Genomic DNA, 57,671 nt, shown 5'->3' with positions numbered 1-57,671 from the left:
CAACGAATGTGGCTAGTTCATATCAAAAGTTATAAATAATAATTAATTTTTCAATAAAATTTGGTATCAAAAAACATTCTAAAACTAATTAAATATAATAAAATTATAATTGAGGATTTTAATAATTAGTGTAAGAATATATAAATTTCATACTGCTTTATGATATCTAATCGATGTTTAAGCACCAGAAATGTAACTGATATGTTTGGCAGATAAATGAAATGTATACATAGTAAAGAGGAATGTTATGTTAGGAAGAAAGAATTTTAAAGAGAAGTTGCAACAGATGGAAATGCAGTCTAAGAAAGACCGGTTTTCCATTCGTAAGTTAGCTGTTGGTGCAGTTTCTGTGTTATTAGGGTTTAGTTTCTTGGGGATGAATAGTCAAACAGCCAGAGCAGATACCGTTGATTCTGGACAGTCTTCTTCAGTTGCTTCCATCGATAAAAAACAAGCAATATCAAATACAGACGCCGCAGCTGACGATATTAGTAATAATTCGGATACTGTAAAAGATAATAAGGCTAAGCAGCCTGAATTAACAACATTTTCAGGATTAAGTGCGTTTTTGCGTGAAGATACGGATGAAGAAACTCCGGCTTCTTCTAAACCGGTATCCAAACCAACTGAAACTTCCGTTCCAGTGCCGACCCCTAATCAGCAGCCGGTAAATAATGGTAAGGACCAGCAGACAGAAGAACCAGTAAGCAGTGACAAAGACCAGCAACCAGCTAAAGAGCCGCAACCGGTAAATAGTGGTAAAGACCAGGAGCAAGCTAAACAACCGAATCTGTTAGCTGATGCGGCTAAAATTTTGCAGGATGAGGTAACAGCAGGTACTACTTTTACTGCTTCAGATAGTTTTAAGCAGGCTGATCCAACTAAACAAGAAGCGCTTAATACGGCAATTAAGTCAGGCCAAGATCTGTTAACTAAATATCGTGCTTTGACGATAGCGACTTCTTTAGAAAGTGAAGCCCATAAAGATGACCAAGATAAACTTGTATCAGCATCTTCCAATCAACAGCCAATTTCTTCTACAGAAATTGTGGATAGTGGTGTTAATCAGAAATCTTTAGTCGATCCATTGAATACAACCGTAACGGCTGATGAATTAACCAATGCGGCTAAGAACATAGCTCAGGCAATTGCAGAAATTAAGAGTACTGTTGAAGGCCAAGCTGATCCGGTAATTTCTACAAGAGCAAATCATATGGATTCAAGCGGCCACACGACTCAGGATCAGTTTACCTGGAGTAATTGGAATGTGGCTGATCACACAGTTACCATGCAGACCTATACGGGGCATGATACAGTTGTTAGCGTGCCGCCAACAATTACTAAAGATAACCAGACTTATACCGTTAATAATATCAGTCACGGAATTGTGCCAGGAGGAGGTTATGTACGAGGTTGTGGTTTTAATGGAGACTACTTTATTAGGAGCTTAACCATACCGGGTACTGTTAAAACTTTATATTTTGGTACTTTTAAGCTGGGAGAAGATACAGGTAATAGTCAGCTGCAGCGGTTTGTCTGGGAAGATGGAGGGACAAAGATTACTAACTCGAATGATCGTCTAAATCTAGAGTTGCTATATTGCAATCCCCACCTGACCTATGTACAATTACCTAATACTTTGACTACGATAGATGTTCAGGCTGGAGAAGCCAATGCCGGGATGCCTGTGGGAATAATAAACGCGAAGACCTTAACTTCAACATTGTTAAGAATTAATGACTTAGATGTCTTGTTTGGCCCAGGGGGATTCAACACGTTATATGGTTATACTAAACTGAATGATCAGTCGGTTGATCCTAATTACTACATTCTTGACGTGAATAACCAAATGATTGCGCCTGATGTTATAAGGTATACCAAAAAAGATGGCACACCAATGCCTGTTGAAGTTAGCAATGTAACAGGAGCAACATATTCTAACGGCGTTTTTACAGTTAATCAAGGCGTAACTGCAATTACTTATAAAGCTACAGTAAAAATGGCAGAATTAGGTCAAAAGGACGTATCAATTAATGTTAAATTAAATGTGCGGCCACGTGTACCTAATGTAAATATTACTACTAAGAATATTTCGCTTCATACAGCAAGCCCTACTCTATATAGCCCTGCTGATACTTTTGTTAGTGGCAAAGACGAGTCAGGAAATGTTGCTCAGTGGAATTCGCCTGGTATGGAATATATGATTACTGATAGTGTTAACAGGCTTATTAATGCAGACAATGTTATTAATAGAGCAGACACATATAAAACTAATTATTCGTATACTTATGGAAAAGATAATGATCAAATATATGACTCACCACTGTCGACTGCAACAATTACTGTCTACACACCAAAGGCAGTTAAGGGAGCAAGTGCTTCGTCCGATGTTCCTATTACTGCTGCTCCTAAAGAATATATAAGCAATTCGAATGACCTAACACAGTTTAATGCTAAGTATGAATATGTTAAAGATATTAATGGGACACCTTTAGGTGGTGATAAACCTAAATTTACTTGGACTCCAGGAAATAATCGTGGACAGCTTTTCGTTAAGGTAAGCTATTTTAAAGATGCTAATCAGACACTGGCGGATGGTTCAGAAATTGTTCCAGTTGATATGACAATTATCCCGGAAAGTACAACAAGTGCCAACAATGTTATTGTTCATCACTGGATAAAAAAGCCAGATGGTACGTTAACAACTACAACAGTTCCAGGGATGTCGGATACATATGTAGATGGTAAAGTTAATGATAGAGTTACGGTAAGTGCGGCTGATACTGCTCAAAAAGCACCAAATGGGTACACACTGGTAACAACTACGGATCAAACTTCAGGAGTAATAACTTCAAGTGGCCACCAAGAAGTAACGTTCTATTACAAAGCAAATAGTTCAACAGATGCGAACAACGTAATAGTTCACCACTACCTGCAAGATCCGGCAGGCAATCCGACAACTACTACAGTGCCGGGAATGAGTGATACGCGTGTAAATGGATATGTAGGCAGTACGGTAACGGTTAAAGCAACGGATCATGATCAGAAGGCACCGGCTGGCTATACGTTGGTAACAACAGCAGATCAAACGTCTGGCAAATTGACAGCAACCGGCAATCAGGAAGTAACGTTCTATTACAAAGGGAATAGTTCAACAGATACGAACAACGTAATAGTTCACCACTACCTGCAAGATCCGGCAGGCAATCCGACAACTACTAAAGTGCTGGATGATACGCGTGTAAATGGATATGTAGGCAGTACGGTAACAGTTAAAGCTGCAGATAAAGATCAGAAGGCACCGGCTGGCTATACGTTAGTAACAACAGCAGATCAAACGTCTGGTAAATTGACAGCAACCGGTAATCAGGAAGTAACGTTCTATTACAAAGGGAATAGTTCAACAGATACGAACAACGTAATAGTTCACCACTACCTGCAAGATCCGGCAGGCAATCCGACAACTACTAAAGTGCTGGATGATACGCGTGTAAATGGATATGTAGGCAGTACAGTAACAGTTAAAGCTGCAGATAAAGATCAGACAGCACCAAACGGCTATACGTTAGTAACAACAGCAGATCAAGTGTCTGGCAAATTGACAGCAACCGGTAATCAGGAAGTAACGTTCTATTACAAAGGGAATAGTTCAACAGATGCAAACAACGTAATAGTTCACCACTACCTGCAAGATCCGGCAGGCAATCCGACAACTACTAAAGTGCTGGATGATACGCGTGTAAATGGATATGTAGGCAGTACAGTAACAGTTAAAGCTGCAGATAAAGATCAGACAGCACCAAACGGCTATACGTTAGTAACAACAGCAGATCAAACGTCTGGTAAATTGACAGCAACCGGCAATCAGGAAGTAACGTTCTATTACAAAGGGAATAGTTCAACAGATACGAACAACGTAATAGTTCACCACTACCTGCAAGATCCGCAAGGCAACCCGACAACTACTAAAGTGCTGGATGATACGCGTGTAAATGGATATGTAGGCAGTACGGTAACAGTTAAAGCCGCAGATAAAGATCAGAAGGCACCGGCTGGTTATACGTTAGTAACAACAGCAGATCAAACGTCTGGCAAATTGACAGCAACCGGCAATCAGGAAGTAACGTTCTATTACAAAGGGAATAGTTCAACAGATACGAACAACGTAATAGTTCACCACTACCTGCAAGATCCGGCAGGCAATCCGACAACTACTAAAGTGCTGGATGATACGCGTGTAAATGGATATGTAGGCAGTACAGTAACAGTTAAAGCTGCAGATAAAGATCAGACAGCACCAAACGGCTATACGTTAGTAACAACAGCAGATCAAACGTCTGGCAAATTGACAGCAACCGGCAATCAGGAAGTAACGTTCTATTACAAAGGGAATAGTTCAACAGATACGAACAACGTAATAGTTCACCACTACCTGCAAGATCCGGCAGGCAACCCGACAACTACTAAAGTGCTGGATGATACGCGTGTAAATGGATATGTAGGCAGTACAGTAACAGTTAAAGCTGCAGATAAAGATCAGACAGCACCAAACGGCTATACGTTAGTAACAACAGCAGATCAAACGTCTGGTAAATTGACAGCAACCGGCAATCAGGAAGTAACGTTCTATTACAAAGGGAATAGTTCAACAGATACGAACAACGTAATAGTTCACCACTACCTGCAAGATCCGGCAGGCAACCCGACAACTACTAAAGTGCTGGATGATACGCGTGTAAATGGATATGTAGGCAGTACAGTAACAATTAAAGCTGCAGATAAAGATCAGAAGGCACCGGCTGGTTATACGTTAGTAACAACAGCAGATCAAACGTCTGGTAAATTGACAGCAACCGGCAATCAGGAAGTAACGTTCTATTACAAAGGGAATAGTTCAACAGATACGAACAACGTAATAGTTCACCACTACCTGCAAGATCCGAAAGGCAACCCGACAACTACTAAAGTGCTGGATGATACGCGTGTAAATGGATATGTAGGCAGTACGGTAACAGTTAAAGCTGCAGATAAAGATCAGACAGCACCAAACGGCTATACGTTAGTAACAACAGCAGATCAAACGTCTGGCAAATTGACAGCAACCGGCAATCAGGAAGTAACGTTCTATTACAAAGGGAATAGTTCAACAGATACGAACAACGTAATAGTTCACCACTACCTGCAAGATCCGGCAGGCAATCCGACAACTACTAAAGTGCTGGATGATACGCGTGTAAATGGATATGTAGGCAGTACAGTAACAGTTAAAGCTGCAGATAAAGATCAGACAGCACCAAACGGCTATACGTTAGTAACAACAGCAGATCAAACGTCTGGTAAATTGACAGCAACCGGCAATCAGGAAGTAACGTTCTATTACAAAGCAAATAGTTCAACAGATACGAACAACGTAATAGTTCACCACTACCTGCAAGATCCGGCAGGCAACCCGACAACTACTACAGTGCCAGGAATGAGTGATACGCATGTAAATGGATATGTAGGCAGTACGGTAACAGTTAAAGCCGCAGATAAAGATCAGAAGGCACCGGCTGGTTATACGTTAGTAACAACAGCAGATCAAACGTCTGGCAAATTGACAGCAACCGGCAATCAGGAAGTAACGTTCTATTACAAAGGGAATAGTTCAACAGATACGAACAACGTAATAGTTCACCACTACCTGCAAGATCCGGCAGGCAACCCGACAACTACTAAAGTGCTGGATGATACGCGTGTAAATGGATATGTAGGCAGTACAGTAACAGTTAAAGCTGCAGATAAAGATCAGACATCACCAAACGGCTATACGTTAGTAACAACAGCAGATCAAACGTCTGGTAAATTGACAGCAACCGGCAATCAGGAAGTAACGTTCTATTACAAAGGGAATAGTTCAACAGATACGAACAACGTAATAGTTCACCACTACCTGCAAGATCCGGCAGGCAACCCGACAACTACTAAAGTGCTGGATGATACGCGTGTAAATGGATATGTAGGCAGTACAGTAACAGTTAAAGCTGCAGATAAAGATCAGACAGCACCAAACGGCTATACGTTAGTAACAACAGCAGATCAAACGTCTGGTAAATTGACAGCAACCGGCAATCAGGAAGTAACGTTCTATTACAAAGGGAATAGTTCAACAGATACGAACAACGTAATAGTTCACCACTACCTGCAAGATCCGGCAGGCAACCCGACAACTACTAAAGTGCTGGATGATACGCATGTAAATGGATATGTAGGCAGTACGGTAACAGTTAAAGCTGCAGATAAAGATCAGACAGCACCAAACGGCTATACGTTAGTAACAACAGCAGATCAAGTGTCTGGTAAGCTGACAGTAACTGGCAATCAGGAAGTAACGTTCTATTACAAGGGGAATAGTTCAACAGATACGAACAACGTAATAGTTCACCACTACCTGCAAGATCTGAAAGGCAACCCGACAACTACTAAAGTGCTGGATGATACGCATGTAAATGGATATGTAGGCAGTACGGTAACAGTTAAAGCCGCAGATAAAGATCAGAAGGCACCGGCTGGCTATACGTTAGTAACAACAGCAGATCAAACGTCAAATAAACTGACAGCAACCGGCAATCAGGAAGTAACGTTCTATTACAAAGCAAATAGTTCAACAGATACGAACAACGTAATAGTTCACCACTATCTGCAAGATCTGAAAGGCAACCCTACAACTACTACAGTGCCGGGAATGAGTGATACGCGTGTAAATGGATATGTAGGCAGTACGGTAACAGTTAAAGCAACGGATCATGATCAGACAGCACCAAACGGCTATACGTTGGTAACAACAGCAGATCAAACGTCTGGTAAATTGACAGCAACCGGCAATCAGGAAGTAACGTTCTATTACAAAGGGAATAGTTCAACAGATACGAACAACGTAATAGTTCACCACTACCTGCAAGATTCGGAAGGCAATCCGACAACTACTACAGTGCCAGGAATGAGTGACACGCATGTAAATGGATATGTAGGCAGTACGGTAACAGTTAAAGCAACGGATCATGATCAGACAGCACCAAACGGTTATACGTTAGTAACAACAGCAGATCAAACGTCTGGTAAGCTGACAGTAACTGGCAATCAGGAAGTAACGTTCTATTACAAAGCAAATAGTTCAACAGATGCGAACAACGTAATAGTTCACCACTATCTGCAAAATCTGGGAGGCAACCCGACAACTACTAAAGTGCTGGATGATACGCATGTAAATGGATATGTAGGCAGTACGGTAACAGTTAAAGCTGCAGATAAAGATCAGACAGCACCAAACGGCTATATGTTAGTAACAACAGCAGATCAAACGTCAAATAAGCTGACAGCAACCGGCAATCAGGAAGTAATTTTTTATTACACTCTTAATACACCAAAAGTTGTAACTGCATCTTTTCTTCAAGGGATTAGTTTAACAGGTGACGATGCTAAAAAAGTTATTTCAAATTATGATGAACTAGCTGGTGTAACTGGCGTTGAGTGGGCTAACCCAAATGTTACAAGTGGTTCAGGCAGTGTGTCTACGAAGATTAGAATATATACAACCGATAAAAATTTGGGAGCTTATCCTGGTGGTGAGACGCCTAATGGGGTTCCTGGTAGATACTATTGTGATGTGCCTGTAACTATTAACATAATTGGAAGTCCTAAAAAATTAGCAGATAACTATAATCCGAAGTATAGCGGACATACTGCTGGTTGGCATGCTAACTTAACAGATCAAAATGCAATTAAAAATTTAATTGACTATGATGGGAACAGACCGACAGGTGAAAGGTATTCTTGGAAATATAATCGAGTACCGAATACTCAAAGAAGAGGTAGAGCTAGTGGCACGATTATAATTACGTATTCAGATAATTCAACTGATGAAGTTCCAATTTCATTTATAGTAAGGTAACTTTAATTATTTATCTTTCAGAAAGATAAATCGTATAGTTGTTTATTTTAGACTAAAGGATCGTTTGGCCATTTAGGCTAAACGGTCTTTGTTGATTAAAAATTCAACCATATAAAGTAGTATTCAATAAAAACTTAAAAGTAATGATTCATAAGAATCAAGTTCAAGAAAGGATATTTTGATGATAGGAAAAAACAATTTAAACGAACGGCTACATAAAACAATGATGGAAAATAAAAATGATCATTTTTCTATTCGTAAATTAGCTATTGGTGCGGTTTCAGTCTTGCTTGGCTTTAGTTTTATGGCCGCTAATGGTCAAATGGCTAAAGCCGATACGGCTGAGCCTAGTGGTCAAGCTTCAAGTACAAACACAAATAAACAGGGGACTGAAAGTACAACCATTTCAAAAGATCAGAAAACTGCAACTGATGCTGGAAATAATGCAAAAGCAGATGTAACTACTTATTCAGGCCTGCATAGCTTTTTGCGAGATGATACTGAGCAAACGCAAACCAATAAAATTGCTGCTAAATCGGAACAAAAAGAGGACTCAAATGAGCAAGGTTCCGAAAGTGCCGTAGACCTGGCTAATGCTGCTAGTGATTTGCAAATAGAAATCGGCAAAGGCCATAATTTTGTAACTACTACGGCATATCAACAAGCAACAGCAGATAAACAGCAGGCTGTGACAGATGCAATTTCACAAGGACAAGTGGTATTAGATAAGTACAATAATTTTGTCGCTACAAATGATGAAGCGTCTAAGGTCAGTTTATTTGATTTAACTGATGCCAAAATAACAATTGGAGCAATGATTACGGCGGCTACAAATACTGTAAGTGCTCAAGATCTCTTTAATCATTGGAATTTAGAATATTCTGGTGACACTTTAACTATTACAGGTGTTGGTGGTACAGATAAGAAAAATGGTTCTGGAATACTTGCAGATTCCGTAAATGTAAATCCAGAAATTAAGAAAATTGTTATTGGCTCAGAAATAACGCTTGATAATCATACTGCAGGCAGTAATGGTATGTTTGGTGGATTAACAAATGTAGAAACTATTACTGGTTTAGATAAAGTAAATGTTCCAAGCGGTGCTGCTCTTACAGGCTTATTTGCTAATGATGCCGCTCTGAAAGAACTAGATCTCACTAATTTCTCAATGGCCGGAGCTGATACATTTACTGGTATGTTTCTTAATACAGGGATAGCAAAAGACTTCAAATTAAGTCTCCGTGGTATGCAATTTCCTTCTGCTGCTGATGCAGGTCTTGGTACTAACAGAGGTTACATTAAGCGTGTTAGTGATGGTCAAGTGCTGACTACTAGTCAATTGCAAGATGCTTATAACAGTGGTGGCCCTACTGATAGCTATATTATGTCTAATGCTGCTTCAGATACTGATACATACACGCCAGAAGAATTGCAAATAGATCTGGTTAATCATCAGACTAAAGTTGATCCGAATGCTTATGATAAATTAAAGTTTACTGATTCGTCATCCAATGAAGTTACTGCTCAAGTTTTAAAGGGTAATGGTGTTATTTCTTCCATAGATTGGGTTGCTGATAAGCAATTTAGTTCTTCTAGTACTATTTATTCTAGGACTGAAGATGAACTTGAAAATGTTGAAGGTGATGTCATTAAATCAGTCTTAATCGATAATACAGGGAATATTAATGGCTATTATATAGATCTTAATGATGCTAATAAAGGAACTAATACTAATGATCCCTCGAATCCAGTTACTTTTACAAATGGTCTTCAAGGTCTAGTTAAGGTTAGTTATACAGATGGATCGTTTGTTTATGTACACGTTAACTTTATCGTAAAAGAGGCTAGGCCATCTACATCAGATAAATGGAAAGCATTTAATAGTAGCTTGGATCCGATTTCACAAGGTACAGTACCCGAAACTAAATTTGGCACTGATAGTGCACTTGCAAGCTATGTTGATCTCAATGAAATTTCTCCTGATCAAGTAGATTATTATACGGTGTCAAGTAATGTACCACAAAAAGACTCTTTCGATAATGACATAATAGATAATAATAATAACAAAGTTTACGCTGATTTAAATGCTACTTGGCATGGTATAGACTCTGATGTTGATTACCCAGTGCATGCTATGGTAAGAATTCACTATAAGAATGGTGGCATTCAGGATTTTGATGTTCCTGATTTTAAAATTCAAAGCATGGCCAAATCTAGTCCAGCTAAAAACGGATTTAATTTAAAAGGAATCTATTCAGGTGAATCACCAATTTCTGTTTTGGATGGTATTATTAAAAATCTTAAAGCAGAACCAGATGCTGCTAACATTGATTTTAACACCATTGAATGGAATGGTAATCCGACATTTAGTCCGGATTCTAAGCCAGCATCTTTTAAAATAGGATATAAAGATGGCTCACAGAATAACAATGTTGCAGTTAATGCAAATGTTAGACCTACACCACCAACTAGTCATGCTGATCAGTTGGTGAAGGAAATAACACAAGGCAGACAAACTGTAGCCGAAATTGAGATTCCTCAATATTCTGATTTGGTAAATGATCAAACTTTGGCTGCTAATGTTGCTTTGGGTACTAACTTGCCAAAAGGTACAACCTTTGCTTGGGATCAAAGTAAACTGCCGGATACTTACACCAAGGGTACTAAGGCGACAGCTTTTGTGATTGTTACTTCCCCGGATGGTTCAGTTGCAAACATTCCAGTCAATGTCACAATTGGTGATCCAATAACGCAAGACATCAAGTTGAAGCATAATGCCTATCTCTATAACGAATATGGTGAGCGTGCAAATGGTATTAGTTTGAAAACTGGGTCAATCGTAACAGTTTACGGTACAAGAGTAATTGATGGACGTAAGTTCTACTTGACTAAAGATGCTGCTTATTATATCGCTGCTGGTAACGATAAGCCGGTAATACGGAAGCTGAATAAGAATGCTATGACTTATAACATTAAAGGCAAGAAGGTCGTTAGTGCAAAGAGGTTCAAGGGCGAACAGATTCAGACTTATGGTATTCCGGTTGTGATTAAGGGCAAGGAGTATTATGCAATTGGTCATAGACGTTACATGCGCAAAGTAAACTTCCCGCCAACACCGGAATGGGTTGTTCCTAGATTAACCAAACAAGATTTGGCAGATGGCGTAGTTCAAAGACAGTTAAAGAAGAATGCCTTTGTTTACACTGACAAGTTAGATCGGGCAAATGAAGTAGTTTTGAGTGCTGGTTCGATTATTCAAACTCGTGGAACTAAGACAATTGGTAATCAGCAATACTACGATCTAGGCAACAATATGTATGTTGATGTGCGGAATGTGAAGAGAGGATAATTTGATGACTAGTAAAAATAATCAAACCGAACGCCTAAGGAAAATGTCGATGGAAGACAAGCAGGATCGTTTTTCAATCCGTAAGCTTGCAATTGGTGCTGCTTCAGTCCTGCTGGGGTTCAGCTTTGTGGCTGCCAGCGGGCAAATTGCAAAGGCTGATACAATTGATTCAAATGGTCAAGAAACAAGTACTGAAACCAGTAATCAAGACAAGAAAATTGCAACGAGTGTTAAAGTTTCCAATAATGACAAGTCAAAAACAGATATAACTACTTATTCTGGATTACATAGTTTCTTGCGTAGTTCAGAAAGAACGGAACCAACACAGGGCCAAAGCTCTAATGCTTCTTCTGAAACTGAAAATACAAGTCAAAAACAAGATAATGGTTCAGGTAAAATGCAAACTGATAGTGCTGAAGATTTAGCTAATGCTGCAACAGATTTACAGACAGAAATTGGCAAGGGCGATGATTTTGTCAAGACAGAACCATATAAACAAGCTACAGCGGACCAGCAACAAGCAGTGAGCATTGCGATTACGCATGGCAAGGAGGTGTTAAATAAATATAATCATTTTGTTAATACGAATGATGAAACCTTAAAGGTAAGTTTGTTTGATTTGACCGATGCCAAAACAACTATTGGTGCGATGATTACGGCAGCTATTCATACAGCTGGTACGCAATCATTGGATAATTTGACTGATTATGGTGATTGGAAACTGCAATACTCAAATATTACTAAAATTTTAATTATTAATGGTGGGAGTTCTAATAATACTAATGCTCTTGATAGTACACTTTATGAATTTTTGTCTCAATCTAATGTATTAGGTAATGAAGCTGATAATATACAGTATATAGATATAAATTCAGATATTAAGCTTAAACAAGATCATATTGGGGATCTTCCTATAATTCCCCCTAGTACAGTGCCGAATCATTATGGTGTGTTTGGCAATTTACAAGGATTGAAAGAAATTCGTGGATTGAATCATATTAAGCATGATGGATCTGGCGGCACTATGGGCTTTTCGTATTTGTTTGCAGAAGATCCAGTATTGACGACGTTAGATTTTAATGGCTTTAAGACAGATGATGTAGAATCTTTTGATAGTATGTTTGCAGATGATACTAATTTGGAAAAAGTGGATAATATTTCCTTTAATGCTCAAAGTGTGCGAACTATGTCTCGTATGTTTTATATGAACAGCTCTCTTAAAGAATTAGATTTAAGGAATTTTTCAACAACCATTAATCCTTCTTCAAGCGTTATTATGTCAAACATGTTTGATGGTGATGGAAATTTAAAAAAGATCACCTTTGGTAATCAGTTTGTTACATCTAGGGTAACAAAAATGGATTCCATGTTTAATAATGATGGTGCTTTGACTGAAATAAATGGATTAAATCAATTCAATACTTCAGGTGTCACGGATATGTCTAACATGTTTGCGTCAACTGGTGCTAATGAGAATTTGGATCTTAGCAATTTCAATACTTCTCACGTAACTACGATGGCTGGCATGTTCCAAGGTTCTACTGTTAAAAAGATAACTTTGGGCAATGGTTTTAGCAATAACCCAGGTTTACTTGATGTATCTTCAATGTTTGCAGGAGCTGACGCAGACTACGAAAATTTATCTAGTATAGTAGGTCTTAATAATTTAGATACTTCTCACGTAACTACGATGGCAAATATGTTCAATGGCACTACTAAATTAAAGGAACTAGATCTTACACCACTCAAATTTACGCAAAATCCAACCACAACTGATATGCTAACTAATGCTGGAGATGAAGATAGGTTTGTTTTAACTCTTGGACATAATGTTAAGCTAGGGACAGGTTCTGGATTGGGAAGCTATGTCACTGGAACAGGATACAGAGGTTATATACGTGAGCTGGGAACGGGAACTATTTCTGATCCGTCGGGTCAAGTATATTTACCTAACCCAGATTTTAGTGCTTTACAAAGCATTTATAGTTCGGGTAGTGCTCCAGCCAACAAGACTTACGTAATTTTTGATCAAGGACCGGATAATAAAACATTTATTCCAAGTAAGTTAACTTTAACGGTTCATACTGATCAACGTAAAATTGATTCATTGGAAAATAAATTAAATTCACTGATATTTACGGAAAGTGATCCGATTACCTCGGTTCCCAAACAATACACTGGTGCTCAGCTTAAAGGTTTAGATGACCTTTTGTTGCAAAGTAACAAAACTATTACTGGGGTTAACTGGGTACCTAATAAAGCATTGTCTGCTGGTAGTAACGACGATTATGCGATTACGGAACCGTCTTCGTCAACTGGAGTAGTAACTGATACAGCAGGTACTCTTAATCATAGTAGTATTACAACTAGTACACCAACACCACCGGAGGGACTAATTAAAGTTGATTTTGGTGATGGTTCATCTGTCTATGTACGTGTGCAATTTAAAGTCCAAGCAGCTACAATTAAACCAAGTGCTCAGGCTTTTAATAGCAGTACAGATGTGATCGCGTTAGATAAGAGATTTGATACAAATAGTGTTCCTGGGAGTTACATCAGTTTAACCGGTGTTCCTGAAACTGATGGGGTTTACTTTACTATCAGAAAGTATGCTACTTCAGAAAAGTTTAAGCCATTATGGGATAGTAGCAAAGTAGAAAGTGGTAGTACTACTGGTGATAATCCTGCAGTATTGCCTGCAGACGTGATTATTCACTATGCTGATGGTGCTGAAGAAACAGTGGGCTCAGTTCCTATAAAGATTAACAGTATGGAAAGTTGTAGTCCGGTGGGCAGTTTGAACCGGCAAACTTATCCAAATGCTAAAAACACAAGTCTTTTAGCCAATATGAAAGTTAATGCCATAAGTCAGGATAAGAACATAACAAACGTTGTTTGGACTGATGCTACCGGAATACCCAATCCTGGGCCTACGCTTACAGAGGTAGGTACACAATCTGCTTATGTTAAAGTAAGTTATGCAGATGGCTCATGTAAACTAATGCCGATATCAATTCAAGTCATTGCCCAACCCAAGCCTGGTATTTATGATGATGTAACTCATCCAGGAAACATTGGGGTTCCGCAATATACCGACATTGGTAATGATCAACAAGTTGCAAATAACGCTGCTGCTAGTGCATCTGTACCGGCTGGAACAACTGCAAGCTGGGGCGACAATACTTTGCCTAACACCAACAGCCAAGGCGATAAGGGATACCACTTTATTAATGTAACTTACCCAGATGGTTCTACGGCTTCAATTCCAATCAATATTAATGTTGGGAATGCTGTTACAAAGGATATAACCTTAAAGCATAATGCTTATATTTATGGTGCTGATGGTAAACGGGCTAATGGCATCACATTGAAAGCAGGTTCTACTGTAACTACGTATGGTACTAAGCTTATTAATGGTCGTGAATTTTATCTGACGAAAGATGCCGATTACTATTTAGCTGCAGGTAATGATAAACCAGCAGAGCGAAACCTTGTGCAGGCTGCCAATGTATATAGCAAGAAAGGTAAGAAGCTCAAGACTGTTAAGCACGCGGGAACCACGGTTAAGACTTATGGCGCACCAATTTTGATCAAGGGTAAGGAATATTACTCAATTGGCAAGAATAGGTACATTAGTAAAGATAGTTTCCCACCAACTCCGGACACAACGCTTCCGGGCTTAAATAAGGGCAGCCTGTCAACAACCGGTAGCCGGATGCGTTTGAAGAAGAACACCTATCTTTATGATGAGAAAGGTCAACGTGCAAATAGTTTGATCCTGAAGTCGGGGTCAATTATTCAAACTCATGGTTCAATTCAGATTAATGGTAAGACCTACTATGCTGTTGATACTGGTGAATATATTAATGCAAAGAATGTTGATGAGAACTGGCTAGGATAGATTAAGAAAGAGACAATTTTTGGATTGTCTCTTTTTGTATGCGTGCGCCCAGCAAGGGAATTGATGGACTAATTACGGTTGTCCAGAATCAATTTAAACTGGATCCTTATTGTAGTAGCTTATTTTTGTTTTGCGGCACGCGTAAAGATCGCTTTAAAGGCTTACTATGGGAAAATGATGGCTTCCTACTGTTATAAGCGCTATGAGAATGGTCGTTTGCAATGGCCGAGCAATCAAGATGCTGTGCGGGAACTATCAGCTAAACAGTTAACTGGATTACTGCAGGGCTGGTCATTGGAACCGATTATTCATCCTTACCAATTGTCATAGAAGTCGCCAGCTGTTATTGTGTAGCGCTTTCATTTATGCTAAACTCCTATTAATTTGTCTTAACTTCGGGGTTCAGATCAGTATGGCTTGTGATACCAATATTTATCAAATTTTGGATGCTTGGAAAAATAAGCAATTATCATTGGATCGAGCGGCCAAATCTTAATTTTTGATTCCTTGGCAATTAAGAGGGCTGTTTCCATACGGTGTGCTAACACTTCCTGCTGCTTTTTCTCATAACTGGGGTTAATGAAGAAATGGTTCATCACCCAAACTTCTCCATCTTTTCGTTTTATCTTGTCCATCGTCCAGCGGCAGATTAAGACATCATCGTCATCGTATTCTTCAAAAAATTGGTGGGGGTCATCGATACTAAACATAATTTTTCCTTTTTAAAAAATAATTAATTCTTTTTCGTATTTCATTATAGAAGATTTTCGCTAAAATAATTAAAAAATATTGTAGAATGATATTTAGCAACTAAAGGAGTTAAAAATGGCTAAAACACGTGGATTTGAAATAGTTTCTAAATATCAGAACCAGGACTTGAATTTGCCGCAGCGGCAAACACTTGCCAGTGCCGGCTACGATTTGGCGGCGGCAGAAGATATTATTATTCCCAGCATTTGGCAGTTGAATTTTGTGCGGATTTTTCGGATGATTAGAAATGGACACCAGCTATATGAAAAAGATTACGAATTGGCCGAGCAGCTGCTGCAGCCGGTTTTGGTGCCAACCGGAATTAAGGCCTACATGCCGGAAGATGAGGTGCTGATCTTGGCTAACCGCTCGTCAAATGTTGTCAAACGGCACCTAAATTTGCCTAACGGTATTGGTGTGATTGACAGCGATTATTACAATAACGAAAACAATGAGGGGGCAATTTTTGTTGCCATCCTTAATTATGGCGTGCGGCCGATGCGGATTAAAAAAGGTGACCGCATTGCCCAAGGAATTTTTGTTAAATATTTGAAAACCGATGATGACCAAGCCATTGGCCGCAAACGCGTCAATGGCTTTGGTTCGACTAACAGGTAAGGAGACGCAATGGCACGGGTTAAAACTAAATACAAATGCCGCTCCTGCGGGTATATTTCGGCAAGCTACTTGGGGCGGTGCCCCAACTGTGGTGCATGGAACCAGTTTGAAAAGGAAACGGAAGAGGTTCAGGTGCGGTCGAGCAAGGCCAGTCCCAGCCGTTTGATTAAGAAGACGGGGGTTAATGAGCCGGTTAAGCTTGATGCAGTTAAGGCGGAAAAGGAAGCGCGGATCAAAACTAAATCGGAAGAATTAAATCGCGTGCTTGGCGGCGGCATCGTACCCGGCTCGCTGGTTTTAATTGGTGGTGACCCCGGAATCGGCAAGTCGACCTTAATGCTGCAGATTATGAGCGGCTTGGCGCAAAAATTTAAGGTGCTCTACGTTTCTGGAGAGGAATCTGCCAATCAGATCAAGCTGCGGGCCGACCGTCTGGGCTTGGGTACCAGCGATATGCTGCTCTATCCGGAAACGGACATGCACGATATCCGACAGCAGATTGATGACCTGCAGCCGGATTTTGTTGTGATTGATTCAATTCAGACCATGAATGAACCCAGTCTGGATTCGATGACCGGTTCCGCTTCCCAGGTGCGGGAAGTGACCAGTGAACTGATGAAAATTGCCAAGATGAATGCCATCACAATTTTTGTTATCGGGCACGTGACTAAGGAAGGCGCGATTGCCGGCCCAAAAATCATGGAGCACATGGTGGATACGGTTCTTTATTTTGAGGGGGATGAACACCATTCCTACCGGATTCTGCATTCGGTTAAAAACCGCTTCGGGGCCGCCAATGAAATTGGCATGTTTGAGATGGTCAATGAAGGATTGAAGGAAGTTACCAATCCGTCGGCAATTTTCCTTGATGAGCGCCTGCCGAAGTCAACCGGCTCGTCCGTTGTGGTTTCGCTTGAAGGAACGCGGCCGCTGCTGGCAGAAATTCAGGCGCTGGTGACACCGACGGCTTTTGGCTATGCCAAGCGGACAACCTCGGGCATTGACTATAACCGTGCGGCTTTGCTGCTGGCAGTGCTGGAAAAGCGCGGCAACCTGATGCTGCAGAATCAGGATGTTTATTTGACGGCTACGGGCGGTATTCGCTTGAATGAACCGGCAGTTGACTTAGCCGTCGTGATGGCAATTGCATCCAGTTACCGCAATAAAGAAATTCCCGCGACAACCTGCTTTGTTGGCGAAGTTGGCTTAACAGGCGAGGTTCGCCGGGTCAACCAAATACAGGCACGAATTAAGGAAGCGGCAAAAACCGGGTTTGAGCATATTTATATTCCTAAACATAATATGCACCCCAGCCTGCAGAATTTGGGGATTGATGTCATCCCCGTTTCCAGTATTCCCCAAGCATTAAAGTTAGTTTTCGGCTAGGAAAAATTGAACTTTTCTGCTATAACGGGTAAACTTAAATTGTTTAATTTTACTATTGAAAGAGGCAAGAATTTTGGCTAAAGAAAAAATTCGTGTAAGGTATGCGCCAAGTCCAACTGGCTACCTGCACATTGGTAATGCACGTACTGCACTTTTTAACTACTTATTTGCTCGTCATAACAAGGGCACACTTGTTTTAAGAATCGAGGATACCGACCAGAAGCGTAACGTTGAGGGCGGTTCGCAGTCGCAAATTGACAACCTGCATTGGCTGGGGATTGATTGGGACGAAGGCCCCGATAAGGGCGGCGCTTACGGCCCTTACCGTCAATCTGAGCGTAAAGATATTTATAATAAGTACATCCAGCAATTGCTTGATGAAGGCAAGGCTTACTATTCCTTTAAAACCGAAGAGGAATTGGATGAGCAGCGCGAAGAGCAGCGTGCAATGGGCGTTGCGCCGCACTATATTTATGAATATGAGGGCATGACCGCTGATGAAATCAAACAGGCTCAAGATAAGGCTCGTGCGAAAGGTTTGATTCCGGTTGTCCGGATCCATATTCCAGAAATGGTAACTTATTCCTGGGACGATATCGTTAAGGGACACATGAGTTTTGAATCCGATACCATCGGTGGCGATTTTGTCATTCAAAAACGTGATGGCATGCCGACTTACAACTTTGCGGTTGTGGTTGATGATCACTTAATGAAGATCACTCATGTTTTACGTGGAGATGACCATGTGTCAAACACACCAAAGCAGCTTTCCGTTTATGATGCATTGGGCTGGGAGCCGCCGAAGTTTGGCCACATGACCCTGATTATCAATGCGGAAACCGGGAAAAAATTATCCAAGCGCGAGCATGACGAGTCTGTTTTGCAATTTATTGAGCAATACCGTGACCTCGGCTATTTGCCGGAGGCAATGTTTAACTTCATTACCTTGCTGGGTTGGTCACCGGTCGGTGAAAATGAGATTTTTAGCCAGCGTGAACTGATTAAGCAGTTTGATCCAAGCCGCTTATCCAAATCGCCGGCTGCGTTTGACCGCAAGAAGCTAGAATGGATTAACAACCAATATATTAAGAAGGCTGATCGCGATACCTTGCTGGATTTGGCTTTGAATAACCTGCAGGAAGCCGGTATGGTGGAAAAGGATCCAAGTCCAGAAAAACTGGAATGGGTTCGCCAACTGGTGAATATTTACTCTGTGCAAATGTCGTATACTAAGCAGATTGTTGAGTTAGCCAAGATTTTCTTTGCCGCACCAAAAGATTTGAGTGAAAAGGAAATTGAGGAAATCCGTAAGGATGAGGCAAGGCCGGTTATTGAGGAATTCAAGAAGCAAATTGATCTGATTCCGCGCTTCACGGCACCGCAAATTATAAATGCTGTTCAGGCAACGCGCAAAGAGACCGGGATTAAAGGCCGCCGCTTGTTTATGCCGATTCGGATTGCGACCACTAGATCAATGGTGGGCCCAGGAATTGGCGAAGCCATGGAGCTTTTAGGCAAAGAGCGGGTAATTGAGCACCTCGATTTGACCTTGAAGCAGATGGAAGCTAACGGATTGTAAAGTTAATTGTTGATAAACAAAAAATCGTATTACTTTTATTTAGTAGTACGATTTTTTGCTTCATTTACTGTATAAATTTTTAACACTGATATATTTTATTAATCTTAATAAAAATTCAGACTAACATGTTTTCCTAAAGCTTTTGCAAGTTTCAAGAAAGTTTCGATACTAATATTTCCGTTACCTTTTTCTGCACTATTAATTGTTCGCAATGAAACTTTCGCTTTTTTAGATAGTTCAGCTTGGGTCAAGTTTTTTCTTTTCTCTCTTCTACAAGAAAATCTGCAATTTGCGCTTTTAATTCTTCTTTTTCTGCTAAAGCAACAAATTCTGGATCTTTTAAATCATCTTTGAACATATCATTAAATGAAATATTTTTATTTTTCATAATTTTTGCTCCATTCACTGCGTAAATTTTTTGCATGTCTAATTTCTTTAAACGGAGTACGCTGAGATTTTTTTGTAAAACCGTGCGTAATAATATAGTGATTATTTTCAATATGAAAATAAATCGCTCTTTGAACATTTGTACCAACCTTAGATCTAATTTCGAATAAATTATTATCTAACTTTTTTATCCACTGCCGTTTTATTGCTGTTTCAATTCCTAAATCTTGAATATGTAATATTTTGCATATGCAAGAAGTTAAGCTATATTACTTACGTTTAAATATTTTCCACTTGCCTGAGCTGTTGTCGTTTTGCAGCATTAGCCTGCCGTAAATTTTAGAAATGTAAACAAGGACAACTGCAATCGCTGCGATTAATAAGAGTAGGGAAAGAATACTTTCCCACGGACTCACTTGGCTGCCAAACTGACGCAGCGGCATGAAGTATGAAGAAAATAACGGCACATAAGATAAAATTTTTACCAGTAACGAATGCGGCTGTGACATATAAGCAAAGGCAAGTACAAAGGCCACAACTGAAATTAATGTCGGCCATTGTGCTGCCTTAGAAGCATTGTCACTTGATTTGGAAATAGCACCGAAATATGCCGCTAGGATCACATAGGCAACCACACCTAAAATAATGTAGAGTATGATACTGCCAAGTACGTTATGGAGAATTTGACCAATTAATCCTTGATTAGTTTCCAGCCACTTTTTCGCTGGTGCAATATATTGCGAACACAGCCAAGCCGCAAACCCCAGAACTATATAAGCAGCTATCTGTGTGACAATCATCAGTAAAATCGCAATCACCTTGCCGCAGAAGTAAATCCCGGGGGTGGTGCTGGAGAAAATGATTTCAATGATTTTGTGACCTTTGTCGGCGACAATTTCTTGGGCCATAATCGATGAATAGAGAATTAGAATAAAGTACATCACAAAGACGATCACCATAAAAGTCAACGCTTTGACCTCGCTATTATCGGTTTTGCCACCTAACTGTTTAACCTTAAGTTGTGCTTGTGCTTGTAATTTCTGTACTTGACTTGCCGTTAGCTTGGCAGATTGAACATTGAGCGTACTCTGCAATTGAAGCAGGCTAGGCTGGACATCTTCCCTTGTCGGTGCATTGTCACTGTCACCTTGGTATAGTTTGGCTTGCAGTTTGCTGTTTTTTTCATTAATAATAAGGTAACCTTGGAGCTGATCTTTTTTGGTCAGTTTTTTTGCTTGCGTAACTGAGGTTACCGCTTTTTTTATTTTGAGCTTCTTTTGTTGCTGGATAAACCCTTGCCGTAACGCGGGTTCCTGACTAATCACGGCAATTTCAGGCTTACTTGAGTTGTTATTATTTGCTGTAAAGTAACCAATTCCTAAACTTACTGCCAGCATGATGAAAGGTCCGATCACAAGTGACAGAAAGCCCCATGATTTAACTTGCCGTGAATAAGTTTCGCTAATAATTGTCCATAATTTACTCATTGGTATTACCTGCTTTCATGCGGAAGATTTCGTCAAGACTAAGCGGCTGCTGACTAAATTGCTCAATATATTTACCTTGGGTCAACTGGTTAAAAATTTCTTTGCCCGCCGCTGGATCTGTTAATTTCAGCAAATAATGTTGTTTAGATAATTCTTGGACATGACTAGCTCCAGGAAGCTGGTTCAGTTGGCCCTTTGTCCAATTCGTCGTCACAAATAAGTTAATCTTGCCAAATTGATTGCGGACATCGCTGACCGAACCGTTCAGTACTGTTTCACCCAGGTTAAGCATTACTAATCGGTCGCAGACTTCTTCAACATTGGCCATGTTGTGGCTTGAAAAAATAATGGCGGCTCCGTCTTGCTTGCTCTTCAAAATTGCCTGCTTGAGTAACTCTGCATTGACCGGATCAAGGCCACTGAACGGTTCATCCAAAATAATCAGTTTGGGGTGGTGAATCAAGGTACAGATCAGCTGCACTTTTTGCTGGTTGCCTTTTGACAAAGACTTAATTTTAGTCTTGCGGTCACCCTTGACCTCAAAGCGCTGCAGCCATTCGTCGATTAGTTTGCTATTAGCATTAAAATCCTTTAGTTTTGCTAAATAACTGATCTGGCGTTCAATTGTCAAGTTAGGCAGCAAACTTCTTTCTTCCGGCAGATAGCCGATTTGGTCGAAAACTTGCGGCGTGATCGGTTCATTTTCCCAAGTGATTTTGCCTTGATATTCAAATAGGTTCAAAATGCTGTGAAATAGAGTAGATTTCCCCGCACCGTTCTTGCCGATCAAGCCCAAAATTTGCCCAGGTTCAACCGTGAACGACACATCTTTTAGCGCAGTCAGCTCACCGAAGCTTTTGCTGACATGGTCGATTGTTAACATATGTTGTCCTTCCTTTTGTTCAATTATTAAATTTATTATATCAGAATATTAAAATTGGCTTCAACTCTATTTTTTATCAGCATACATTTTGATTAAAAGTCCTGTCAAAATTCCCATACTGACACCCAGCATTTTAACTGCATTGGTTATTTGCCGCATGAAAAAAAGATCCAGACTAAATAAAATTCCTAAAGTTGCGATGAAAGTTAATGCTTTCATCATTTTGGGCATTGTTAAAAATTTCTGCCAATGATACTCCAGCCCTAATTTACTTTCATGATCAAATTTGTTTAGATCAGTGATTGTTAACGAAATAAAACTAGTTAGTACCAACAATAGAGAATAATTTATATGCGTATCCAATTTTATAAAATCAAACAAGCTAGCAATAAGAAAAATCATTATGATACTATTTACCATCAACAAGTTCCGCTTAATCGGTCTCAGATTATTGACTACTTCCTGTTTCTCTAAATTTTCCCGCATCCCCGTATCTTCTTTCAATAGTTCATCCAGCGAAATTTGGTAATAATCACTCAATTTAATCAGGCTGGCAATATCGGGATAGGATTTTTCATTCTCCCAGTTGGAAATGGTTTGCCGGGACAACATAAATTCATGTGCAACCTGTTCCTGCGTCAAATTTTTGGCTAAACGTGCCACCTTTAAGTGATCACCAAATTTCATTGTTTTTTCCTCCTATGACCAATTCAATCTTGAGTTTCATCGCGGCAAAATTCAAGCAAAGATTCTTTGCGCACATGCCTGACAAGAGTTTAGCGCTTCTTAGAAATTATACCAATTTGCTAAAAATGAATTCAATAAAGAATTAGTGTGGATAATAAAGAGTTCAAAACAATTCATTTTCGTTCAAAATCGTTCAAATTCGTTCATATTAAGAGTGCAGCTAGTAAAATTAATTGCTTCGTTGCCTTTTTTCCGCTGACAACTATAATTAATTAAGAATAGTAATTGTGAAAGGCTTATTGCATGGTTTATTTTCAAAAGATGACGCCAGACGGCTACCAAAAAATCAAAGATGAAATTGCCCAGCTGAAAAAAGAGCGCCCACGCCGCATTAAAATTTTGCAGGAAGCACGCTCAATGGGTGACCTGTCGGAAAACAGCGAATATACTGAGGCCAAGCGTGATTTAGGCCACTTGCAGAGCCGGCTGCGCTACCTGGATAAACAGCTAAAGTATGCCGAAATTGTTGAGAAGAGCGCCGATGGTACGGTGGATTTAGGCAAAACCGTCCAGCTCAAATTTGCTGACGATGAAGAAGTAGAAACTTACCAAATAGTTGGTCGCCTTGAAGCCGATCTTGATAACGGCAAAATGGCGTTTGATTCGCCTTTGGGTCAGGCAATTATGAAAAAAACAGCGGGGACAACGGTAACGGTTGCGGCTCCAGCAGGCGCTTACCAAGTTACGATTGTTACTGTTGTTGAATAGAAGCTTAAAATCAAATGGGATGGCTCTAGCGCTTAGTTAGGGTTATTTTTTATAATAACAAATATTTTTAATATTATTCTGCATATTTCTTTACAATGCCAACTTGGGCCTTTATTCTTAAGAAACAATATGCAACTATAATTTTTATTACAGAAGGGGAAGATATATTGCTAGGTAAAAACAATTTAAGAAGTAATTTACAAAAAATGGAACAGCAGACGCAGAAAGAGCGTTTTGCTATTCGCAAATTGACAGTTGGCGCTGTTTCGGTACTTTTGGGATTGGCTTTTGTGGGAATGGCTAACCAAACGGTGAAGGCAGATACGGGCTCGTCTACAGAACAAACGGAACAAAGCAATAACAAGAAGACTGCCCCAGCAGCACAGACAGGTTCGCAATCAAAAAGCACGGCGCAGCCGACTAAAACAAATTTGTCCCAGTATTCTCAGTTAGACGCTTTTTTAAAAAATAACAAAACGGCTTCACAAAATAAGCAGAATACAGGTACACAATCTGCTGGACAAAAGCAAAATAATAATGCAACTAATACTTCCAGCAAGACCAATTCAACGTCAAATCAAACAGCGGGAAACGTTAGCACCAAAGAAGCGCCAACTACGCAAACAGTTACTGCTCAATCGGGAACCGATGGTCAAGCACAATGGAATTATGACGCAGCTGCCAAAACGTTGCATTATCGGTCAGGAAGTACCGGAAATACCTTGTCGTCAACACCAATTAATGCTACGTCGCCGAATACTAGTATTCTTGATAGCGAAAATGCAGCTGACTTGGAATACATTACATTTGACACTCCGGTTGTGTTAAATAATTATTCCAGCGAAAAATTTGCTAATTTACCGTCATTAAAAGGCATTAATGGCTTAAATAATGTTGATACCAGTCAAGCAACCTATATGAGCTGGCTTTTTAGCGGTGATAGGAGCCTAGCCAGCTTAGACTTAAGTCATTTTGATACCAGCCGCACAACCGACATGTCCTACATGTTTAACAATACGCCTAATTTAACCAATCTGGATTTAAGCCATTTTAACACCAGCCGTGTCACTAACATGGCTGACATGTTTAATATCAGTTCTTACAGCGACGGCAGCAAGCGGACCAGTTTAGATTTAAGCAGTTTTGATACCCGGCAGGTGACGGATATGTCGGGCATGTTCAGCAATAATAATAATTTAACCGATTTGACGCTGCATAATTTTAATACTGCGAATGTCACCAATATGGCTAATATGTTTTCCGGTATTGGTGCCAGCACGCTGGACCTAAGCAGTTTTGTCACTAACCGGGTGACGGACATGTCCTGGATGTTTAGCGGTGCTAGTCGCTTAACTAGTCTGGATCTTAGTCATTTTGATACCAGCAATGTGCGCAGCATGGCTTGGATGTTCAATGGTACTAATTTGTCCAGCCTTAATCTTGCCGGTTTTAATACCAGTCAGGTGACAGATATGTCCAGCATGTTTAGCAGCATGAGTAAGCTGACAGAGCTTGACTTGGCTAATTTTGATACCAGCCGTGTTACTAATATGCAAAATATGTTTGCGTACACCAGCAGTCTGCCAAGTTTAGATCTGAGCAGGTTTGCTACCAATCAGGTTACCAATATGCAAAACATGTTTAATCAGGCTGGCAGTCCCGACCGTTTTGTCTTGAAAACGGGACAGCAGCGGTGGGCCGCTAATGCCCAACTAGGGTCTGGGCATAATCATGCTAAGGCGGTAAGAAGTGGAACCATTGCTTCTCCTGCGGGTTCAGCTTTGACACTTGGTCAATTGCAAAATGTATACGCTAATGCTGATCAAAATCAAAGACCAGCCGAGAGTTATGTTTTGTATGCGCTGAGTGATAAGGAACGCTACCAGCCGCTTGTTCAAGCGGCATCGGCGCATGGTGATGTCGGTCAACAGTTAACGGCAGCAAGCTTATTGACATTTTCTGATCGCAAGCTTAATGCCGATAAAACGGTGGGTGACCTTGATGCATTAACCGATAGTATTAATAATGATCAAAAAACCGTTACAAGTATTTCGTGGATGCCTAATAAGGTTCTAGATAACAGTAATAATTTGGTGACTGGTGGTGTTGTCAGCGATGCGTCTGGAACGCTTGTTGCCGATCAGGATACCTCGGACACTAACCAGGGCAATGCGCTGATTAAAATTCAGTATGGTGACGGTTCGTTTGCCTATGTACCTGTGAACTTAACCGTGCGAACAAACTATGCAGGCAAATATGCCAATGAAATTTCAATCGGGGATGCGATTGTTACCCATGTGTATAACACGGGAACAGTGACGCCGCCAGACTTTACCGATAGTGATGATATTGACAATATTATTACGATTGATGATCTAGATGATGCCAGTGATGTTGTTGATCATCTTGGCTGGGCACCAGGCTCGGGCATCCCAACACATATCGGTGATGATCAAACCGAATATATTATTGCTTATTATAAGGATGGCACGCAAAGTGCGCCGCTGGCAATTGCGGTCAATGCCTTTGGCGGTGTCAGTACCGGCAAGGCAACCCAAGTTGCCGTTAATGATACTGACAGTTTAACCGCTAAAAAAGCAAAGAGTGCCCTGGTTAAACGCAAAGTCCGTGAAATCACCAGCAATTTTCCGAAAACGACTTTCAGCTGGGCCGCTAATGCCGACGGTACGGGAGCAATTGATCTCAGTCATTGGGATGAAGTCGGTACTAACCGTGATGTTTATGTGGTAATCAAGTATCGTGATGGTTCGAAACAGATGGTTAAGGTGCCGCTTCATGTCAAGGGACTTGCGGAACAGAATACGGTAACCCAAACGAAAGATTTGCTGCTGCATGCGGTTACGAGTAAAGATGTTCAACCCTCAGCCGAATTTAGCAATCCTAGTTCATTTTTAGCGAATGCCAGTGCAGTTACTGGTGTTACTTGGAAAACTAGGCCTGATGTCAAAGCTGTGACGGATTCTGGGAAAACGACTGCAGGAACATTGCAGCTTAAGTTCAGTGACGGCAGCACGGCTGACTTGTCCAACGTCAAGGCAGCGGTTGTTGGTGCCCAAAGTGCCGACAAGGCAACAACAGTGCAAGCCGATGCTCCGCAAGACTTGACGGCGATAAACGCCAAGGCAGCATTAACGCCTGCAAGTACGGCTGCGATTACCAGTAAATATGGGCGGGCAACATTTGCTTGGGCCGCTAATGCTGATGGTAGCGGCACACCCGATCTTTCTAAGTCTGATACAGGTAACCATGATCGTGCTGCCTATGTGGTAGTTAATTATCATGACGGCACTAAGCAGGTTGTTGAGGTGCCGCTGCATGTTAAGGCCGCAGCGCAAACAGTCCAGCCAGCACCGACACCCGTTCCAACTGCAAAGCCAACGGTCCAGCCAGCGTCAACATCTGTTTCCACACCGGTTTATCCGGCAGCAACACCAATAATTAAACCTACACCTGAGCTGCCGGTGACGGAAGTCTTGTTAAAACATGATGCCTATTTTTACAATGATGAAGGCCAACGTGTTAATGATCTGGTTGCTAAACGGGGCTCCCGCATGACAGCTTCCGGGGTTAAAACGATTAACGGCCGCAAGTTTTATCAATCAAAGGAAACAGGTTACTATCTTGCAGCGGGCAATAGCCGGCCGGTAACTAGGGCGTTAACGCACAATGCCTATTTATATGATGAAGATGGAAAGCGGCTGGAAGACAATGTCTTAACAGCGGGCAGTCAGGTTGCTACTTACGGTTCACCCGTTAAAATTAAGGGCAAGCAATATTACATTAGCGACCAGGGCTATCTTAAATATGATAACTTTCCGGAAACAGCTGACCAGCCGGAGCAGGTAGAAAGTGTTGCTACTGATGATTCCGGTGAGTCGAAGGTGCTGGGGCATCCGGCTTACTTATACGACGAAAATGGTAACCGCGTGGGTAATTTAATTCTTGCACAGAATTCAATTGCTAAAATTCACGGTACCAAAATAATTAACGGCCGCAAGTATTATTTGACGACCAATAATCATTACTTGGTTGCGGGCAATATTGACGGCACGAAGCGGCTGACAAGCCGGCGATCGATTGTTTATAATCGTTATGGCATTAAAACTGCGAAACGATTAGCTAAAAAAGGGCAGGTTACTACTTATGGCAGTAAAGTAAAAATTGGCAGACATATTTATTACAGCCTTGGCAATAATAAATATGTCAGAGCAGCTAATTTAAAGCACTAAGTAAAAAAAGTTTCAGTTGAATGCTGCTTCAATTGAAACTCAAAATTAGGATAGATTATTAAACTTTATCTTAGGACTAATTTCGATATTTAATCGGAGTTAGTCCTTTAATTTTAGTCTTTTGATGAAATTGGATATTTTTTCTTCTCACCTGTAAGATTATAAGGAAGAATGGCCTGTCTACTTTTAACATTAACTGTATTGGTCCAAACATATTCGTTTGAATTCTTTATTTTATAGAATTCCGTTATACCTTGATTGCCATAGGCATGCTCAGATAAGTCATATATACCTGCTTGTTGAGTTATTGTCACTTTTGTCCCAACTGTTAAATATTTATTAGTTTTAACAGCATGATAATCAAAAACAGGTTCTTTTCCAGGGGTTCTTGAATATTTTAAGTCTTTAATTACTCCTGTTGCTTCATTAGTATAAAGTTGATAATTATTTATTTGCCCAATATTGGCTGCTTTAATATAGCCGCCATGACCGATACTGTAATACTCTTGACCTTTAATCGTTTCATAGGGGAGATAGAACCAATTCCATTTATTATCATGAAATGAGTATCTTTTTGTACTCGGATCATCGATAGCCTGTATTTTGGCTTCATATTTTACTGTTGTACCCTTCTTAAGTAAACTACTACTTCTCAAATAAGAAGATAATTTTTGCCCCTTTCTATTATAAATACGCGTATTATGATTTAAAGTTAAAGTTCCTTCTGTAGAATTTTGGTTAGCTGTTTCTATTGCATGAACCTGATTAGTCATTGTTGATATTATCGGGGGAGTAGCTAACATTACAGCTGCTAAACTAATTGCTATTTTTTTATTTTTCTTCATTTATTGTTGCCTTCTTCAAAAAAATAATATGACCCTTTTATTTATTAGACTTCTTTGGTGATTGATTAAAATTAAATTTTTAAAAACCAGCAAATCTTGATATAAAAATATTTAACTTTAATTTTTAAGATAACCTGCTATAGTTAATTATAATACTATTATAAATTTTGAGGTGAACTTTATGAAATTAAATAAGAAACTAATAATTACTACAATTGCTGCTGTATTAGCTTTAGGTGTTAGTGTACCAGTAATTGAACATTCTGCTACTTCTGCATTGGCTGCTACTTCAAGTACTAATACGATGCGGTTAGCTCATGGTGCTTATGTTTACAATAAAAATGGGAAAAGACTTAAAAAATATCGTGGCAGCCGATATAAAACCCATTTGCGTAAAGGTGCTAATGTGCAATATGCAGGTACAGTTGAACCAATCGATCGTGATAGCAAGCAATACTACCTTCTAGATAACGATAATTACAATCAATCATGGTTGCCTTATAGAGAAGTCAAAGGCAAGTATTATTACAGTATTGGTCATGGTGGTTACATTAATGCTGCTAATGTTAATGAGATTAATGGTCAGCCGCTCTATGTAGCAACTGCTACCGTTACAATTTACGACAAATACGATGACTTCCCTAAAAAAGGACTATACGTTGGCTCAGGCTCTGAGCGTACTCTCATTAAACCGGGTAAAAAAATCACAGTTGATCGTATTAGTACAATTCCTACCGGAAATTCAGATTCAACAGCTTATCGAATAACTGGTACAATCGATGCCTATGTTATTACTAAATTTGTTAAAACTCAGCCTCGTCAAAAATTAGCTACTTACACTACGTATACTTATGTCGGCTTAAAGCAAAATAGTAATGCTTACAAAATTTCATCAATTATTAATCCTGAAATTACTAATAAAAACGTTACACTTACAAAAAATGAAGCTCTTCCAATAATTAGAGAAATTTATGTTTGGGTACCTAAAGACAATAAAGCCGAATTATTTTATCGCTTAAAATATTACTCTCCTGAAGAATCCATTAATTACGAAAATGCAATCCAAAATCAACTGTTTTATGTTAAAGCAGCTGATGCCGTTTACTTATCAGGTCCGCAATTGACACCAGCTAATACTCCTGAAGAAGCTCAAATAGACGCTAAAATTGCAACAGCAGCTGACAAGCAAGATTTACAAAAATTAATTAATGAAGAAGAAACAGTTAAGACTAGTGCTAACTACAACAATTTCTACTATGAAAATACTTATAAAGCTTATTATGATGAAGCTTTAAAACAGGCTAAAGCCATCAATTCTTCAACTTCAGCAAGTATTGCTGAGGTAAAAGAAGCTGCTTGGTATTTAACTACACAACAGCAAACATTATTAAACGTTACAAAATCTAATAATGAAAACGCTGATGATACCATGCCTGTCAGCTAAAGTTTAATCAAAATTAGGTTATTTGCCCCATTTTTAGGTAAATATAGTTTTAGGATAGAATAATAAAGAAAAACAGTTGCAGCAGATTTCCAAATAAGAGATAATCTGCTGCACTTTTTTACTTTCCACTTTTAATTATTAATTATATTGGATATGTTAAAAAGTAAAATGTTATTAACTAATTAAGCGCTCTCTATGCAGGTGTATTATAATGATATTATAACTTTGAGGTGAACTTTATGAAATTAAACAAAAAACTAATAATTACTACAACTGCTGCTATATTAGCTTTAGGTGTTAGTGTACCAACAATTGAACATTCTACAACTTCTGCATTAGCTGCTACTTCAAGCACTAATACGATGCAGTTAGCTCATGGTGCTTATGTTTACAATAAAAATGGAAAAAGGCTTAAAAAATATCGTGGCAGCCGATACAAAACCCATTTGTGTAAAGGTGCTAATGTGCAATATGCAGGTGCAGTTGAATCAATTAAGCGTGATAGTAAGCAATACTATCTTTTGAATGACGATAATTATAATCAGTCATGGCTGCCTTATAGAAAAGTCAAGGGTAAATATTATTACAGCATTGGTCATGGCGGCTACATTAACGCTGCTAATGTCAGTAAAATTAATGGTCAGCCGCTCTACGTGGCAACTGCTACCGTTACAATTCACGACAAAAATAAATACGATGACTTCCCTAAAAAAGGACTATACGTTGGCTCAGGCTCTGATCGTACTCTCATTAAAACGGGTCAAAAAATCACAGTTGATTGTATTAGTACAATTCCTACCGGAAATTCAAGGTCAACAGCTTATCGAATAACTGGTACAATTGATGCCTTTGTTATTACTAAATTTGTTAAAACTCAACCTCGTCAAAAATTAGCTACTTACACTATGTATACTTATGTCGGCTTAAAGCAAAATAGTAATGCTTACAAAATTTCATCAATTATTAATCCTGAAATTACTAATAAAAACGTTATGCTTACAAAAAATGAAGCTCTTCCAATAATTAGAGAAATTTATGTTTGGGTACCTAAAGACAATAAAGCCGAATTATTTTATCGCTTAAATTATTACTCTCCTGAAGAATCCATTAATTACGACAATGCAATCCAAAATCAACTGTTTTATATTAAAGCAGCTGATGCCGTATACTTATCAGGTCCGCAATTGACACCAGCTAATACTCCTGAAGAAGCTAAAATAGACGCTAAAATTGCTACATTAACTGACAAGCAAGATTTGCAAAAGTTAATTGATCAAGAAAAAACAATTACAGCTAATGCTAACTATAAAAATGAACTTTACGTAAATACTTATAAAGCTTGTTATGATGAAGCTTTAAAACAGGCTAAAACCGTCAATTCTTCAACTTCAGCAAGCATTACTGAGGTTAAAGAAGCTGCTTGGTATTTAACTACACAACAGCAAGCATTATTAAACATTACAAAATCTGGTAATGAAGGCGTTGACGATACCATGCCTGTCAGCTAAAGTTTAATCAAAATTAGGTCAGTTGCCCCATTTTTAGGTAAATATAGTTTTAGGATAGAATAATAAAGAGAAACAGTTGCAGCAGATTTCCAAATAAGAGATAATCTGCTGCACTTTTTTACTTTCCGCTTTTAATTATTAATTATATTGGATATGTTAAAAAGTAAAATATTATTAACTGATTAAGCGCTCTCTATGCAGGTGTATTATAATGATGTTATAACTTTGAGGTGAACTTTATGAAACTAAACAAGAAACTAATAATTACTACAATTGCTGCTGTATTAGCCTTAGGTGTTAGTGTACCAGCAATTGAACATTCTGCTACTTCTGCATTGGCTGCTACTTCAAGTACTAATACGATGCAGTTAGCTCATGGTGCTTATGTTTACAATAAAAATGGAAAAAGGCTTAAAAAATATCGTGGCAGCCGATATAAAACACATTTACGTAAAGGTACTAATGTGCAGTATGCAGGTACAGTTGAATCAATTGATCATGATAGTAAGCAATACTATCTTTTGAATGACGACAATTACAATCAATCATGGTTGCCTTATATAAAAGTCAAAGGTAAATATTATTACAGCATTGGTCATGGCGGCTACATTAACGCTGCTAATGTCAGTGAAATTAATGGTCAGCCGCTCTATGTAGCAACTGCTACCGTTACAGTTTACGATAAGGATTATTCAAAACCATATACTACCGGAACCGGATCTAGTAAAGTTACCATCCAAAATGGTAAAAAAGTAAAGATCGATTATGTTTTTTCAGATATAGATGGTAATAGTAGAGAAAATTATTATCATATAGCCAATACTAACGATGCCTATATTGGCGCTTTTTCAGTTAAAACCCGGCTACGACAAAGATTGGCAACCCAAACAAAGGATACTTATATCGAATTTATTAAGCCAACTGTTGCTTATAATCTCCAAAGTATTCTTAACCCAAGTAGTAATAGTGAAGTTGTTACAATCGGTAAAGATTTAGTTAATGCCAAACAAGCAATAGAATTGCTTTATATTTGGGTACGACAGAATAATAAAGCTGAATTATTTTATCGTTTAGGAGATACTACAAACTATGACACAATAAATGTGGGTAATGCTACTGACAATAATCTTTTCTATGTCAAGGCTGAGGATACTAGATATGTTTCAGGCCCACGGCTTACTCCAATTAATACAGCTGAAGAGGCAAGAGAAGACGCAAAAGTAGCCACTGAACCTGATAAACAGGACTTACAAAAATCAATTATTCAAGAAGCCACTGTTAAATCATCTGACAATTATAATAACTATGAATTCTTCAGCGAATTATATGATCAATATCTGAAACTTGAAAGCAATAAAACTAGTCAGATTCCTTGTGGGCTCTGACTTTTTTAATGCCCACTTGTGTTTTATTTGGTTCACGCCAAATATTTTTGAATGAAGCTAGGTAATAGCTTAATAAATTTGCTTATTATTTGGTCTACCTCTTCTGTAATTTGCTCCTTGACTTCTTTCAATGCCGATAACAGGTAGACCAATGCTTTTTCGAAAGCTAAATCTGGCAACGCGTCATTCATTAAGTAAAACAAATCTCCAATTGTTCGCTCATCAACTGCTTGTCTTTCCTGCCAAGCTAGCAGCTCATAAGTTAAGGCAGTGATGGCAAAATAGCCACTTTGTCCGTCATAGTTTTGGATCTGTGATTTATCTAAAGCCAGATACTGCTTGGTTGCTTTAAAGAAAGTCTCTATCTGCCATCTACGGCCATAAAGCTGAATAATCTCTTTTGGCTGCAACTGGTATCTTGTAGTAGCCAAAACCAAGTATTTTCTCTTGTTACCGCGCTTAGTAACGTATACTAATCTGAGCGGAAAGCTATGTCCTTGATATTCAGCTTCTACCACGCAGCTATAAAGGTAATCGTCTTTCAACTTTATCTTTGATGCCGTCAATCTTTCGTACAGACTTTTTACATCATAGAGCCGGCCACGATATCGATAGTATACTTTTTTGCTTAATTTAAGCATAGATACGCTGTTTAATCCTAGTTGTTTTAACCGCCAGAACATTTTGGGTGATGCAAACCAACTGTCAAACAGCACATAGTCCGCTGGAATGCCTTCGTTTAAAGCTTGTTTGATTAATTCAACTGTAACATCATTCATCTGTCTTTGAGCTTGATTTCTTCTTCTGCCTGCAATGGAACGTTTATCAGTAGTAATGGCTTTACTGCCAATCATGTTTTGTTTGTTCTTAGTTGACATTAAAGCAAAATTTACTGGCAAAAAAGTATTGCCATCACTCCAGCCAACAGTTAGGCCACGGTAACCATTAACATATTCATGCTCATTATGATCATAAACTCTAGCAAGCAATTCCGTTTTCTTAGAATAGGAACGTGACATCAAAGTATCATCAACGATCAAGGCTAATCTTCTACGCTTATCAATTGCGGGTTTGAGCGCAGTAATCAAATTGACAGCAGCTAAGCAAAGCAGTTTTTGCCAGTTGATGCGACCATCATTGAGAACATTTCTGCCAGTTTTAGAAGTAAATTCTGCAGGTTGATCGAAACGATACAGAGACTTTCTGGCAAAGCGTGATTGGATCATCCAATTAATCACCATGAGCAGGCTAACTAAGGAATGACGTTTAAAGTTAACTTTCTTGCTCAGATCAGCTAGACCAATTAGTTTAGCAAAAGCAGAAATTAAAGAACAAGTATCCTTTTCTTGATTGATTTGCGATATACTTTTCATAGCGTGAGATCTCCTTTAACTTTGATTTTGACACTTAAAGTATAACGCAGGGAGGTCTTGCGTTTTTATTTTTGTACTAAAAAAGCTAGAAATCACGCTCTTTTTGCGTAATTTCTAGCTTTCAAGTTTCAGATCAATATCTAAATTATGCTAAAGTAATTAACAGTTCTCAAACTGCAAGTATTGTTGAAGTTAAGCAAGCAACTTGGTTGTTAAACAGGGCACAACAAGATCTCGCAAACGCGAAATTAATAGTTAATTCAAGTATTGGCTCAATGCCAGCTGTATACTGAATATAATATTTGTGGCAATAGCAATCTTTTTAGTCATGTGGACTGGAAAAGATTGCTTTTTTGTTCTTGCTTATTCGAACGAATGTTTGTATAATATCAATTAACGAACAAACGTTTGCAAAAAAGAGGAACAGGGATTATGTATGATTACCGCTATGAACCACATCGCTTGATTTTTATGATTGATAACAAGTCTTTTTTTGCTAGCTGTGAGGCAATCAGGTTGGGACTAAATCCGATGAAGGTAATTTTGGCAGTTGTCTCGCGGCAGCCGCACTCATCCTGGGGTTCGGGGCTGATTATGGCGGCTTCACCTTTGGCAAAGAAAAAATATGGCTTAACAAATGTGATGCGGGCACGTGATTTGCCGTCAAAAGAGAAGGCGCCGGATCTATTACTGGTTGAGCCGCATATGAATCTTTATATTAAGCGCAGCATGCAGGTCCTGCAGATCTTTCGTAAATATGCGGCAGATGAAGATATTCACGTCTATTCAATTGATGAGAGCATGATTGATATGACCAAGTCCTGGCATTTGTTTGGCGATGATCCGTACCTGGTTGCCCGCAAAATTCAGCAGGACATTCATGACACAATTGGTTTGTACACAACTTGCGGAATCGGCGAAAATCCGCTTTTAGCTAAACTAGCGATGGATTTGTCGGCTAAACATCGCAGGTCAATGATTGCCTATTGGCATTACATTGATGTTCCCGATACTCTTTGGCGGATTGAACAGCTTGACAGCGTTTGGAGCATCGGTAGGCGGACGGCAAAACATTTGCATAACCTAGGAATTAATAATATGTATCAACTGGCACATAGCGATCCTTCATTGCTAAAAAAAGAATTCGGCGTGATTGGCGAGCAGCTATTTGCCCTTAGCTGGGGAGTTGACCGCAGTATTATTAGTCAGAAATTTTTTCCCAAAATGAAAAGCTATGGCAACTCGCAGATCCTTACCAAGGATTATCTCAACCAGCGTGAGATTGAAATTGTTATTCGGGAAATTGGCGAACAAGTTGCGGCCAGAATTAGGGCACATCGCTTGCAGGCTGGCTGCGTCAACTTGTATGTCCGTTTTTCTGAATATCGCAGTTATCAGCGCCAAGGCTTTAGCGTTCACCGTAAAATCTGTCCGACCGCTGATAATGAGGAATTAGTTGCCGAATTATTGGCGCTTTTCCGCAAAAATTGGCATGGCGAAGCTGTGCGGGCGCTGGGTGTCGATTATAGCAGCCTGGTTTCGGCTAAGGAGCAGCAGCTGACGTTTTTTGCCGATCCGGAGCAGCAAATTAAACGTCAAAATCTGACGCTGACGATTGACCAGATTCGACAAAAATATGGCTTTACTCACTTGGTAAAGGCTTCAAGTCTGTTAAAAGGAGCAACGGCAATTAAGCGCAGTAATTTGGTTGGCGGGCATAGCGGTGGCAATGCCTATGAATGATTTTGACAAAGTAGTGCAAAATTTTTTTAAAAACTATCAAGATCGGGGCATGAAAAAATGGGCGGGTTTTTTTCTCAGCGATCACACGATGAGGATTAACAAGGATAAGGAGCAACGGGCAGTTGTACACACAGAAAAGCCAGCAATGTCTGAGGAGAAAATCAGCTCAATTTTAACTAGAGCCTTTGCCAGTCACCTGCTTGTTGCTGTTCAACTAAAAGAAGTTGATGCCAATGATCAACTGCAGTCTGATGTTGTCGGGTATGTTGAGGGCTGTCAAGACGGTCAGGTGTTTGTTTCTGGGCACATTTTTGCGTTAACTGATGTTAATAATGTTGAGATTAAAACGAAATAATACGATTGGTGTTTCATAAAAGCCGGCTTTTTTGCTATAATATAGGATTTGTAGGGTACATTATATGTAGGAGTGAAATTGTGAATACGCCAGAATCAAGAGAAGGCAACTTGATTCGCTACGCTGCATACGTCATCGGTTATTTGATGGCTGCCGGTGTAGTGAAATTAGTTACCATGAAATCACCAGTGCGAATATGGGATTTAATTTTATTTACATTAATTTCGGTAATGGTGTTGCTGTTCTATATTTACCGTTTTAACCGAGAGCAGCGGTTTTTTGAAACAAATCCTAATATAAGTTGGCTGAAAAATTTTGGCTTGATTATTGGCTTAACTCTTGTGGTGACGGTACTAAGAATTAGTGTTTCTTTTATGCAGTCCTGCGGCAAACTCGGTTTTTATGACTTTCAGATTGGATATTTGCAGCACGAATCAAGATCCCTGTACTGGTTTTTGTTTGTTGCCTTGGGAGTTGTTCTGCCTGTGTTACAGATCTTTTTGTCAACCGGCTTTCTTTTTAACTACGCGTTTAGAAAAAACACGGCTTTTGTTGCTCTACTGGGAATTATCACGTCGGGAATTCTGTTCAGCGTCCTTAACTGGCAGTCCTCAATTCCTTTGCTACTGATTAATGCAGTCTTTGGTGCCTTGTTTGCGTGGTCTTATTTGTACACGCAGACCCTGTGGATGCCGCTGTATTTAGCCGTGGTTAACGGGATTGTTCTGATAATTATGATGTGAAAAGGACAGTTTAAATTTATAAAAATTAATAATCAGCAGTTACAAAAATTGTAAACTGCTGATTATTTAATATACAGTGCTTGTTTGCCGCGCTGATTGTAGCTAGCTTCCAGCTTTTGCCACGATAGTGGCTTATTTTTCTTACCAAAGGGGTCGTTAACATAGACCGTACCGGTTTGATGGTTATAGCCGGTGAGCACACAGGCGTGCGAGGAGGGTGTGACTTTAACGGGACCTTGAGCTGTGTTCCAGGTCTGCAGGTTGTTCACGGGTGCAAAAGTCGTGTTGGTGATGATCATGACCGGATGTCCCTTGGAAACCAGGTACAGCAGCCGGATGAAGTCAGTCCCACTGGCATCTTGAATTCGGTTCGTGTAATTTCGTGCGACGGCAAAAAGCGGTTCGTGGTAGACACACCAGCCAGCATTTGCCTGGCTCATATAACCGACAAATCCTTGATGAGGATTGCCGCGATATTGCCCATTGTCAGTAAAAGAAGAGACATGGGCAATTTTTTGTGCCAATGTCATTTTTCCGGGTGACATCCGGTAGTAATCAAGCAGCATTGACAGGGAAGTCACCTCGCAGCCATTAGGCAATTCTGGATATTGCTTTTCTAAGGGAACATTTAATTTCATTTTTGGCTGCGTGACAGTCACCCGAAATTCGGCGTGCCAATCTTTTACTTGCCGTGAATTTAAACCAATGAATATTAGGCTCAAAAAGATTACTCCACCAATAAGATAAATTATTTTTTTATTTGTGTCTTTTTTCTTGTTCATATGCTTATTTAAACATATAAGAACAGTTATTGGCAATAGAAAAATCACCCAAACTAAGTTGAGTGATTTTAGAGAAATGTTAGTGGCTTTTAAAAATTAGTGATGACTTGCGCCTGAAAAAGCATCCATCGTGTGGTCTTCACCTTTAACGTCCATGCCTTCAACATCCATGCCTGGGCAATAAACCTCATCCATCGGGATGCCTTTTTCTTCAGCAAAGGCCTTAGTCAAGGTTTCCATGTCCATCAAATGGTATTTCTTGTTTGGTTCAGCAGGATCAACGATTTGAATTTGGGCCATCATGCCGGCATCTTCATGTTCGATAATGTGGCAATGGTACATGAAGACACCCGTGTTTTGGAAGTAAACCTTCACACGAACAGTTTCTTGTGGGGCAACTTCAACAGTGTCTTTGTAGACATTTCTTTCATTTGGATATGGTTCTTTGCCGTCACGTGATACAACTAAGAAGTGGGCACCATGGACGTGGAATGGATGGAGCATACCGTTTTTCTTATCGTTGGTGTTGGTTACATCCCAGTATTCAGCACTCATCAGTGTCTGCTTCATGTCAATTCTCTGCATTGAGAATTGTCTGCCGTTGATTTCATTGTGGTTATCCATCGTGACTTTGCGAATTTCCTTGTTCGGATTTACAACTGGGTCATACGGGGTAAACAGAGTGTCTGGAATGACACTATCGTCTTTTTCATAAGCATGAATTCTGAATTCAATCAGCTTAAAGTCATCGGTGTAGAGGTTAACCACGTCGCCCTCTTTGTAGTTGCCAAAGTCAACGACAACTTGTTGCCGCTCACCTGGTCCGATTAAAATCTTGGTTAACTTGACTGGGTGTTCCAAGAATGAATCGTCGCCGGCGATTTGGGTCATTACCAAGTCATCGCTGAAGTGCAATCTCCATTCACGCCGGTTGGAACCGCCTAAGAAGATTAACCGAACTTTTTGCGTGGTAACATCAACATAAGGCTTAACCGTAGCATTGATTACTGGGGTGTCACCATAAACGCCCATTGCGTTGTAGTCTGCCTTGTAATCAAACTGGTTGTCTTCGTGGAAGTTCCGGTCTTGCAAAATAACTGGAAATTCGTCCTTGCCGTATGTCTTTGGAATTGGAAGTTCTGCTTCATTAGTATCGGTAACGACAACTCCCATGGCAAGTCCCATCCAGACTTGCGCAGCGGTTGATGGACATGGATGAGCGTGAAGCCATGTCAAAGCTGCAGGCTGCTTGACAACGAAGTCAATATGCTTTTCTTCACCAGGATAAACAGGTGAGTGACAAGCACCATCGTTGCCTGGTCCAGAAACTTCCAAGCCGTGCCAGTGATAGGTAGTCAATTCTGGTAAACTATTCTTTAGAGTTACGTGAACGTGCTGGCCTTTGGTTAAAACAATGGTTTTACCAAGAACTGGGAAGTTATAGCCCCAAGTGTGGGTTTTCTTGCCTGGTAAAAATTGGTAGTCGCCCTCTTGGGACTCGATTGTGTACCAAATATCGTTGCCGTCAACTTTGTCAGGCTCCAATACTGGTGGCACAACCATCGGTGAAGCTTCTACATTTTCTGGCATGTGGAGCTCTTTATAGCCCATGCCGTGATTTCTGTCGAAATCTTCTGAGTTATAAAAGTAATCTGTATAAACTTTATCTGACATATTTTTTTGCCTCTCAACTAAAAATCAAATAAATTTGTTATTTACATGTACTACTGTACAGTCTGTGAAAGCGTTTGTAAATAGAATATATAGTTAAAAATATTGAACTTGCAACGTATCCAATGAAAATACTACATTTGTTATTTAAATTTTGCAAATGAAACAGCAGAGTAAGTATAAAATTTAATTTTATAATATACGAAAATTGGAAAAACTAATAATTTTATTTTTCTTCGTTTTTTAAAAATTTGGTGAAAGAATTGTTTTTGACAGGAATTTTGGGTATTGTTGATAGTGAAATTAACGTTTAATCATAGAAGAGGAATTTAGATTGGAAATTAATTTAACCGACTTAACGAAAATAATTGAAGAACAAGACTATTTGCAGGATTTAGAAACTGCCAAGTATGCCGATCTTAGTAAGTCCAAGAGTAAAATTACCGAATACGCGGAAAAAATGCTGAAGGAGGTTGCTGCCGCAATTAAGCATAATTCGCTCATTCAAACAGAACTTGCGGTTACGGGGCAGCGGCCAGTTACTTTTGCCTTGGAAACTAACATTATCAATCTGCCGTACAGCAACTATAAGAAAATTGCTAATTTTTTTGATGAAGGCAAGAATTATCCTGTAAAGGTGTACTTTGAGACCCGGTCGGATTACGTTAATGTTTCCGGCTTTCGGATTGATGAGCTGTGTTCAAGTGCGGAATTGCTGGAAAACCAGGCTGAGATGATTGCCAAGCTGGCAGAGGCGATTGTTAATAAGCTGCAGGAAGTACGCACATTTGAAAAACCCGAAGCCAAAAAGCCAGCGGTCAAGAAAACTACTAAAAAAAGCAGCAAGAGTAGTAAAGCCAAGACCAAAAAGCAGGCAAAATAGCAGTGCAGGTTGAATATGAACGTTCTGGCTGCAAGCAGTTTTTTAAAAAGCACAGGAATGAAACTGTGGTGATCAAAAAATGCATTGCGGATGCACTTGCAGTTCAAGTGGCAACTGGTATGAGCAAGGTTAAGCGAGCCGCTAGCGAACGGGTAAACGGCTGCTGCGTTTATGAATGCCGAATTAACTTGAAAAAAACCGGTTCGGCACGGGTGGCGTTCATTGCTAAGGATGACAAGATTACAGTTCTGTTTATTTCAGCAACTCTGCAAAAGGATAGTTTTACCCACCTGCTTGAGCGTGAATTAAAGGAAGAATATTAAATTTACAACAATTTTTTGTTTTTCTTTACTACTCAAATTTACTTTCTTACCATATAATTAAGGATAGGCGCTAGGAGGTTTTCACATGATTAGTTGGAATATACTTGGTATTTTGCTGTGGGTAGCTGTCATCCTGTATCTGGTATTTGTGATTCAAAATATCAGAAAGCGGCGGATTGCTATGATTATTAAGCAGCATAAGCATTTTACTTGGGCAAATTTCATCATTGATCTTTTGGAAATTGTCGTTTTCCTGTTTGCTCTTATCTATATGTTTAATAGGACAATTCTTGATAATCCCGATCTCGAAGATGCAAGCAAAATCACAGCGACGGTCAAGTATCGGCCGCTGGTAATGTCTACCGGCACCGGCAATTCCAGCTATGTCACGCTGAATTCCAGCAAGAAAAAGATGGCAACGCAGACCTATACCTATTATCAGGCAGGCAGCAAAACCACGGTTTCGAGCAATGTGGCGACTGTCGCCGACGGCAAGAATCCTTTAGATATTAATGCAGAGAAAATTCCTTACAATGAACGGCAGCTGAAGCGAATGGACAAGAAATACCAACGTGCCTATGTTGCCATTTACACGGCGCAATACAAGAAAAATTGGCAAAATGGTCTAGGGATGCACGCCGGGCATATCGCCACGCGTTACTACCTGATCCGAATTCCAGATTCGTCGTTTATTAAGCAGAAATAATGTTGTGAATAGTTTAATCAAATAAAAGAGGCTGAGATCTTTAAAGAATGCAGCCTCTTTTATTTGATTAAGTTTTAAAGTAATACTAGTTTTTCGGATATTTATTTGCTTTGCGCTAGTGAGAGCAACTTTTCACCAACTTTTTTCTTTAATGTTTCTGTATTAATTCCCGTAATAAATCCCGTAACACTAATAAGTGGAACATCTATTTTTCCTCTGTAATTATTGGTGGTTAGGACAATATCTGCACTTTTACTCATGTCAGGCATCTCAGTCATGCTACATTTAGAAATTTGGTAATTTTTAATATCATATTCGTCACAAATACTTTTGACTTCATCTGCTGCAATTGTTGAAGTTGCAACACCACTACCACATGCAATTAAAATATTTACTTTTTTATTCATAATAATTATTCTTCTTTCGTATTTCTAATAATATTAAATATTTCATCAGCATTAGATGCTTTTCTAATGTTTTCTATAAAATCCTTTTTTTGAATCAATTTAATTATATTTTTCAATAAATTAAGGTGACCTTTATTGCTGTCAATTCCCAACATGAAAAAGATATCAACATCAAGCTGATTATCTGGGTCATCCATTTGACATATTTTTATTGGGTCTGCCAAAGTAATAACAGCAACAAAGGGAGTAATTATATTTTTGGGCGCACCGTGTGGAATTGCGACATTATAATGATCAAGTTTTAACCCGGTTGGATAATCTTTTTCACGAGTACTAATAAATGCCAAAAAATCATTATTTACATACTTTTTTTTCATTAAGTCGTTTGCAATTTTTTCAAATAGCTCAGTACGGTTATCAACACTGATTCTAGGATAAATTGTATTTAACTTCACGTAGTCTTTTAACTTCAATATAAATTGGCCTCCTTGTAGCCTGTAAATTTTTTTATTTGGTTCATGACCTCTTGTTTATTTTGTGCTGAAGACAAGTCTGAGAGAAAACTTTCATTTTCAGCCATTTGTTTAACTAAATAAAGAAGTTGCAATTGCTTAGTTTTGTCTGGCGTAGTCAATAAAGCTAGTACATGAATCTGCCGTTTATGATAGATAATGCCGGTCTTAGAAATAAGTAAATTCAAACTTAATTTTTGTTGAATTAAGTCTGGATCTAGGTGAAACAATACAATTCGATTCTTGAGAAGGATGTATTGTGGCTGATCTTTATATTCAGTTTTTAATTTGTCTAAAAAATTTTCGCTGACAATATTTTGTTTAATTAATGGTTGAACTAGCAAAGTTACTGCTTGGTCCAATGGAATATTATTAGTAACCAACGTAATATTTTTAATTTTATCTGTAACAGCATAGTTGGGTTCTTTTAATTGCGGCTCAAGTGTCGACTTTTTTGGCAAAAGCAGATTATCCAATTCTTTTTTAAGCATTTTTGAGTCATGTATATCAGCATATTTGTTGACAAGCTGGAGAATGCTGTCAGAATCAATACTTCCAAAACTTAAATTAAAGATCTTTTTAAAGACAGAGTTTCTCAAGTTAATAATGTTTTCCGTATTTAAAATATCATTAATTATGAACGTCGTTTTTTTCGATTTCAAAGGAACCGTTGAAAAAACTACATCATGTGGCAAAAGAAAATTATTGTATTCACGAACAGTACAAGAGGGATAAAAGAAAAATTCTGGAAACGCTTTTTTTAAACTACTTTCAAGTATTTTTGAAGCTGAAGTTCCGTTAGGACAAACTGTGATAGCATGAATAATTTTTTCTCCTGCATTCGAACTGTCGTTTTTAATGAGATGACTGCCAATAAAAATTGTTATATACGCAATTTCGTCTTCAGTAATCTTTGTTTGAAAGAAATCTTCTAATGGCTTAATTGATTTAGTTACCAGATCATTTAATTCTTTATACTTGTTTGATATTTCTTTATACAAAGGATTATGAGTCGGCAAGCCATACTTAATTCGATAATAAGCTGGCCGAAAATGGTCAATTAAATTTCTTAAGAGATCTTTTTTATCAGGAAGTACAATAAATGAATTTAACTCAAAATCATTTAAGAACTCCCATAAAGCATTAACGAGTCGTGATTGTACACTGTCTGAGACTTCTGCTTGTTCTTTAACATTTGCGCTCAAAATGTGTAATGCAATAAAACGCTTTTCGGGTACAGATAAGTTTCTAAAAATTGTGACAGTTTTATTAAGAACTTGATATTCATTTGTTTCTTCAATTTCTTTGTCTGATGCAATTTCTGCATTTGCATCATCAATTGTCTTGCCAGCAGAGATTCGATTTAAAACTAAAGTAAGAAATAAAATAAGCGGGAAATAATCATCATCAGCATATTTTTTTCCTAAAACATCCTCAATGGTCTTTATTCCTTGTCTTGTATTTGAAAGATTAGCCTGAATATTTGGTAAAATTTGGGTACATGTGTTGAATCCATATTTTTCATAAATATCCATTATACAATCTTCGAGTAATAGGCGTTTATCCCATTCTTTTCCTTTAATTATGTATCCTTTTTTTCGTGTAAAGTTAATTATTAATTCTTTGCTTCTCAAGATTGAATTTAATGATTTTAAGTCTGCTAATATAGTGTTTTTACTAACTTGTAAGTCAATAATAAAATCATTTAATGATATTGGCTTAGTTCGCTCTAAGATCATTATAAGCATCATTCGCTGTCTGACTTCAGGCGAAAAAATTATATTCTTATAATGATTTCTATCATTAAAAAAAGCGACGGCCTGTTTTCCGATAGCAAAATTATTATTTTTAAGAGTAACCGGAACAATGTTATTCTCTTCAAGTTCATCATTAATACTTGATATACTATATTCAATTTGTCTGTCTGTTAATCTAAATCTATTAGATAATTCTTTTTTCCCGATTGTTCCATCTTTGATAATTTTTAATAAAATTTCTTTATCGCGAGTTCTCATGTTTACACCTCCTTTTCAACTATTTATTATAAAGCGCTTCCACAAAAAATAAATAGCTTTACAGTGCAATTAATGTCTTGTGAAAAAAAGTAATTGTGCTATTCAAATTTCAAGTTTTTAGCACAAGTATGCTTGCTGTAATAACAATAATTGGGCTTAAAAACAAGTCACTTATTTGTGAAACCGCTTTATAATAAAAACTGAATGGAGATGAGCAGTGATGAAAGTAATCGGTAATAAGTTCAATCGAACTCAGCATAATAAACATGGGCCTAAATTTTTATTTTTCACAAAATGAATAGATTGATTCTTTGAGAACGATAAAATATAAATTTTATTTTCAGATTAAATTAACTACATTAAAAAAGATAGGGTGAGAAAAATGCTAATTTCTTCGGAAAAAATTTTACAAAGTGCGCGAGATAATGGCTATGCTTTTCCCCATTTTAATTATTGGGATAGTAATTCTATTAGGGCAGAATTAGCTGCTGCAGAGAACAGAGAACTGCCTGTGATCTTAGCTTGGGCACAGAAACACTCAGGTGAAATAGGTGTTGAAGATGCATTAAGCTTGGGCAAATATTATGGCAGTACTGCCAAAGTTCCAGTTGTATTGCATTTGGATCATGGAACAGATCCAGATTTTGTTAAATGGTGTGCTGCGCATGGATTTTCGTCAGTAATGATTGATGCCTCAGCTGAAAAATATGATGATAACGTCAAAATTACTAGAGATGTTGTTCATTATGCGCATCAATTAGGTGTTCCAGTTGAAGCAGAAATTGGTCATGTGGGTACAAATTCGTCAACAGATAACAGTACTTATACTGAGGTGGAAGCTGCAGTTCAATTTGTTAAGGAAACGAAAGTAGATTCATTGGCCGTTTCAATTGGGACTTCTCATGGTGTTTATCAACAAGGGACACCTAAACTTAACTTTAAACGAATTGCGGAATTAAAGGGGAGCTTAAACGTACCGTTAGTTTGTCATGGTGGATCTTCTTCTGGTGACGAAAACTTGCGTAAGGCTGTAGAAATGGGAATTTCCAAAGTAAATATTTTTACTGATTTAGCGAATGCAGCTCTAAAAGTTGCTCAAGAAAAGGAATATTCATCACAATTTGAATTTTCAGTTGCGCAAAGAGATGCAGTTCAATCAGTAGCTGAACATTACTATGATGTTTTTGCAACAGAAAAGTATTCGTATTAATTGGGATGAAAAAAATGAGTTTAGTAAAGAAGCCTTTTTTCTTGGTTAATCCCAAGTCTTATTTATATGGTGATAAAATTTTAAAATTAGCAAAAATTGCTGATAAAATTGCGCAAAAATATCAAATTGATGTACTTTTTTCGGGACAATTAGTTGACTTGCCAAGAATTAAGTCTGAAACACATAATTTGATTTTAACAGCGCAGCATATGGATTCTTTAGTGGCTGGAAGAGGCATGGGCCATGTGCTTCCTGAAGCAGTGAAAAATGTTGGAATTAAAGCCGTAGTTTTGAATCATGCAGAAAATCCTCTTACTTTAAGTGTATTAGATAAGACCATAAAGAGAGCTAAAGAAGTAGGACTGTTCACTATTGTCTGCAGTGATACGGTTGAGCAATGTCGGGCAGTTGCGGAATTAGGACCTAACATGATGATTTGCGAACCAACTAGTTTAATTGGGACAGGTAATACTAGTGATGATAAGTATATTGTTGATACTGTCAAAGCAGTTAAAGAAATTAACCCCCAAATTTTAGTGTTAGAAGCAGCTGGGGTAAGTACCGGCAAGGATGTTGAAAAAGTTTTACGTCTTGGCGCAGATGGTACTGGAGGCACTAGTGGCATTATTAATGCACCAAATTGGGAAGATAAATTGAATGAAATGATCTTGCCAATGAAAAAATATAAGGAGGAAAATTAAGATGAAAGTTTATCAAGATACGATTCAAGTTACTACGAAGGCACGAGTAACATATGTTGACATTACTTCTAAGGTTAGAGAATCTGTTAAAAAAAGTGATGTAGATAATGGGATATGTCTAGTTCAAACGCCGCATACAACCTGTTCTGTTATATTTGAAGAATACGTTCATGATCATGATTATAATGGCGATGAATATTTACAAGCGGATTTAAATAATATTTTAGATAAGTTAATTCCGCGAGAATATACTGAAAATCTTAATTATCGGTATCCAGGTCCAAAACATATTGAGTTTTTGGAGGAATTATCTAAAAAGGATCCTAATTATCCTAATGAAAAGAATACGATCTTAAACGGTGACGCACATATTAAAGGTTCACTATTTGGTGGTAATCAGACTTTTGCAATCAAGGACCAAATAATTTTAATTGGATCAGTTGGCTACGTTTACTTCGTTGATTGGGATCAAAACAGGGAACGTCAAAGAAAATGTAATATTGTTATTGTGGGTGAATAATATATTTTTATTTGATTTTTTAAAGCAAATTAGGACAAATATTGTTTCAAAATAAGAATAGGTGGTTAAAAAATGTCAATATTAGCTTCTGTTTTTAAAACAATTGTTAGTCTTGGGGCAACAGCATTGTTACCTGTAATCATTTTTATCTTAGGGTTGATTTTTAGGATGAAAATTGGGGCGGCAATTAAATCAGGTTTAACTGTTGGAATTGGATTTATGGGCTTAACGTTGGTGGTAAATTTGTTAACTGAGTCGTTAAAGCCAGCTGTTGATTACTATTCTAAGTTAGGTACTGGTTATACAATCACTGATATTGGTTGGCCTGCTGTTGGAGCAGCAGCCTGGGTAGCACCTTTTGCAGGCCTAGCAATTTTAATTGGGATCATTGTTAACATCATTGCTGTTCGTTTAGGCTGGACAAGAACAATGAATGTTGATATTTGGAACTACATTCATTTCATAATACCTGGCTCACTTGTATATGTATTATTTCACAGCTTTTGGATAGGCCTGCTGGTTTCTGTAGGGATGTCTGTAATAGCCCTTTTCTTGGGAGATATAGTTGCTGGTAAATGGCAAAGCTATTATGGATTAGATGGAACAACAACGACGACTATTCAGCAAACAGCTTGGGTAATGCCCTTTGCTTGGGTAATTAATAGAGTAATTGATGTGATCCCTGGTTTGAATAAGGTTGATTTCAGCTTAGAAACAGTTAATAAGAGGCTGGGGGTTTTTGGTGATTCTTCTGTAATTGGCACTGTCGTAGGTGTTCTTCTAGCAGTATTAACGCGTCAAGATTTGGCTCATGCAATTAGTATGGCGATTGGAATCGCCAGCGTTATGGTATTGATGCCCAAAATGGTCAGTGTCTTAATGGAAGGTATTTCTCCGGTTGGAAAAGCAGCTCGTAAGACAATGTCAAAGCAAATGGGAAAGGAAACTAATCTGAATATTGGTATGGATATTGCTCTTGGCTTAGGTGATCCTACTACAGAAACAGCTACTGTTGTAACGATTCCGATAGTCATCATTTGTGCTTTGTTTTTACCGGGTATTAAATTATTTCCAGTTGGTATCTTAATGTGCATTATTTATTTCTCTGTATCAGCAGCAATGGTTACTAATGGTAACTTGTTTAGAACCATTTTGATTTGTGTTCTGTTTTGTGTGCTATCACTGTATCTTGAAGGCTATGTTGCCCCAGGTGCAACACAAATGCTTAAGTCCGGTGGTGTTAAGGTGGCAGGTTTATCGACAGATGTAACTCTTGCTGAACCATGGAATGTTCTAATTTGTTGGATAAAAAGCATTTTATAAATGAGGTTTAAAAAATGAAAAAATTTGATGATAAAGTTGTTTTAGTAACTGGTGGTGCTAATGGAATTGGCAAAGCGATTGCAGAAAAGTTTGCTCAAAATGGTGCTAATGTTGTAATTGTTGATTTTAATGAACAAAATGGTCAAGAAGTAGCAGATCAATTAACAGACAAATATCAAAAGGCCCTTTTTGTTAAAACTGATGTTTCTAAATACGCTGATTTGGAGCATGTTCATGATGAAGTAATGAAAGAATTCGGCAAGATTGATTCGTTAATTATAGATGCAGGAATCGACTATTCAGATACAGTGGATGAAATATCTATTGAAGAATGGCAAAGAGTAATCAGTATTAACTTGAGTGGGGCATTTTATACAGTTAAAGCTTTTTATAATGAATTTTTAGAAAATGAAGGCAGTATGGTGTTTATTAGCTCGGGTTCCGCACAAAGTGGTACTGGCGGCGGAGTTGCTTACCCTGCATCTAAAGCTGGTGATGAAGGACTCATGCGTGGTCTTGCTAAAGAATTGGGCCCTAAAGGAGTAACTATTAATGCTGTTGCACCTAGGGTAATTAATACGGGAATGGTTAAAGTACACTATCCGACTAAAGAGAGCTTAGACGAATTAATAAAGCAAATTGCGGTTAGAAGACTTGGTACAGTTGACGATGTAGCAAATTTAACGTACTTTTTGGCTAGTCCAGAGAACTCGTATATTCAAGGACAAACTATTTTGCTTGATGGAAACAGAACAGTAAGATAGGGAAAAAGTTAAGTGATTAAGGATATAATAAAGACTTCTTTATGAAATGCAAAGAAGTTTTTATTTTGAGGCAAAAATGAATTAATTCTGATTTATTTGGTTCAAATGGTTTTTAACTAAGCAAAAGCACCTACTTCTAAGTAATTTTGGAAGCAGGTGCTTTTTTGTTTATTCTGTTTGTTTTTTAATTTGAACCAGCAGGTTTCCTTCCACGAAGGCAAGGATAAAGCTGGCGGTTAAGAAGTCAAGCACATTGCCGGAAGAAAAGGCGGCAAACAGCATACAAGCGGTTGCGGTAATCATTGAACTAATTAGATAAGTGCGTACCCGTTTTTTTCGCAGCCAGGCAGTGATCGCATAGAGCAAAATGCCGACATAAGGTCCCACAAAGAGCAGCATACCGCACCAGCCGAGGGAATATATTTGGGAAGAAAAATCACGCTCAAGGTTAAAAATATTGTTTTCACGGGTATAAGAAATGCCCAGAAACTTATCCAGCTTATTGTTATTGGTTTTGCGGACCTGATCAAGCATAGCCTTTTCAATGTTACGGTTTTTCATCCGCTCCTGGCCGGGTTCGTTCATAATCTTCAGCCAAAATTCCGGGTCATACTGGTAGGGATAGCTTTTAAGGATAAATTTGGGATTAATGGCATAGGCAGGATAATTTTCCTTGATAAAATCCCGTAAAAATTCTGTTCGTTGTTTGCCCTGCGGGTATTTTTTAAGTCCAACGGCCAGTTCCCGTTTTTCCTGGCTCAAGTCGTGATCGGATTCCTTGGCAAGATAGATTTCGTAATTATAGCGCTGAATTGCCGGACCAAAGGGCAGGATGGCACATGAGGCTAGTCCGATTAAAACGGCAGTTAAAAAGGCTCGGCCGCCTTTTGGGATATCCTTAATCAGGTAACGGTGAATTAGATATATTCCTAGGCCAATCACAATTCCGCCTAGCAGACCGATGGCGGCAACTTTTGTGCCTAATTCGATCATCGCCAGCGCCTGAACAACGTTTAGGACGATTGTTTTCCAGTTAAAAGAAGTAAAGAGGTAGTAAATCATCAAAGGCATCAGCATGAAGAGAACGGCAGAGGTCATGTTGGCAGAATTGAAGAAGCCCTTAGAGGCCATGTGGGAATAGCCGATATTCGGATTAAAAAACCAGGCAAAAATATTGGCATTAATGAAGCCCGTTTCGTATGATTTAAGTGAAATGACAAATAAATTTGCTAGAACAATTGTGCCGGAAAAGAGCGCAGAAATGCCCTCAATCACTTGGCGGAATTCTTTTTGGCTAAAAGTCAGTTCATTGGTGAGATAAATGATAATCAGGGGCAGGGCCATTCTAATTAGATAGAAGAGCTCGCTTACGGTTGAATAATTATAGTTACTTGGGTTAACACTGGTGAAATTGCGGGCGTAAAGAAGGTGCAGCGCCGAATAAATTATTAACAGTGCCAAGTAACCGAGCAGCCATTTTTCCTTGCTTAGCCTTTTCCAGGCTTTTTTTTGGCTGAAAAAGAGGCCAATTAAGACGGCAACTGCTAAAATACGAATGATGGTGGGCAAGGTGAAAGGAAAAATATTGGTTAAGTTGCCATTGTAGAACCAATATAAATCCAAGAAGGGCTGAAGCAGGATAAACCAGAATAAGATTGGTTTTGTTTTTTGTTTCACTTTGATATCTCCATAAATATTTCTTTGTTTCCCCTCATTCTAGGCAAAAAATGTGAAAAAAAAAAGAGCAGACAACTAATTTTCCGCTGCTTTAACAAATTATTAGTTATTTGTCTGAAACTTGAAAGCTAGAAATTACGCAAAAAGAGCGTGATTTCTAGCTTTTTTAGTACAAAAATAAAAACGCAAGACCTCCCTGCGTTATACTTTAAGTGTCAAAATCAAAGTTAAAGGAGATCTCACGCTATGAAAAGTATATCGCAAATCAATCAAGAAAAGGATACTTGTTCTTTAATTTCTGCTTTTGCTAAACTAATTGGTCTAGCTGATCTGAGCAAGAAAGTTAACTTTAAACGTCATTCCTTAGTTAGCCTGCTCATGGTGATTAATTGGATGATCCAATCACGCTTTGCCAGAAAGTCTCTGTATCGTTTCGATCAACCTGCAGAATTTACTTCTAAAACTGGCAGAAATGTTCTCAATGATGGTCGCATCAACTGGCAAAAACTGCTTTGCTTAGCTGCTGTCAATTTGATTACTGCGCTCAAACCCGCAATTGATAAGCGTAGAAGATTAGCCTTGATCGTTGATGATACTTTGATGTCACGTTCCTATTCTAAGAAAACGGAATTGCTTGCTAGAGTTTATGATCATAATGAGCATGAATATGTTAATGGTTACCGTGGCCTAACTGTTGGCTGGAGTGATGGCAATACTTTTTTGCCAGTAAATTTTGCTTTAATGTCAACTAAGAACAAACAAAACATGATTGGCAGTAAAGCCATTACTACTGATAAACGTTCCATTGCAGGCAGAAGAAGAAATCAAGCTCAAAGACAGATGAATGATGTTACAGTTGAATTAATCAAACAAGCTTTAAACGAAGGCATTCCAGCGGACTATGTGCTGTTTGACAGTTGGTTTGCATCACCCAAAATGTTCTGGCGGTTAAAACAACTAGGATTAAACAGCGTATCTATGCTTAAATTAAGCAAAAAAGTATACTATCGATATCGTGGCCGGCTCTATGATGTAAAAAGTCTGTACGAAAGATTGACGGCATCAAAGATAAAGTTGAAAGACGATTACCTTTATAGCTGCGTGGTAGAAGCTGAATATCAAGGACATAGCTTTCCGCTCAGATTAGTATACGTTACTAAGCGCGGTAACAAGAGAAAATACTTGGTTTTGGCTACTACAAGATACCAGTTGCAGCCAAAAGAGATTATTCAGCTTTATGGCCGTAGATGGCAGATAGAGACTTTCTTTAAAGCAACCAAGCAGTATCTGGCTTTAGATAAATCACAGATCCAAAACTATGACGGACAAAGTGGCTATTTTGCCATCACTGCCTTAACTTATGAGCTGCTAGCTTGGCAGGAAAGACAAGCAGTTGATGAGCGAACAATTGGAGATTTGTTTTACTTAATGAATGACGCGTTGCCAGATTTAGCTTTCGAAAAAGCATTGGTCTACCTGTTATCGGCATTGAAAGAAGTCAAGGAGCAAATTACAGAAGAGGTAGACCAAATAATAAGCAAATTTATTAAGCTATTACCTAGCTTCATTCAAAAATATTTGGCGTGAACCAAATAAAACACAAGTGGGCATTAAAAAAGTCAGAGCCCACAAGGAATCTGACTAGTTTTATTGCTTTCAAGTTTCAGTTATTTGTCTTCTTTAGTACCTTTTCCCTTGCCAGAGGTTTTCATTTTTTCCACTTTTACTTCGTTAGCTTTGGCAGCTTTGACATTTTTGCTCGTTCGGCCGGATGAAGCCTTTAAGTTTTTGAAATTGACGACAATTTTATTGTTTAAATCGCTGATCGCAGTTTCGTCGACTGGATCGTAATGGGTGATTGCCAGCAGGGCGGAATTTTCGTAAACTTTTTCCACTTTGCCTAGGAACGGTTTGGTGATTTCTTCTTCCGATTTGGCACTGACAATTTTTCCAACCTTAACTTCGGATCTTTTCATTTTCAGTTTCTCCTTTCATTCTTGTTTAAATTGCAACAGAAAGATAGTATTATAAAAGTTTGTTATTGTAAAGCAAAGGGAGCCTAAATTTTGTTAAAAATTATTTTGATTGCTGGGCCCAGTGGTGCCGGTAAAACGACAATTTCGGAATACCTCACAAAAACCTATGCAATTCCGCGGGTCATCACACATACAACCAGGCCAATGCGGACAGGCGAAACACAAAATAAATCATATTATTTCGAAAGTAATAAAAGTTTTGCCCAGTTACATTTTTTTGAGCATGTTACCTACGGGCAATACCAATACGGCTCAAGCAGGGAGGCCCTGAGAAAAGCATGGCAAAAATCCGCTGTGGTTTCACTGATCGTCGATATCAAGGGAGCGGAGGCTTACTTGCAAAAATTGGGCAGTCATGTTTATTTCTTGTACGTCACAGTTTCACATAAAGAAGAATTGGAAAAAAGATTGCTTAGCCGCGGTGACGATCCTAAAAAAATTAAAGAACGTCTAACCGGTTCAGAATTAAATGTACTGCCTGAACAGTTAAAAAACAGAGCACATATTTTATTAAATAACAATTGGAAGGAGACCAAAAGTCAATTAAGCCAACTGGTAGCAGCACTTCAGTCTAAATAAACTGTATTTTATAACAAGAAGGCTGATATAGAATATTTTTAACCTGATGGTAGTTATTTTGACACAAATGTGTAACATTTCCTGGGTATGATATATATTGTTGATTAGATTAATTTTAGGAACAATTGAATCTGAGGGAGAAAGAGCTTTGAAACATAAACATGAAGTGATCAAGTTAATTACTTTCTTATTTTTAACCAGTATTTCTGTTACCGGCCTGACTGCGGCGACGTCCGCACAGAAAGTCGATGCAGCTGTTGATGCAACTGAGGTTTCGAAAACAGAAAAGCGCGAAGCTGTTGTCAAACTTGCTAAAAAGCAGGTTGGTAAACACTATGTTTATGGCGCTACTGGTCCCAATGCGTTTGATTGTTCAGGATTAGTCCAGTATGTTTATAAAAAAGCGTGCAACAAAAAGCTGCCGCGGACGACTTATACCCAAGTTAAAGCTGGTAAAAAGGTTTCACTTAAGAAATTGAAAAAGGGCGACCTTCTGTTTTGGGGGTCAGCTTCTGCTCCTAAACATGTGGGAATTTATGCTGGGAATCATAAGTTTATCCATGCAGCTACGCCGGCACAGGGTGTACGTAAGCAAAAGCTAAGTCAATACTTTTATCCCTCGGCTGCTGAACGTGTTCTTTAATTAATGTGCTATTTAAATTAAATTTATTACAGTACCTAAACAGATTTGGGTGCTTTTTTGTCTACTGTATCGTTTCTGTAATAATTATGTAACATGGTGCGAGTAAAATAAAGTTGTTAATGAGTAAAGAGGCATTATAGCTTTTAATTTTCACTAATGCAATAAAGGTATGGGAGAAGATAATTTTGAATATTAAAAGTAATCTGGTTAAACTTACTACCGCTGCTGCCTTAACTGTCGTGAGCGTCTCAGCAGTTGGCTCAATAAAGACAAATTCGGTAACTTCTAACGTTAAAGCTGCCACAACAAAAGTAAAAATTAAGTACGTTCCGGGATACGGCGTCAATGTTTGGGATAATTATGATGAACCTAATTTTACGGGGAAACGCATCCAGCACGGAAAAATTGTCAAAGTAGTTAATAGTGCAGTTGATAAAAAAGGTGAAGTTTGGTACCAGATTGGAACCGACAAGTGGATTCAAGCAAGGTATACCGTTGATGCAAATAAGAAATTGTCTAAAACTGAAGATGCTAATAAAGCTGCAGAAGTAGTTTCATTAGCTAAAGAGCAGGTTGGTAAGCCGTATGCGTGGGGTTCTAATGGCCCGAGCGCGTTTGATTGTTCTGGATTAGTTTCTTATGTTTATAATAAAGCAGCTGGTGAAGATATTACGCGTACAACGACCTCGCAGGTTAATCAGGGCAAAACAGTTTCAATGGATGATTTAAAACCCGGTGATGTTTTATTCTGGGGTTCACCTTCGGCACCGTATCATGTTGGTATCTGTGTTGGAAATAATCAATATGTTCATGCTGCCGGTCCTGGTGAGGGAGTTGTTAAGCAGAACATTTCTCCTTACTTTTATCCTTCAGTTGCTAAGCGAATACTTAATTAAATTGGCGGGGTGCTTAGAAAAGCGGCTCTCCGTCAAGTGCTGTTGATGAAAAATAATATTTGATTTTAAATGCTTTAAGCAATCTTGCTTAAAGTGTTTTCTTTTAGCACACTATTTTTTGATTCCAGCATGATTCTGGTTACTAGATTATCAAAATTTCGATAGCCATAAGCTGTGCGCTCTATCTGCTTAATCTTGCGGTTAGTTCCCTCAACACAACCATTGGCATACTTAAATCTTGCGGCGTTTAGAACGGCTGTGCGATTGTGTTTGAAGGTTTTAACCGTAATCTTCATTTGTGTGCCTAAATCTTCTTTGCAGTCTAGTAATTCCAACATTTGTCCCACATTCTTTGTTCTCAATGCTTTACTAAAGCCTTGCAGGAAATTATAGGTGTTTCTCAGCTTGGGCGAACAATCAAGTCCCTCATCTACGATAAAAGCTTGATTAGACATCCTTTTGAGATGGTGATAGTACTTGAGTTTATCGCCTTTTAAATCAGCTACCGGCTTTAAATAAAACTTCCAGTAATACTTGAGCAGTTTGTAACGGCTGTCGCTATGTTCATACTGTTTCATGGTCTGAACTCGCAGCTGGTTAAAGGAACGATTAAGCATCTGAACGAGATGAAAGCGATCAATAATAATTTGCGCATTGGGAAAGAGTACCCGAGCAAGATCTTGATAATAAGCATTGAGATCCATGGTAATGGTCTTAACCTGCCTTCTAACTAGCAAAGGAAATTTCATAAAATAATTTTTAATGTCCTTTTTACGCCGGCTTTCTAAGATTTTAATAATGCGGTGACTGTCACCATCAATACAGATAAAGTGCAATTCTCCTTTTACCCCACGAAATTCATCGACTCCTAGGTGTTTTGGCAAGTATTCATAGTCACACATTTGCGGCTGATGCTTGAACTTGGTGAGTTCGCGCAAAACAGTATGGTCAGAAACATTGTTAGCTTTGGCAATATCCTTCATTGAACGATCAGTGGTTAATTCTTGAATAATTTTCTGCTTGCTAGGATTGGCAATAAAGCAATGTTTATTAACCAAAGAGCTAGTTGCTTGGAAAGTATGCTGGCAATTATTACAAATCATTCTTTACTTATAAAGCTTAATCTTAATAGGCCTAGAGGCATCATAAGAAGGATAGCTGAGAGTAGAATTATAGCCGCCATAAGGAGCAAGCGAATTATGGCAATTAGGGCATTGCTTTAAAGAAGACAGCAGTTTAGCCACTAATATCTTGGTTGATTGGTCCTTAGCCAAATAAAAATCAGAAAAAATAATGTTAGGGTCTTTAATATCGAGTAAAAATTTAATAGAATTATTGAGAGAGGTCATAGTCAAAGCTCCAATCTTTTTAAGTGGTATTAGGAAATTTAAGTGGAGGCTAAGGCCTCTTTTTTGTACAAAAAATATCCTGTTAACATAATACCATAGAGTATTCATCAACAGGATTAATTGTAGAACCAGAAAAGCTAGGTGCCTTTTTGTTTACTCTGATAACAGAATGCTTCTATAATGAAAGAAGAGTTTTGTTTTGGCAATTAAGGAGAATTTGATTAATGAAATATAATTTTTTGAAAATTGGGACTGCAGTCTTTTTGACTTTTACGGGGATTGCTGCTGCACCTAGTGCCCAAGCGGTACTGGCTGCAAGTTATTCTGCCCCATTAAAGAGGGTGGCAATCTCTGGCAAAAATGTCAATGTGTGGACTAGTTACAGTAAAAATCAGATTGCTTTTAAAGCCAAAAACAATAGTAAGTGGAATGTGGCGGCAACAGCAACTGATGGTCAGGGAAATTTATGGTACAAAGTTGGCGTGAATGAATGGCTTGAGGCACGCAATACGATTGATCTGACTGCTAATAGTGTCCCTGCTAAGGTAAAAAAAGAAAAGCAGGCAGTGGTTAAAGCAAGCACCAAAAAGCAAAATTTAAGTCAGGCACCCAAGCCGCAAGTGCTAACCAAACCCAGTACGAATACGAGTCAAGCAAGTAACTTAAACTCGGTTAATATTGCTAATGTTGCTGCGGTACCCAGCTCTAGTTCAGCAGCCGCTGTCGTTGCTTTGGCAAAGCAGCAGATAGGTAAACCATATGTATGGGGTGCTAACAGCAGTGCCAGTTTTGACTGTTCTAGCCTAGTTCAGTATGTTTACCAGCAGGCCGCTGGCCTCAGCTTGCCGCGCGTGACGACCGATCAGGTAAAAGTGGGAACAACGGTTCCCATGAGCCAATTGCAGCCAGGCGATTTATTGTATTGGGGTGCAGCCAATGCCCCCTATCACGTTGCGATTTATGTTGGCAACAACCAGTATGTTCATGCGGCAACCCCTGATCAGGGCGTGGTGCAGCAGACAATTACTCCATATTATTACCCCTCACTTGCTAAACGGGTTTTACAATAAAAACTATCATAATTTAAAAAGGATGACTGAATTTTCACAGTCATCCTTTTTTGTTAAACTATATATTTTTCAAATTGCGATTGATTTTCCGGGGCCAGTCTTACCTCAGTGTGCACACCATCAGTTTGATAATCTTCCTTAATGACTTGTGCGTGTTCGTGCAGGTACGACAGTAATTTGCCGTCTTTTAGCGGCAACAACAATTCACATTTTTGGTAATTGGTGAAAACTTG

At 38.6% G+C, this 57,671-nt stretch carries 46 protein-coding genes and 1 pseudogene (1 of these 47 cut by a window edge); 29 read left to right on the top strand and 18 right to left on the bottom strand.

Annotation, left to right across the window (positions count from 1 at the left end):
* The first annotated feature begins 247 nt into the window (after positions 1–247).
* From PT285_RS09445 to tnpB (PT285_RS09425), 5 genes are all read left to right on the top strand, one after another.
* Entirely contained in the window at positions 248–7,930 is a 7,683-nt protein-coding gene (locus PT285_RS09445) for a MucBP domain-containing protein (protein WP_277149996.1), read from the top strand.
* A gap of 181 nt (positions 7,931–8,111) precedes the next feature.
* The gene (locus PT285_RS09440) at positions 8,112–11,279 is read left to right on the top strand and encodes an SLAP domain-containing protein (protein WP_277149994.1); all 3,168 of its coding nucleotides are present in this window, start codon (positions 8,112–8,114) and stop codon (positions 11,277–11,279) included.
* Positions 11,280–11,283: 4 nt separating this feature from the next.
* Complete coding sequence (locus tag PT285_RS09435; RefSeq protein WP_277149992.1) at positions 11,284–15,180, top strand: SLAP domain-containing protein; 3,897 nt, start codon at positions 11,284–11,286, stop codon at positions 15,178–15,180.
* Positions 15,181–15,218: 38 nt separating this feature from the next.
* Positions 15,219–15,377 carry an IS66 family insertion sequence element accessory protein TnpB gene (gene tnpB / locus PT285_RS09430; RefSeq protein ID WP_277149989.1) on the top strand — a complete coding sequence of 53 codons (159 nt, stop codon included), beginning with the start codon at positions 15,219–15,221 and terminating at the stop codon, positions 15,375–15,377.
* Positions 15,358–15,510: an IS66 family insertion sequence element accessory protein TnpB gene (gene tnpB / locus PT285_RS09425; RefSeq protein ID WP_277149988.1), complete on the top strand. Its 153-nt coding sequence runs from the start codon at positions 15,358–15,360 to the stop codon at positions 15,508–15,510. The genes tnpB (PT285_RS09430) and tnpB (PT285_RS09425) overlap by 20 nt, the downstream gene beginning before the upstream one ends.
* A 77-nt stretch (positions 15,511–15,587) precedes the next feature.
* On the opposite strand, the gene PT285_RS09420 is transcribed toward tnpB (PT285_RS09425), so the two are convergent.
* On the bottom strand, positions 15,588–15,890 hold the full coding sequence (locus tag PT285_RS09420) for a hypothetical protein (RefSeq protein ID WP_277149986.1): 303 nt from the start codon (positions 15,888–15,890) through the stop codon (positions 15,588–15,590).
* A 115-nt stretch (positions 15,891–16,005) separates the two neighbouring features.
* On the opposite strand from PT285_RS09420, the gene PT285_RS09415 reads away from it, so the two are divergent.
* The 3 genes from PT285_RS09415 (at position 16,006) to gltX (ending at position 19,513) form a co-directional block, all read left to right on the top strand.
* On the top strand, positions 16,006–16,548 hold the full coding sequence (locus PT285_RS09415; RefSeq protein ID WP_277149983.1) for a dUTP diphosphatase: 543 nt from the start codon (positions 16,006–16,008) through the stop codon (positions 16,546–16,548).
* Positions 16,549–16,557: 9 nt separating this feature from the next.
* Positions 16,558–17,934 carry a DNA repair protein RadA gene (gene radA / locus PT285_RS09410; protein ID WP_277149981.1) on the top strand — a complete coding sequence of 459 codons (1,377 nt, stop codon included), beginning with the start codon at positions 16,558–16,560 and terminating at the stop codon, positions 17,932–17,934.
* A 73-nt stretch (positions 17,935–18,007) separates the two neighbouring features.
* Positions 18,008–19,513, top strand: a complete 1,506-nt coding sequence (gene gltX, locus PT285_RS09405; RefSeq protein WP_277149979.1) for a glutamate--tRNA ligase — start codon at positions 18,008–18,010, stop codon at positions 19,511–19,513.
* A gap of 104 nt (positions 19,514–19,617) precedes the next feature.
* On the opposite strand, the gene PT285_RS11460 is transcribed toward gltX, so the two are convergent.
* The 6 genes from PT285_RS11460 to PT285_RS09380 form a co-directional block, all read right to left on the bottom strand.
* Entirely contained in the window at positions 19,618–19,725 is a 108-nt protein-coding gene (locus tag PT285_RS11460) for a helix-turn-helix domain-containing protein (RefSeq protein WP_374211493.1), read from the bottom strand.
* Between the two features lie 35 nt (positions 19,726–19,760).
* Positions 19,761–19,901: a hypothetical protein gene (locus PT285_RS09400; protein ID WP_277149977.1), complete on the bottom strand. Its 141-nt coding sequence runs from the start codon at positions 19,899–19,901 to the stop codon at positions 19,761–19,763.
* Positions 19,891–20,151, bottom strand: a complete 261-nt coding sequence (locus PT285_RS09395; RefSeq protein WP_374211492.1) for a type II toxin-antitoxin system RelE/ParE family toxin — start codon at positions 20,149–20,151, stop codon at positions 19,891–19,893. The genes PT285_RS09400 and PT285_RS09395 overlap by 11 nt, the downstream gene beginning before the upstream one ends.
* 18 nt (positions 20,152–20,169) lie before the next feature.
* Positions 20,170–21,387, bottom strand: coding sequence for an ABC transporter permease (locus PT285_RS09390; protein WP_277149975.1), 1,218 nt, complete (start codon positions 21,385–21,387; stop codon positions 20,170–20,172).
* On the bottom strand, positions 21,380–22,270 hold the full coding sequence (locus PT285_RS09385) for an ABC transporter ATP-binding protein (protein ID WP_277149973.1): 891 nt from the start codon (positions 22,268–22,270) through the stop codon (positions 21,380–21,382). The genes PT285_RS09390 and PT285_RS09385 overlap by 8 nt, the downstream gene beginning before the upstream one ends.
* Positions 22,271–22,336: 66 nt before the next feature.
* Positions 22,337–22,957, bottom strand: coding sequence for a helix-turn-helix domain-containing protein (locus PT285_RS09380; protein ID WP_277149971.1), 621 nt, complete (start codon positions 22,955–22,957; stop codon positions 22,337–22,339).
* A 303-nt stretch (positions 22,958–23,260) separates the two neighbouring features.
* Between PT285_RS09380 and greA the strand changes: the two genes are divergently transcribed.
* Together greA and PT285_RS09370 are read left to right on the top strand one after the other, a co-directional pair.
* Positions 23,261–23,725, top strand: coding sequence for a transcription elongation factor GreA (gene greA, locus PT285_RS09375; RefSeq protein WP_277149969.1), 465 nt, complete (start codon positions 23,261–23,263; stop codon positions 23,723–23,725).
* Between the two features lie 206 nt (positions 23,726–23,931).
* Positions 23,932–27,975: a BspA family leucine-rich repeat surface protein gene (locus tag PT285_RS09370; protein WP_277149967.1), complete on the top strand. Its 4,044-nt coding sequence runs from the start codon at positions 23,932–23,934 to the stop codon at positions 27,973–27,975.
* Positions 27,976–28,088: 113 nt separating this feature from the next.
* Here the strand turns inward: PT285_RS09370 and PT285_RS09365 are convergent, their stop codons facing one another.
* Positions 28,089–28,820, bottom strand: a complete 732-nt coding sequence (locus PT285_RS09365) for an SLAP domain-containing protein (protein ID WP_277149965.1) — start codon at positions 28,818–28,820, stop codon at positions 28,089–28,091.
* A gap of 181 nt (positions 28,821–29,001) precedes the next feature.
* On the opposite strand from PT285_RS09365, the gene PT285_RS09360 reads away from it, so the two are divergent.
* From PT285_RS09360 to PT285_RS09350, 3 genes are all read left to right on the top strand, one after another.
* Positions 29,002–30,264 (top strand): SLAP domain-containing protein, encoded by a 1,263-nt coding sequence (locus tag PT285_RS09360; protein WP_277149963.1) that lies wholly within the window; start codon positions 29,002–29,004, stop codon positions 30,262–30,264.
* 239 nt (positions 30,265–30,503) lie between these two features.
* Positions 30,504–31,772, top strand: coding sequence for an SLAP domain-containing protein (locus tag PT285_RS09355; RefSeq protein ID WP_277149961.1), 1,269 nt, complete (start codon positions 30,504–30,506; stop codon positions 31,770–31,772).
* 239 nt (positions 31,773–32,011) lie between these two features.
* The gene (locus PT285_RS09350) at positions 32,012–33,157 is read left to right on the top strand and encodes an SLAP domain-containing protein (RefSeq protein WP_277149959.1); all 1,146 of its coding nucleotides are present in this window, start codon (positions 32,012–32,014) and stop codon (positions 33,155–33,157) included.
* Positions 33,158–33,189: 32 nt separating this feature from the next.
* On the opposite strand, the gene PT285_RS09345 is transcribed toward PT285_RS09350, so the two are convergent.
* Entirely contained in the window at positions 33,190–34,530 is a 1,341-nt protein-coding gene (locus PT285_RS09345) for a transposase (protein ID WP_277149928.1), read from the bottom strand.
* A 432-nt stretch (positions 34,531–34,962) separates the two neighbouring features.
* Between PT285_RS09345 and PT285_RS09340 the strand changes: the two genes are divergently transcribed.
* From PT285_RS09340 to PT285_RS09330, 3 genes are all read left to right on the top strand, one after another.
* Entirely contained in the window at positions 34,963–36,273 is a 1,311-nt protein-coding gene (locus PT285_RS09340; RefSeq protein WP_277149958.1) for a Y-family DNA polymerase, read from the top strand.
* Entirely contained in the window at positions 36,266–36,628 is a 363-nt protein-coding gene (locus PT285_RS09335; protein ID WP_277149956.1) for a hypothetical protein, read from the top strand. Before PT285_RS09340 ends, PT285_RS09335 begins: the two co-directional genes overlap by 8 nt.
* A gap of 80 nt (positions 36,629–36,708) precedes the next feature.
* A complete protein-coding gene (locus tag PT285_RS09330; protein ID WP_277149954.1) occupies positions 36,709–37,371 on the top strand; it encodes a CPBP family intramembrane glutamic endopeptidase in 663 nt (220 codons plus the stop codon).
* Positions 37,372–37,433: 62 nt separating this feature from the next.
* Here PT285_RS09330 and PT285_RS09325 read toward each other — a convergent pair whose 3' ends face one another.
* Entirely contained in the window at positions 37,434–38,153 is a 720-nt protein-coding gene (locus PT285_RS09325; protein ID WP_277150680.1) for a C39 family peptidase, read from the bottom strand.
* Between the two features lie 96 nt (positions 38,154–38,249).
* Entirely contained in the window at positions 38,250–39,827 is a 1,578-nt protein-coding gene (locus PT285_RS09320; RefSeq protein WP_277149952.1) for a multicopper oxidase family protein, read from the bottom strand.
* A gap of 331 nt (positions 39,828–40,158) precedes the next feature.
* On the opposite strand from PT285_RS09320, the gene PT285_RS09315 reads away from it, so the two are divergent.
* The 3 genes from PT285_RS09315 to PT285_RS09305 all read left to right on the top strand — a co-directional run bounded on the left by PT285_RS09315 (position 40,159) and on the right by PT285_RS09305 (position 41,736).
* The gene (locus tag PT285_RS09315) at positions 40,159–40,707 is read left to right on the top strand and encodes a hypothetical protein (RefSeq protein ID WP_277149950.1); all 549 of its coding nucleotides are present in this window, start codon (positions 40,159–40,161) and stop codon (positions 40,705–40,707) included.
* 2 nt (positions 40,708–40,709) lie between these two features.
* The gene (locus tag PT285_RS09310) at positions 40,710–41,030 is read left to right on the top strand and encodes a hypothetical protein (protein WP_277149948.1); all 321 of its coding nucleotides are present in this window, start codon (positions 40,710–40,712) and stop codon (positions 41,028–41,030) included.
* An 85-nt stretch (positions 41,031–41,115) separates the two neighbouring features.
* The gene (locus PT285_RS09305) at positions 41,116–41,736 is read left to right on the top strand and encodes an LVIS_2131 family protein (RefSeq protein ID WP_277149946.1); all 621 of its coding nucleotides are present in this window, start codon (positions 41,116–41,118) and stop codon (positions 41,734–41,736) included.
* 101 nt (positions 41,737–41,837) lie between these two features.
* On the opposite strand, the gene PT285_RS09300 is transcribed toward PT285_RS09305, so the two are convergent.
* The 3 genes from PT285_RS09300 to PT285_RS09290 are packed head-to-tail and all read right to left on the bottom strand — an operon-like array spanning position 41,838 to position 44,670.
* Positions 41,838–42,143, bottom strand: a complete 306-nt coding sequence (locus tag PT285_RS09300; protein ID WP_277149944.1) for a PTS sugar transporter subunit IIB — start codon at positions 42,141–42,143, stop codon at positions 41,838–41,840.
* A gap of 5 nt (positions 42,144–42,148) precedes the next feature.
* The gene (locus PT285_RS09295; RefSeq protein WP_277149943.1) at positions 42,149–42,616 is read right to left on the bottom strand and encodes a PTS sugar transporter subunit IIA; all 468 of its coding nucleotides are present in this window, start codon (positions 42,614–42,616) and stop codon (positions 42,149–42,151) included.
* A complete protein-coding gene (locus PT285_RS09290; protein WP_277149941.1) occupies positions 42,613–44,670 on the bottom strand; it encodes a transcription antiterminator in 2,058 nt (685 codons plus the stop codon). Before PT285_RS09290 ends, PT285_RS09295 begins: the two co-directional genes overlap by 4 nt.
* Positions 44,671–45,052: 382 nt before the next feature.
* On the opposite strand from PT285_RS09290, the gene PT285_RS09285 reads away from it, so the two are divergent.
* The 5 genes from PT285_RS09285 (at position 45,053) to PT285_RS09265 (ending at position 49,188) form a co-directional block, all read left to right on the top strand.
* Positions 45,053–45,880: a class II fructose-bisphosphate aldolase gene (locus PT285_RS09285; RefSeq protein ID WP_277149939.1), complete on the top strand. Its 828-nt coding sequence runs from the start codon at positions 45,053–45,055 to the stop codon at positions 45,878–45,880.
* Between the two features lie 14 nt (positions 45,881–45,894).
* Complete coding sequence (locus PT285_RS09280) at positions 45,895–46,581, top strand: triose-phosphate isomerase (protein WP_277149937.1); 687 nt, start codon at positions 45,895–45,897, stop codon at positions 46,579–46,581.
* Between the two features lies 1 nt (position 46,582).
* Positions 46,583–47,101: a YjbQ family protein gene (locus PT285_RS09275; RefSeq protein ID WP_277149935.1), complete on the top strand. Its 519-nt coding sequence runs from the start codon at positions 46,583–46,585 to the stop codon at positions 47,099–47,101.
* 72 nt (positions 47,102–47,173) lie between these two features.
* On the top strand, positions 47,174–48,424 hold the full coding sequence (locus PT285_RS09270) for a PTS transporter subunit IIC (RefSeq protein WP_277149933.1): 1,251 nt from the start codon (positions 47,174–47,176) through the stop codon (positions 48,422–48,424).
* A gap of 14 nt (positions 48,425–48,438) precedes the next feature.
* Complete coding sequence (locus PT285_RS09265) at positions 48,439–49,188, top strand: SDR family NAD(P)-dependent oxidoreductase (protein WP_277149931.1); 750 nt, start codon at positions 48,439–48,441, stop codon at positions 49,186–49,188.
* Between the two features lie 168 nt (positions 49,189–49,356).
* Here the strand turns inward: PT285_RS09265 and PT285_RS09260 are convergent, their stop codons facing one another.
* Positions 49,357–50,865 (bottom strand): O-antigen ligase family protein, encoded by a 1,509-nt coding sequence (locus PT285_RS09260; protein WP_277149930.1) that lies wholly within the window; start codon positions 50,863–50,865, stop codon positions 49,357–49,359.
* A 246-nt stretch (positions 50,866–51,111) separates the two neighbouring features.
* Between PT285_RS09260 and PT285_RS09255 the strand changes: the two genes are divergently transcribed.
* Entirely contained in the window at positions 51,112–52,452 is a 1,341-nt protein-coding gene (locus tag PT285_RS09255) for a transposase (protein ID WP_277149928.1), read from the top strand.
* A gap of 80 nt (positions 52,453–52,532) precedes the next feature.
* Here the strand turns inward: PT285_RS09255 and PT285_RS09250 are convergent, their stop codons facing one another.
* Entirely contained in the window at positions 52,533–52,841 is a 309-nt protein-coding gene (locus tag PT285_RS09250) for a DUF2187 family protein (protein ID WP_277149926.1), read from the bottom strand.
* A gap of 90 nt (positions 52,842–52,931) precedes the next feature.
* Here PT285_RS09250 and PT285_RS09245 point away from each other — a divergent pair, with 90 nt between their 5' ends.
* From PT285_RS09245 to PT285_RS09235, 3 genes are all read left to right on the top strand, one after another.
* On the top strand, positions 52,932–53,480 hold the full coding sequence (locus tag PT285_RS09245; protein WP_277149924.1) for a guanylate kinase: 549 nt from the start codon (positions 52,932–52,934) through the stop codon (positions 53,478–53,480).
* 148 nt (positions 53,481–53,628) lie between these two features.
* Positions 53,629–54,123 carry a C40 family peptidase gene (locus tag PT285_RS09240; protein ID WP_374211472.1) on the top strand — a complete coding sequence of 165 codons (495 nt, stop codon included), beginning with the start codon at positions 53,629–53,631 and terminating at the stop codon, positions 54,121–54,123.
* 185 nt (positions 54,124–54,308) lie between these two features.
* The gene (locus PT285_RS09235; RefSeq protein WP_277149922.1) at positions 54,309–55,019 is read left to right on the top strand and encodes a C40 family peptidase; all 711 of its coding nucleotides are present in this window, start codon (positions 54,309–54,311) and stop codon (positions 55,017–55,019) included.
* A 74-nt stretch (positions 55,020–55,093) separates the two neighbouring features.
* Here PT285_RS09235 and PT285_RS09230 read toward each other — a convergent pair.
* Positions 55,094–56,368: pseudogene (locus tag PT285_RS09230) on the bottom strand (ISL3 family transposase).
* Between the two features lie 224 nt (positions 56,369–56,592).
* Here PT285_RS09230 and PT285_RS09225 point away from each other — a divergent pair.
* On the top strand, positions 56,593–57,438 hold the full coding sequence (locus tag PT285_RS09225) for a C40 family peptidase (protein WP_277149920.1): 846 nt from the start codon (positions 56,593–56,595) through the stop codon (positions 57,436–57,438).
* A gap of 53 nt (positions 57,439–57,491) precedes the next feature.
* On the opposite strand, the gene hflX is transcribed toward PT285_RS09225, so the two are convergent.
* Positions 57,492–57,671: the 3' portion of a GTPase HflX gene (hflX, locus tag PT285_RS09220; RefSeq protein ID WP_277149918.1), read on the bottom strand. It continues 1,104 nt past the right edge of the window; 180 of the gene's 1,284 nt are visible here — the last part of the coding sequence; its start codon lies off the right edge, out of view — the gene reads right to left on this strand; it ends in the stop codon at positions 57,492–57,494.

It is taken from the genome of Lactobacillus sp. ESL0791, assembly GCF_029433255.1.
Taxonomy (GTDB): Bacteria; Bacillota; Bacilli; order Lactobacillales; family Lactobacillaceae; genus Lactobacillus.
This window is presented reverse-complemented; position numbering and strand designations above follow the sequence as displayed.

Coding starts and splice junctions, on each gene's coding strand:
- PT285_RS09445 (WP_277149996.1), top strand. CDS start 248: ATGTTAGGAAGAAAGAATTTTAAAGAGAAGTTGCAACAGATGGAAATG.
- PT285_RS09440 (WP_277149994.1), top strand. CDS start 8,112: ATGATAGGAAAAAACAATTTAAACGAACGGCTACATAAAACAATGATG.
- PT285_RS09435 (WP_277149992.1), top strand. CDS start 11,284: ATGACTAGTAAAAATAATCAAACCGAACGCCTAAGGAAAATGTCGATG.
- tnpB (WP_277149989.1), top strand. CDS start 15,219: ATGCGTGCGCCCAGCAAGGGAATTGATGGACTAATTACGGTTGTCCAG.
- tnpB (WP_277149988.1), top strand. CDS start 15,358: ATGGCTTCCTACTGTTATAAGCGCTATGAGAATGGTCGTTTGCAATGG.
- PT285_RS09420 (WP_277149986.1), bottom strand. CDS start 15,890: ATGTTTAGTATCGATGACCCCCACCAATTTTTTGAAGAATACGATGAC.
- PT285_RS09415 (WP_277149983.1), top strand. CDS start 16,006: ATGGCTAAAACACGTGGATTTGAAATAGTTTCTAAATATCAGAACCAG.
- radA (WP_277149981.1), top strand. CDS start 16,558: ATGGCACGGGTTAAAACTAAATACAAATGCCGCTCCTGCGGGTATATT.
- PT285_RS09400 (WP_277149977.1), bottom strand. CDS start 19,901: ATGAAAAATAAAAATATTTCATTTAATGATATGTTCAAAGATGATTTA.
- PT285_RS09390 (WP_277149975.1), bottom strand. CDS start 21,387: ATGAGTAAATTATGGACAATTATTAGCGAAACTTATTCACGGCAAGTT.
- PT285_RS09385 (WP_277149973.1), bottom strand. CDS start 22,270: ATGTTAACAATCGACCATGTCAGCAAAAGCTTCGGTGAGCTGACTGCG.
- PT285_RS09380 (WP_277149971.1), bottom strand. CDS start 22,957: ATGAAATTTGGTGATCACTTAAAGGTGGCACGTTTAGCCAAAAATTTG.
- greA (WP_277149969.1), top strand. CDS start 23,261: ATGGTTTATTTTCAAAAGATGACGCCAGACGGCTACCAAAAAATCAAA.
- PT285_RS09370 (WP_277149967.1), top strand. CDS start 23,932: ATGGAACAGCAGACGCAGAAAGAGCGTTTTGCTATTCGCAAATTGACA.
- PT285_RS09365 (WP_277149965.1), bottom strand. CDS start 28,820: ATGAAGAAAAATAAAAAAATAGCAATTAGTTTAGCAGCTGTAATGTTA.
- PT285_RS09360 (WP_277149963.1), top strand. CDS start 29,002: ATGAAATTAAATAAGAAACTAATAATTACTACAATTGCTGCTGTATTA.
- PT285_RS09355 (WP_277149961.1), top strand. CDS start 30,504: ATGAAATTAAACAAAAAACTAATAATTACTACAACTGCTGCTATATTA.
- PT285_RS09350 (WP_277149959.1), top strand. CDS start 32,012: ATGAAACTAAACAAGAAACTAATAATTACTACAATTGCTGCTGTATTA.
- PT285_RS09345 (WP_277149928.1), bottom strand. CDS start 34,530: ATGAAAAGTATATCGCAAATCAATCAAGAAAAGGATACTTGTTCTTTA.
- PT285_RS09340 (WP_277149958.1), top strand. CDS start 34,963: ATGTATGATTACCGCTATGAACCACATCGCTTGATTTTTATGATTGAT.
- PT285_RS09335 (WP_277149956.1), top strand. CDS start 36,266: ATGAATGATTTTGACAAAGTAGTGCAAAATTTTTTTAAAAACTATCAA.
- PT285_RS09325 (WP_277150680.1), bottom strand. CDS start 38,153: ATGAACAAGAAAAAAGACACAAATAAAAAAATAATTTATCTTATTGGT.
- PT285_RS09320 (WP_277149952.1), bottom strand. CDS start 39,827: ATGTCAGATAAAGTTTATACAGATTACTTTTATAACTCAGAAGATTTC.
- PT285_RS09305 (WP_277149946.1), top strand. CDS start 41,116: ATGATTAGTTGGAATATACTTGGTATTTTGCTGTGGGTAGCTGTCATC.
- PT285_RS09300 (WP_277149944.1), bottom strand. CDS start 42,143: ATGAATAAAAAAGTAAATATTTTAATTGCATGTGGTAGTGGTGTTGCA.
- PT285_RS09290 (WP_277149941.1), bottom strand. CDS start 44,670: ATGAGAACTCGCGATAAAGAAATTTTATTAAAAATTATCAAAGATGGA.
- PT285_RS09285 (WP_277149939.1), top strand. CDS start 45,053: ATGCTAATTTCTTCGGAAAAAATTTTACAAAGTGCGCGAGATAATGGC.
- PT285_RS09280 (WP_277149937.1), top strand. CDS start 45,895: ATGAGTTTAGTAAAGAAGCCTTTTTTCTTGGTTAATCCCAAGTCTTAT.
- PT285_RS09275 (WP_277149935.1), top strand. CDS start 46,583: ATGAAAGTTTATCAAGATACGATTCAAGTTACTACGAAGGCACGAGTA.
- PT285_RS09270 (WP_277149933.1), top strand. CDS start 47,174: ATGTCAATATTAGCTTCTGTTTTTAAAACAATTGTTAGTCTTGGGGCA.
- PT285_RS09265 (WP_277149931.1), top strand. CDS start 48,439: ATGAAAAAATTTGATGATAAAGTTGTTTTAGTAACTGGTGGTGCTAAT.
- PT285_RS09255 (WP_277149928.1), top strand. CDS start 51,112: ATGAAAAGTATATCGCAAATCAATCAAGAAAAGGATACTTGTTCTTTA.
- PT285_RS09250 (WP_277149926.1), bottom strand. CDS start 52,841: ATGAAAAGATCCGAAGTTAAGGTTGGAAAAATTGTCAGTGCCAAATCG.
- PT285_RS09225 (WP_277149920.1), top strand. CDS start 56,593: ATGAAATATAATTTTTTGAAAATTGGGACTGCAGTCTTTTTGACTTTT.